Annotated in this window: 58 protein-coding genes (1 of these 58 running past the window's edge); 32 read left to right on the top strand and 26 right to left on the bottom strand. The window is 61.8% G+C overall.

Annotated elements, in window-relative coordinates; genetic code table 11:
* The 4 genes from EU803_RS17185 to argH form a co-directional block, all read right to left on the bottom strand.
* Positions 1–2,438, bottom strand: the 5' portion of a protein-coding gene (locus EU803_RS17185) for a TIGR02302 family protein (protein ID WP_129685128.1). The gene continues 160 nt to the left of window position 1, outside the view; only the first 2,438 of its 2,598 coding nucleotides appear in the window; its start codon is at positions 2,436–2,438; the stop codon falls past the left edge of the window.
* A gap of 62 nt (positions 2,439–2,500) precedes the next feature.
* Positions 2,501–3,766, bottom strand: a complete 1,266-nt coding sequence (lysA, locus tag EU803_RS17180; protein ID WP_129685295.1) for a diaminopimelate decarboxylase — start codon at positions 3,764–3,766, stop codon at positions 2,501–2,503.
* A gap of 180 nt (positions 3,767–3,946) precedes the next feature.
* Positions 3,947–4,252 carry a DUF2834 domain-containing protein gene (locus EU803_RS17175; RefSeq protein ID WP_129685126.1) on the bottom strand — a complete coding sequence of 102 codons (306 nt, stop codon included), beginning with the start codon at positions 4,250–4,252 and terminating at the stop codon, positions 3,947–3,949.
* A gap of 94 nt (positions 4,253–4,346) precedes the next feature.
* Positions 4,347–5,735 carry an argininosuccinate lyase gene (gene argH / locus EU803_RS17170; RefSeq protein ID WP_129685124.1) on the bottom strand — a complete coding sequence of 463 codons (1,389 nt, stop codon included), beginning with the start codon at positions 5,733–5,735 and terminating at the stop codon, positions 4,347–4,349.
* 13 nt (positions 5,736–5,748) lie between these two features.
* Here argH and EU803_RS17165 point away from each other — a divergent pair, with 13 nt between their 5' ends.
* From EU803_RS17165 to EU803_RS17155, 3 genes are all read left to right on the top strand, one after another.
* Positions 5,749–6,306, top strand: coding sequence for a TlpA disulfide reductase family protein (locus EU803_RS17165; RefSeq protein WP_129685122.1), 558 nt, complete (start codon positions 5,749–5,751; stop codon positions 6,304–6,306).
* 72 nt (positions 6,307–6,378) lie between these two features.
* A complete protein-coding gene (locus tag EU803_RS17160) occupies positions 6,379–7,758 on the top strand; it encodes a leucyl aminopeptidase family protein (protein ID WP_129685120.1) in 1,380 nt (459 codons plus the stop codon).
* Positions 7,755–8,579, top strand: a complete 825-nt coding sequence (locus tag EU803_RS17155) for an NlpC/P60 family protein (RefSeq protein ID WP_165352891.1) — start codon at positions 7,755–7,757, stop codon at positions 8,577–8,579. The genes EU803_RS17160 and EU803_RS17155 overlap by 4 nt, the downstream gene beginning before the upstream one ends.
* 49 nt (positions 8,580–8,628) lie before the next feature.
* Here EU803_RS17155 and EU803_RS17150 read toward each other — a convergent pair whose 3' ends face one another.
* Positions 8,629–9,297 (bottom strand): GntR family transcriptional regulator, encoded by a 669-nt coding sequence (locus tag EU803_RS17150; RefSeq protein ID WP_129685116.1) that lies wholly within the window; start codon positions 9,295–9,297, stop codon positions 8,629–8,631.
* 106 nt (positions 9,298–9,403) lie between these two features.
* Here EU803_RS17150 and EU803_RS17145 point away from each other — a divergent pair, with 106 nt between their 5' ends.
* From EU803_RS17145 to EU803_RS17120, 6 genes are read left to right on the top strand one after another with little or no spacing between them, the layout of a single operon-like run.
* Entirely contained in the window at positions 9,404–10,435 is a 1,032-nt protein-coding gene (locus EU803_RS17145; protein WP_129685114.1) for a C-terminal binding protein, read from the top strand.
* Between the two features lie 12 nt (positions 10,436–10,447).
* Complete coding sequence (locus EU803_RS17140; protein WP_129685112.1) at positions 10,448–11,137, top strand: RraA family protein; 690 nt, start codon at positions 10,448–10,450, stop codon at positions 11,135–11,137.
* On the top strand, positions 11,118–12,038 hold the full coding sequence (locus EU803_RS17135; RefSeq protein ID WP_129685110.1) for a 2-dehydro-3-deoxygalactonokinase: 921 nt from the start codon (positions 11,118–11,120) through the stop codon (positions 12,036–12,038). The genes EU803_RS17140 and EU803_RS17135 overlap by 20 nt, the downstream gene beginning before the upstream one ends.
* Complete coding sequence (locus EU803_RS17130; protein WP_129685108.1) at positions 12,035–12,661, top strand: 2-dehydro-3-deoxy-6-phosphogalactonate aldolase; 627 nt, start codon at positions 12,035–12,037, stop codon at positions 12,659–12,661. The genes EU803_RS17135 and EU803_RS17130 overlap by 4 nt, the downstream gene beginning before the upstream one ends.
* Positions 12,658–13,359, top strand: coding sequence for an SDR family oxidoreductase (locus EU803_RS17125; protein ID WP_129685106.1), 702 nt, complete (start codon positions 12,658–12,660; stop codon positions 13,357–13,359). Before EU803_RS17130 ends, EU803_RS17125 begins: the two co-directional genes overlap by 4 nt.
* Positions 13,360–13,369: 10 nt before the next feature.
* Positions 13,370–13,885 (top strand): 2,4'-dihydroxyacetophenone dioxygenase family protein, encoded by a 516-nt coding sequence (locus EU803_RS17120; RefSeq protein WP_129685104.1) that lies wholly within the window; start codon positions 13,370–13,372, stop codon positions 13,883–13,885.
* Positions 13,886–14,119: 234 nt separating this feature from the next.
* Here the strand turns inward: EU803_RS17120 and EU803_RS17115 are convergent, their stop codons facing one another.
* From EU803_RS17115 to EU803_RS17090, 6 genes are all read right to left on the bottom strand, one after another.
* Positions 14,120–15,265 (bottom strand): alpha-hydroxy acid oxidase, encoded by a 1,146-nt coding sequence (locus EU803_RS17115; RefSeq protein ID WP_129685102.1) that lies wholly within the window; start codon positions 15,263–15,265, stop codon positions 14,120–14,122.
* Between the two features lie 4 nt (positions 15,266–15,269).
* Complete coding sequence (locus tag EU803_RS17110; RefSeq protein ID WP_129685100.1) at positions 15,270–16,553, bottom strand: TRAP transporter large permease; 1,284 nt, start codon at positions 16,551–16,553, stop codon at positions 15,270–15,272.
* Positions 16,554–16,563: 10 nt separating this feature from the next.
* Positions 16,564–17,049 (bottom strand): TRAP transporter small permease, encoded by a 486-nt coding sequence (locus tag EU803_RS17105; protein ID WP_129685098.1) that lies wholly within the window; start codon positions 17,047–17,049, stop codon positions 16,564–16,566.
* 73 nt (positions 17,050–17,122) lie between these two features.
* Positions 17,123–18,121: a DctP family TRAP transporter solute-binding subunit gene (locus EU803_RS17100; RefSeq protein ID WP_129685096.1), complete on the bottom strand. Its 999-nt coding sequence runs from the start codon at positions 18,119–18,121 to the stop codon at positions 17,123–17,125.
* A 528-nt stretch (positions 18,122–18,649) separates the two neighbouring features.
* The gene (locus EU803_RS17095; protein ID WP_129685094.1) at positions 18,650–20,320 is read right to left on the bottom strand and encodes a N,N-dimethylformamidase beta subunit family domain-containing protein; all 1,671 of its coding nucleotides are present in this window, start codon (positions 20,318–20,320) and stop codon (positions 18,650–18,652) included.
* A 4-nt stretch (positions 20,321–20,324) separates the two neighbouring features.
* On the bottom strand, positions 20,325–22,805 hold the full coding sequence (locus tag EU803_RS17090) for a CoA transferase (protein WP_129685092.1): 2,481 nt from the start codon (positions 22,803–22,805) through the stop codon (positions 20,325–20,327).
* Positions 22,806–22,880: 75 nt separating this feature from the next.
* Here EU803_RS17090 and EU803_RS17085 point away from each other — a divergent pair, with 75 nt between their 5' ends.
* Entirely contained in the window at positions 22,881–23,801 is a 921-nt protein-coding gene (locus EU803_RS17085) for a DJ-1/PfpI family protein (RefSeq protein ID WP_129685090.1), read from the top strand.
* 273 nt (positions 23,802–24,074) lie between these two features.
* On the opposite strand, the gene EU803_RS17080 is transcribed toward EU803_RS17085, so the two are convergent.
* Entirely contained in the window at positions 24,075–25,451 is a 1,377-nt protein-coding gene (locus tag EU803_RS17080) for a sensor histidine kinase (protein WP_242494404.1), read from the bottom strand.
* Positions 25,452–25,462: 11 nt separating this feature from the next.
* Complete coding sequence (locus EU803_RS17075) at positions 25,463–26,134, bottom strand: response regulator transcription factor (RefSeq protein ID WP_129685086.1); 672 nt, start codon at positions 26,132–26,134, stop codon at positions 25,463–25,465.
* Positions 26,135–26,281: 147 nt separating this feature from the next.
* On the opposite strand from EU803_RS17075, the gene EU803_RS17070 reads away from it, so the two are divergent.
* The 5 genes from EU803_RS17070 to EU803_RS18675 all read left to right on the top strand — a co-directional run bounded on the left by EU803_RS17070 (position 26,282) and on the right by EU803_RS18675 (position 31,574).
* Entirely contained in the window at positions 26,282–27,367 is a 1,086-nt protein-coding gene (locus tag EU803_RS17070) for a tricarboxylate transporter (protein WP_129685084.1), read from the top strand.
* Between the two features lie 82 nt (positions 27,368–27,449).
* A complete protein-coding gene (locus tag EU803_RS17065) occupies positions 27,450–29,480 on the top strand; it encodes a tripartite tricarboxylate transporter permease (protein ID WP_129685082.1) in 2,031 nt (676 codons plus the stop codon).
* Between the two features lie 17 nt (positions 29,481–29,497).
* A complete protein-coding gene (locus EU803_RS17060; protein WP_129685080.1) occupies positions 29,498–30,586 on the top strand; it encodes a 4-oxalomesaconate tautomerase in 1,089 nt (362 codons plus the stop codon).
* Position 30,587: 1 nt separating this feature from the next.
* Complete coding sequence (locus EU803_RS17055) at positions 30,588–31,403, top strand: universal stress protein (RefSeq protein ID WP_129685078.1); 816 nt, start codon at positions 30,588–30,590, stop codon at positions 31,401–31,403.
* Between the two features lie 9 nt (positions 31,404–31,412).
* Entirely contained in the window at positions 31,413–31,574 is a 162-nt protein-coding gene (locus tag EU803_RS18675; RefSeq protein WP_165352890.1) for a hypothetical protein, read from the top strand.
* Between the two features lie 25 nt (positions 31,575–31,599).
* Here EU803_RS18675 and EU803_RS17050 read toward each other — a convergent pair whose 3' ends face one another.
* The gene (locus EU803_RS17050) at positions 31,600–32,640 is read right to left on the bottom strand and encodes an AbrB family transcriptional regulator (RefSeq protein WP_242494408.1); all 1,041 of its coding nucleotides are present in this window, start codon (positions 32,638–32,640) and stop codon (positions 31,600–31,602) included.
* Positions 32,641–32,745: 105 nt separating this feature from the next.
* Here EU803_RS17050 and EU803_RS17045 point away from each other — a divergent pair, with 105 nt between their 5' ends.
* The 3 genes from EU803_RS17045 to tcuB are packed head-to-tail and all read left to right on the top strand — an operon-like array spanning position 32,746 to position 35,961.
* Positions 32,746–33,429, top strand: a complete 684-nt coding sequence (locus tag EU803_RS17045) for a GntR family transcriptional regulator (protein WP_129685076.1) — start codon at positions 32,746–32,748, stop codon at positions 33,427–33,429.
* The gene (tcuA, locus tag EU803_RS17040) at positions 33,426–34,823 is read left to right on the top strand and encodes an FAD-dependent tricarballylate dehydrogenase TcuA (protein WP_129685074.1); all 1,398 of its coding nucleotides are present in this window, start codon (positions 33,426–33,428) and stop codon (positions 34,821–34,823) included. Before EU803_RS17045 ends, tcuA begins: the two co-directional genes overlap by 4 nt.
* Positions 34,813–35,961 carry a tricarballylate utilization 4Fe-4S protein TcuB gene (gene tcuB / locus EU803_RS17035; RefSeq protein WP_129685291.1) on the top strand — a complete coding sequence of 383 codons (1,149 nt, stop codon included), beginning with the start codon at positions 34,813–34,815 and terminating at the stop codon, positions 35,959–35,961. Before tcuA ends, tcuB begins: the two co-directional genes overlap by 11 nt.
* A gap of 156 nt (positions 35,962–36,117) precedes the next feature.
* Here tcuB and EU803_RS17030 read toward each other — a convergent pair whose 3' ends face one another.
* The 3 genes from EU803_RS17030 to EU803_RS17025 all read right to left on the bottom strand — a co-directional run bounded on the left by EU803_RS17030 (position 36,118) and on the right by EU803_RS17025 (position 37,739).
* Entirely contained in the window at positions 36,118–37,035 is a 918-nt protein-coding gene (locus EU803_RS17030; protein ID WP_129685289.1) for a DMT family transporter, read from the bottom strand.
* Between the two features lie 127 nt (positions 37,036–37,162).
* Positions 37,163–37,294 (bottom strand): hypothetical protein, encoded by a 132-nt coding sequence (locus tag EU803_RS18890; RefSeq protein ID WP_277985714.1) that lies wholly within the window; start codon positions 37,292–37,294, stop codon positions 37,163–37,165.
* A 208-nt stretch (positions 37,295–37,502) separates the two neighbouring features.
* Entirely contained in the window at positions 37,503–37,739 is a 237-nt protein-coding gene (locus EU803_RS17025; protein ID WP_129685072.1) for a hypothetical protein, read from the bottom strand.
* A gap of 146 nt (positions 37,740–37,885) precedes the next feature.
* On the opposite strand from EU803_RS17025, the gene EU803_RS17020 reads away from it, so the two are divergent.
* Positions 37,886–38,620, top strand: coding sequence for a Crp/Fnr family transcriptional regulator (locus EU803_RS17020; protein ID WP_129685070.1), 735 nt, complete (start codon positions 37,886–37,888; stop codon positions 38,618–38,620).
* A gap of 25 nt (positions 38,621–38,645) precedes the next feature.
* Here the strand turns inward: EU803_RS17020 and EU803_RS17015 are convergent, their stop codons facing one another.
* From EU803_RS17015 to EU803_RS17000, 4 genes are all read right to left on the bottom strand, one after another.
* Positions 38,646–38,810 (bottom strand): DUF3309 family protein, encoded by a 165-nt coding sequence (locus EU803_RS17015; RefSeq protein WP_129685068.1) that lies wholly within the window; start codon positions 38,808–38,810, stop codon positions 38,646–38,648.
* Between the two features lie 184 nt (positions 38,811–38,994).
* A complete protein-coding gene (locus EU803_RS17010) occupies positions 38,995–39,630 on the bottom strand; it encodes an OmpA family protein (RefSeq protein WP_129685066.1) in 636 nt (211 codons plus the stop codon).
* A gap of 510 nt (positions 39,631–40,140) precedes the next feature.
* Positions 40,141–40,461, bottom strand: a complete 321-nt coding sequence (locus EU803_RS17005; protein ID WP_129685064.1) for a hypothetical protein — start codon at positions 40,459–40,461, stop codon at positions 40,141–40,143.
* An 89-nt stretch (positions 40,462–40,550) separates the two neighbouring features.
* Positions 40,551–41,012 carry a hypothetical protein gene (locus EU803_RS17000; RefSeq protein WP_129685062.1) on the bottom strand — a complete coding sequence of 154 codons (462 nt, stop codon included), beginning with the start codon at positions 41,010–41,012 and terminating at the stop codon, positions 40,551–40,553.
* Positions 41,013–41,239: 227 nt separating this feature from the next.
* Here EU803_RS17000 and EU803_RS16995 point away from each other — a divergent pair, with 227 nt between their 5' ends.
* The 12 genes from EU803_RS16995 to EU803_RS16940 all read left to right on the top strand — a co-directional run bounded on the left by EU803_RS16995 (position 41,240) and on the right by EU803_RS16940 (position 50,110).
* Positions 41,240–41,554: a hypothetical protein gene (locus EU803_RS16995; RefSeq protein WP_242494403.1), complete on the top strand. Its 315-nt coding sequence runs from the start codon at positions 41,240–41,242 to the stop codon at positions 41,552–41,554.
* Positions 41,551–41,895, top strand: a complete 345-nt coding sequence (locus tag EU803_RS16990) for a hypothetical protein (RefSeq protein ID WP_129685060.1) — start codon at positions 41,551–41,553, stop codon at positions 41,893–41,895. Before EU803_RS16995 ends, EU803_RS16990 begins: the two co-directional genes overlap by 4 nt.
* 57 nt (positions 41,896–41,952) lie before the next feature.
* Positions 41,953–42,420, top strand: coding sequence for a hypothetical protein (locus EU803_RS16985; RefSeq protein ID WP_242494402.1), 468 nt, complete (start codon positions 41,953–41,955; stop codon positions 42,418–42,420).
* A complete protein-coding gene (locus tag EU803_RS16980) occupies positions 42,417–43,316 on the top strand; it encodes a hypothetical protein (RefSeq protein ID WP_129685056.1) in 900 nt (299 codons plus the stop codon). The genes EU803_RS16985 and EU803_RS16980 overlap by 4 nt, the downstream gene beginning before the upstream one ends.
* A gap of 34 nt (positions 43,317–43,350) precedes the next feature.
* On the top strand, positions 43,351–44,157 hold the full coding sequence (locus EU803_RS16975) for a transglutaminase family protein (protein ID WP_129685053.1): 807 nt from the start codon (positions 43,351–43,353) through the stop codon (positions 44,155–44,157).
* A 90-nt stretch (positions 44,158–44,247) separates the two neighbouring features.
* Positions 44,248–44,427, top strand: a complete 180-nt coding sequence (locus EU803_RS16970; RefSeq protein WP_129685051.1) for a hypothetical protein — start codon at positions 44,248–44,250, stop codon at positions 44,425–44,427.
* Between the two features lie 76 nt (positions 44,428–44,503).
* Entirely contained in the window at positions 44,504–45,037 is a 534-nt protein-coding gene (locus EU803_RS16965; RefSeq protein WP_129685049.1) for a hypothetical protein, read from the top strand.
* 257 nt (positions 45,038–45,294) lie between these two features.
* Entirely contained in the window at positions 45,295–46,194 is a 900-nt protein-coding gene (locus tag EU803_RS16960; protein ID WP_129685047.1) for a transglutaminase family protein, read from the top strand.
* A 156-nt stretch (positions 46,195–46,350) separates the two neighbouring features.
* Positions 46,351–46,890 carry a TetR/AcrR family transcriptional regulator gene (locus tag EU803_RS16955; protein WP_129685046.1) on the top strand — a complete coding sequence of 180 codons (540 nt, stop codon included), beginning with the start codon at positions 46,351–46,353 and terminating at the stop codon, positions 46,888–46,890.
* The gene (locus EU803_RS16950) at positions 46,890–47,882 is read left to right on the top strand and encodes an aldehyde reductase (RefSeq protein WP_129685044.1); all 993 of its coding nucleotides are present in this window, start codon (positions 46,890–46,892) and stop codon (positions 47,880–47,882) included. Before EU803_RS16955 ends, EU803_RS16950 begins: the two co-directional genes overlap by 1 nt.
* Positions 47,883–47,894: 12 nt before the next feature.
* Positions 47,895–48,503, top strand: coding sequence for a glutathione S-transferase N-terminal domain-containing protein (locus tag EU803_RS16945; RefSeq protein WP_129685042.1), 609 nt, complete (start codon positions 47,895–47,897; stop codon positions 48,501–48,503).
* 578 nt (positions 48,504–49,081) lie between these two features.
* The gene (locus EU803_RS16940) at positions 49,082–50,110 is read left to right on the top strand and encodes a Hint domain-containing protein (RefSeq protein WP_165352889.1); all 1,029 of its coding nucleotides are present in this window, start codon (positions 49,082–49,084) and stop codon (positions 50,108–50,110) included.
* A 46-nt stretch (positions 50,111–50,156) separates the two neighbouring features.
* Here EU803_RS16940 and ugpC read toward each other — a convergent pair whose 3' ends face one another.
* The 4 genes from ugpC to EU803_RS16920 form a co-directional block, all read right to left on the bottom strand.
* Positions 50,157–51,266 (bottom strand): sn-glycerol-3-phosphate ABC transporter ATP-binding protein UgpC, encoded by a 1,110-nt coding sequence (gene ugpC, locus EU803_RS16935; protein WP_129685038.1) that lies wholly within the window; start codon positions 51,264–51,266, stop codon positions 50,157–50,159.
* A 4-nt stretch (positions 51,267–51,270) separates the two neighbouring features.
* Entirely contained in the window at positions 51,271–52,152 is an 882-nt protein-coding gene (locus tag EU803_RS16930) for a carbohydrate ABC transporter permease (RefSeq protein ID WP_129685036.1), read from the bottom strand.
* A complete protein-coding gene (locus EU803_RS16925; RefSeq protein ID WP_129685034.1) occupies positions 52,152–53,045 on the bottom strand; it encodes a sugar ABC transporter permease in 894 nt (297 codons plus the stop codon). The genes EU803_RS16930 and EU803_RS16925 overlap by 1 nt, the downstream gene beginning before the upstream one ends.
* A 100-nt stretch (positions 53,046–53,145) precedes the next feature.
* Positions 53,146–54,399 carry an ABC transporter substrate-binding protein gene (locus EU803_RS16920; protein ID WP_129685032.1) on the bottom strand — a complete coding sequence of 418 codons (1,254 nt, stop codon included), beginning with the start codon at positions 54,397–54,399 and terminating at the stop codon, positions 53,146–53,148.
* Between the two features lie 107 nt (positions 54,400–54,506).
* Between EU803_RS16920 and EU803_RS16915 the strand changes: the two genes are divergently transcribed.
* Positions 54,507–55,508 carry a LacI family DNA-binding transcriptional regulator gene (locus EU803_RS16915; protein ID WP_129685029.1) on the top strand — a complete coding sequence of 334 codons (1,002 nt, stop codon included), beginning with the start codon at positions 54,507–54,509 and terminating at the stop codon, positions 55,506–55,508.
* Here EU803_RS16915 and EU803_RS16910 read toward each other — a convergent pair.
* A partial coding sequence (locus tag EU803_RS16910) for an FAD-binding protein (RefSeq protein WP_207209236.1) occupies positions 55,500–55,730 on the bottom strand: 231 nt, incomplete at its 5' end. The genes EU803_RS16915 and EU803_RS16910 overlap by 9 nt on opposite strands.

Genomic DNA, 55,730 nt, shown 5'->3' with positions numbered 1-55,730 from the left:
CCCAACTGCCGGCCCAGCGGGTCGCGACGGGACGGTTCCAGCCTACCCTGAGCATTGCCGTCCTGTTGCCCCTGCCCCGGTTCTTCCTCGCGACGGTTCTGGGCCAGCGCGTCGCCAAGGTTGCGCAGCCCGTCGCGCAGGGCGTCCATCGCCTCGGCCTGCTGGTCGATCGCCTCGGCCAGATCGCCTTCGCGCAGGGCATCCTCTGCCCCGTCCATCGCGTCTTCGGCGCGTTCAAGGGCGCGGCGGGCGGCCTCGGCCGAATCCCCGTCCAGACTGGGCAGGTTGCCAAGCTGGCGTTCCAACTCCTGCCGCAGGGCCTCTTGCCGGTCGGCAAGCGACTGCTGGTCGCCCTCGCCGCCCTGACCCTGATCGTTTTGCTGGCCCTGCTGGCTGTCCTGACCAAAGCCCTGACCTTCGCCGCTTTCGCCATCGCGGGGCTGCTGACCGGGGCGCTGGCCCTGCTGGCCCGGGTCCTGCCCTGGATCCTGCGGCTGGTCCTGCCGGCCCTCTCCCCGGTTGAACCCCTCTTGCAGGTCGCTGAACGCATCGTCGGACAGGTCCTGCTGATCGCGCAGCGTGTCCGACAAATCCTGCATCGACTGTTCGCCGGGCATCCGGTCGCCGCCACCGTCGCCCTGCGTGACCTGAAGGTTCTCCATCAACTCATTCAGCTGCTCCATCAACTCCTGGGCCTCGGCCATGCGGCCTTCTTCCATCAGCTCCTGAATGCGGTCCATCAGGGCCTGCAGCTCGTCCATGGTGAATTCAAGGGCGTCTTGCTCCGCCCGGTCCGGCTGATCGGTGCCATTGTCATCTTGCGGCTGCGCCTGCTCGGCCAGCATCCGCATGTAGTCGTTGGTGGCGTCGCGCAGCTCCTGCATCAGCTCTTCGATTTCCTCGGGCGTCGCGCCATTGCGCATCGCCTCGGCCAATCTTTCCTGTGCCCGGCGCAGACGCTCGCGGGCATCGGCAAGGGTGCCCTCTTCAAGCTGCACCGCAAGATCCCAAAGCGCCTGCGCGATCTCGTCCTGCTGTTCAACCGTTAGGCCCTCGTCAACCATCGGGGCAAGGCGGCGCAGGGTGAAGGACAGGCGCAGGTAGGATGTATCGTCGTCGAACAGCTCTTCCGGTCGATGCGCCACCGCCCGCAGGATTTGCAGAATGCGGCGCCCATTGTCGCGCGACCACAGCAGATCCCGGCGCTGTTCGATGACCGCGCGGGCAACCGGCTGAAAGAACCTGCGGCCCGGCAGGATGATCGGTTCCGGATCACTGCGGCCCACCTGCCCCCGCGAGTCCTGCACCTCAAGCGTCAGGGTGACGGGCAGGTTGGCAAAGGGGTGTTCGGACAGGTTTTCCGTCAGCATCTCCTCGAAATCCCGGCGGTCCCCGGTAAAGGGCATCGGCAGGTCCAGAACCAAGGCCTCGCGCACCTCAGGCGGGATCGCCAGCCCGTGCCGCCGATCCACCCGATCCAGATCCAGCGCGATGGTCGCGCTGCCAGAGACCACGCCATAGTCGTCCAACGCAAGGAACGGCTGGGACATTTCACCATCGGCCTCAGCCGCGACCGGTCCGGTCAATTCAACGGTGGGCGGCGTGTCCGGGATAACCGAAACCTGCCATTCGGCCCCGCCTTCGCCATTGATCGACAGGGTGCCGTCCTGCATCACAATGAAGACTTGCGACGGATCGCTTGCCGGTGGCAGGTCGTCGCCGCTGCGGGCCGAAACCGTCTCGGCAAGGGTCAGGGCGCCGATCTCGCCATAGAACCGCAGGGTAATTTCACTCCCCTCTGGCACGCGCAGAGGACCCTGTGGAATATCCGCCAGATACAGCGTGGGTTTGCCGGTATAGGCCGGGGGGGCGATCCAGCCTTCCCATGTCGGGCCGGTCACCAGCGATTGACCCGCCCCCGGTCCCATCTGGGTCACCGATTGTACCCGCCAGACCGATCCGAACATCAGGGCCACGACGAAGAACAACAGCGCGATATACCGCAGACCAAACGGATCGACCTTTGACAGGCGCAGGTCCGGGTCCGCCATCCGGGCGGCGCGGGTTCGGTCCTGCATCCGGGCGACATGGGCGCGCCAGACAGCCTCGGAGGCGGCATCGCCCGCACCGATCACCTGCCTGTCCGTCAGAGTTGCAATCGGGCGGCCCGGCAGGGTGGCGTCGACACGTGCCACCGCCTCGGCCCGGGCGGGCCAACGAAAAACGCGCACACCACGGACAAGGGAGACCACCGCCGCCAGCAGACACAGAACACCGAAGGCCCAGACCAGTTCAACCGGTAGTGCATCCTGCCAGCCCAAAAGCAAAGGCGCGACGGCCACGAACAGAACCGTCCACAGCGGCCAGAACGCGCGCACCACCTGTTCTGCCACCAACCCGGCATGGGTCGCGGCAACAGGCAGGCGCAGATGGCGCAGGTCTCGGCTCGGGTCGGTCAGCAGGCCTCTCCGGTTTGCGGTTCAGGCCGACCCTAACCGGGTCACAGCCATTCGGGAATGGTATCGCGGCCGATCATTTCGTCAAAGGTGGGGCGTGCGCGGATAACCGCGAATTGATCGCCCTGTACCAGAACCTCGGGAACCAGAAGACGGGAATTGTATTCGCTCGACATGACCGCACCATAGGCCCCGGCGGACCGGAAGGCGATCAGGTCATCCTCGGCCAGTTCGGTCAGGGTGCGGCCCTTGGCGAATGTGTCGCCGCTTTCGCAGATCGGACCAACGATATCATAGGTCGCCGGTTCTGCCCCCGGCACGGGTTCGACCACCGGGACAATATCATGGTGGGCGTCATACATGGCCGGGCGGATCAGGTCGTTCATGGCCCCGTCAATGATCAGGAACTGGCGGTCCTCGCCCTGCTTCACATAGATCACCTTGGACACCAGAAGGCCCGCGTTTCCCGCGATCAACCGGCCCGGCTCGATCTCGATCTCGCAGCCCAGATGGCCCACGGTTTCCTTGATCAGGGCGCCATATTCCACCGGCAGGGGCGGGGCGGTATTCGACCGCTCGTAGGGAATGCCGAGACCGCCGCCCAGGTCAAGCCGGTCAATCTGGTGGCCATCGGCCCGCAACGCCTCGGTCAGTTCCGCCACCTTCTGATAGGCTAGGCGATAGGGCTCCAACTGGGTCAGCTGGCTGCCGATATGCACGTCGATCCCGATCACCTTCAGCCCCGGCAAGGACGCCGCATGGGCATAAACTTCGCGTGCGCGGGAAATGGGAATGCCGAATTTGTTCTCGGACTTGCCGGTGGCGATCTTGGCGTGGGTCTTGGCGTCCACATCCGGGTTCACCCGAACGGTGATCGGGGCCACGGTGCCCAGCGACAGGGCGACCTCGTTCAGCGCCTCCATCTCGGGTTCCGATTCGACGTTGAACTGGCGAATGCCACCTTCCAACGCGACGCGCATCTCGTCGCGGGTCTTGCCCACGCCGGAAAACACGATCCGGTCACCCGGCACGCCCGCCGCCTTGGCCCGCAGGTATTCACCGACGGACACCACGTCCATTCCGGCCCCGGCCTTGGCAAGAAGGGTCAGAACCGCTTGATTCGACAGGGCTTTCATCGCGTAGCAGACCATGTGGGGCATGCCGGTCAGCGCGTCATCGAACAGGCGGAAATGGCGCAAGAGCGTGGCCGAGGAATAGACATAGAACGGCGTGCCAACGGCGGCGGCGATCTCTGCCACCGGCACATCCTCGGCATGCAACTGCCCGTCACGATACAGGAAATGATCCATCGCCAACTCCGAAACGCTGTTTCGCGCGTCATAGCAGGTCAGGACCAAAGCCCAACCCCTCATTTTGCCCCAAATACTCCCGCCGGAGGCATCCTGCCCCATCAGCCCATACGGTCAGCGGATCACCGGGCGACAGCGGGCCGATTTCGGCAATAAGGAATGCGGCGGCAGCCGCGCCGCCTAATTGCGAAACGTGCGCAGGAACAGGAACAGCGGCAGTCCGCAACTGACCCCGATGCCGAAGGTCGCGGGGATTGCCAGAAGTTCGACCCAGCGGCGGGCGCGGATCGCCTCGACCAGCACCCAGATCGTCAGGGTCACCGCCGCGATGGTCAGGTCCCACACAAGGCCAGAGGAGGCCGCGTTCGCGTGCCAGGCATCGACCATGCCCATCAGGTCCACGCCGTTGTCGCGAAACCACGCGACGAACCAGCTCATCGGGTGGATGGTCCCCCAGACGGCCAGCGCCAGCCAAAGCCACCTCATTTGGACGTCTCTGCCACGGGCCGGATCGGCGGGCCATCAGCCCCGCAGGCGGTCAGGCCGAGGCCGATCATCAGGGCCGCGATCAGGCGCAGTTTCATCCAAGGATCTCCTTCCAGCGGGCAATCTGTTCGCGCACCTTGGCCGGCGCGGTGCCACCGTGGCTCATCCGGCTCGCGACAGAGTTCTCCACCGTCAATACGTCGAACACGTCCTGCCGGATTTCTTCGTGGACGGTCTGCATATCGGACAGGGACAGGTCGGGCAGGTCACAACCCTTCTGTTCGGCCATTGCGACCAGCGCCCCGGTCACATGGTGCGCCTCGCGGAACGGCAGGTTCAGCTCGCGCACCAGCCAGTCGGCAAGGTCGGTCGCCGTGGAAAACCCGCTGGCGGCCGAGGCGCGCAGGTTGTCCTTCTGCGGCATCATGGTTTCGACCATGCCGGTCATCGCCGCCAGCGCCAGCATCAGGTTGTCGGCAGCGTCAAAGACCTGTTCCTTGTCTTCTTGCATGTCCTTCGAATAGGTCAGCGGCAGCCCCTTCATCACCGTCATCAACGCCACGTTGGCCCCCATGATCCGGGCAACCTTGGCACGGATGAGTTCGGCGGCATCGGGGTTTTTCTTCTGCGGCATGATCGACGATCCGGTCGACCATTGGTCCGACATGGCGACGAAGCGGAACTGGGCCGAGGACCAGATCACCAGCTCTTCGGCGAAACGGGACAGGTGCATCGCGCAGATCGACGCAGCCGACAGATACTCCAGCGCGAAATCGCGGTCCGCAACACTATCAAGGCTGTTGTTCGTCGGCCCGTCAAAGCCAAGCGCCGTGGCAGTCGCATGCCGGTCGATCGGGAAAGATGTCCCTGCCAATGCGGCGGCCCCGAGGGGCGACAGGTTCATCCGGGCGCGCGCATCGGCAAAGCGGGACCGGTCCCGCGACAGCATTTCCACATAGGCCAGCATATGGTGGCCCCATGTGACCGGCTGCGCGGTTTGCAGGTGCGTAAACCCGGGCATGACCCAATCCGCCCCGGCCTCGGCCTGACCCACCAGCGCATTCATCAGCGCCGCGATCGCGCCGTCGGCAGCATCGCACTGGTCCCGCACCCAGAGGCGAAAATCCACGGCGACCTGATCGTTCCGGCTGCGCGCGGTGTGCAGCCGCCCGGCGGGTTCGCCGATCAATTCCTTCAACCGGGCCTCGACATTCATGTGAATGTCTTCCAGCGCGGTCGAAAACTGGAACGTTCCGCCCTCGATTTCTGACAAGACCGTGAGCAGCCCTTCCCGGATCGCTTCCGCATCCTTATCCGTAATGATGCCCTGCGCCGCCAACATCGCGGCATGGGCCCTTGACCCTTCGATGTCCTGTCGGGCAAGTCGCTGGTCGTAACCGATCGAGGCGTTAATCGCCTCCATGATCGCGTCCGGCCCGGCGGCGAAACGCCCGCCCCACATCTGGTTCGAGGTCTTGGTCATGTCAGGAGGTCCCATGCGGATAGTAAAGTCAGCGGTTCTTTATACGGCGCTTGCCCTTGTTGCAAACGGCGCGATTGCCGATCCGGCGGCCCTGCGCGAAGGCGACATGATGAAGCTGATGTTCCATTCATCGCCGATGGAGGCGTCCGACACCGGCTTTATCCGCGAAGATGGGACCGATGGCAGCCTTGCCGACTATCAGGGGAAGATCGTCCTCGTGAACTTTTGGGCCACATGGTGCGCCCCCTGCCGCGAAGAGATGCCGTCGCTGTCCACCCTGCAAACCGAGCTTGGCGGCGAGGATTTCGAGGTGGTGACAATCGCCACCGGCCCGAACCCCGCCCCCGCCATGACCCGGTTCTTCGATGAAATCGGCGTGGACAACCTTCCCCTGCACACCGACCCTCGGCAGGGCTTTGCCCGGTCGATGGGGGTGATGGGCCTGCCCGTGACGGTCATCCTTGACCGCGACGGGATGGAGATTGCCCGGCTTCAGGGCGACGCGGATTGGTCGAGCGACAGTGCCCGGGCGGTGATCGGCGCATTGATCGGGGACACGCCCGGCGAATAGCCCCCTTGCGGGCAACTGTCCGGGCGGTAGTCTTCTGGCAAAATGCCAGACCGGCCAGCCGCAGGACAGCTCATGACCCCGACCTTCGCCACAGACACCGAAACCACTATCCCGCTGCATGCCGTGGCACCCGACGGGTTGGACGACCTTTTGGCCAACCTGCCCGACAGCGCCGCGTCCTGGTCGCGGGCGCAGGGGTTCAAGGCCGGGTCCGGGGTGGCCATCGCCCTGCCCGGCCCGGACGGGGTTATCATCGCAGCACTTGTCGGTATGGGCGCCCCGGACGCGCGGGCGCGTGACCGGTTCCAGATCGGCAAGGCGGCCTCGACCCTACCCGATGGCACCTACGCGCTGACCGGCGATCTGACCCTCGCGGAAAAGGAGGAAGCCGCGCTTGGCTGGCTCCTCGAATCCTATCGGTTCGACCGCTACAAGGATCAATCTCCCGCCAAGGCCGCACTTATCGCGCCGGACGGGATCGACGCGGGCCGGATTGAAACCATCGCCGCCGGGGAATGCCTGACCCGCGACCTGATCAACACCCCGGCCGCCGACATGGGCCCGACCGAACTGGAGGCGGCGGCCCGCAGCCTTGCCCAGACTTTCGGGGCAAAGGTCTCCTCGATCGTTGGGGAGGCATTGATCGAACAGAACTTCCCCCTGATCCACGCCGTCGGGCGAGCCGCCGAAAAAGCGCCCCGCCTGATCGACATCCGCTGGGGCAACGAAGGCCCGGCGCTGACCTTGGTCGGCAAGGGGATCTGCTTTGACACCGGCGGGCTGAACATCAAACCCGGGTCGTCTATGGGCCTGATGAAAAAGGACATGGGCGGGGCGGCAACCGTTCTTGGCCTTGCCCATATGATTATGGCACTTGGGCTGAAACTGCGGCTTCGGGTGCTGATCCCCTCGGCCGAAAACAACATCGCGGGCAATGCCTTTCGCCCCGGCGACATCCTGACCAGCCGCAAGGGGCTGACCGTCGAGGTCAACAATACCGACGCCGAAGGCCGTTTGGTGCTGGCCGATGCGCTGACCTATGGGGCTGAGGAAGACCCCGACCTAATGGTGTCCTTTGCCACGCTGACCGGCGCGGCGCGGGTCGCGGTGGGGCCGGACCTTGCACCGTTCTATGCGACTGACGACAGCCACGCCGCTGCCATCACCACGGGCGCCGCACAGGTGGCCGACCCGGTCTGGCGGATGCCGTTCCACGCCCCTTACGAGGCGATGATCGAACCCGGCATCGCCGATCTGGACAACGCGCCCTCGGGCGGGTTTGCCGGGTCGATCACGGCGGCACTGTTCCTCAAACGCTTCGCCGCGAACCCCTATGTGCACTACGACATCTATGGTTGGTGCCCCACGGCCAAGCCCGGCCGCCCGAAAGGCGGGGTCGGGCAAGGGGCGCGCGCGCTTCTGGCCGCGCTGCCCGACCTGCTGGACCTGTGATGGACCGGCGCCTGACAGTCGCCAACGGGCGGGTCGCGGACATCGCCCTGAAAGGGCATGTCGCGGCGGAGCGGTTCGTTCCCGGCACGCCCGCGTCTGTCACCCGCCCAGTGGTCGACCTGCTTGACGCGCCCGACGGGCGGCGGGAACGGCAGCTTCTTCTGGGTTGGCGGGTACATGTATTCGAAACGCGGGACGGTTGGGCCTATGTCCGATCCGACAGGGACGGCTATGTCGGCTATCTGCGGGCCGAGGCCATTGGCGACCCGGCCGCGCCCACCCACAGCATCGGCACGCCCGCAACCCATGCCTACCGCGACGAGGATATGAAATCCCCGGACCTGATGCGCCTGTCCTTCGGGGCAGAGGTCACGGTCATCGACGAACGCCGGAGGTTCTTTGAAACCAATGTCGGCTTTATCCCGAAGAAACACCTGCGCCCGCTGGACCGGCCTTTCACCGATCCCGCCACGGTGGCGCAGATGTTCTACGGCGTGCCCTATCTGTGGGGCGGCAATTCCAGCGATGGGATCGACTGTTCCGGACTGGTGCAGGCCGCGTGTCTGGCCTGCGGCATACCCTGCCCCGGCGACAGCGACCTGCAAGAGGACAGCCTCGGCACCCCGGTCGAGATCGGCAGCCCGCTTCAGCGCGGCGATCTGCTGTTCTGGAAGGGGCATGTGGCCTTGGCGGTGGACGACCAGACCTTGATCCACGCCAACGCGCACCACATGGCGGTGGCCTATGAACCGGCCGAGGCTGCGATCCTTCGGATCAAGGCCCAAGACGACGGTCCGGTCACGCACCACCGGCGGGTCTGAGGGGCGGCATAACCCACCCTGAATTTCGGCGGAGCGCGGCAGGTCGGATTCAGTCGGCGGAGACGCTGAGCAGGCTTGATGCTTCGCTATAGGCCTTTCGGGTTCGGTCTATGTGTTCCGCCAGCAGTTCCTTGATCTCCGTCAGATCGCCCCTTCGGACGGCTTGCGCGATGGCCTTGTGTTCATCAAGCGAGAGATCGGTGTGCCTCGGCAGTTGGGACAGAAGTTTTCGGAGGGCTGCGATCTTCCCCATGTACCGGCTGTAGCTCGCGGCCAGATAGTCGTTCCCGGCATGTTCAAAAATGAGTTGGTGAAACTCATTGTCCAGCGCGATGTAGGCGTTTTCATCACCTGCATTCTTCGTTTCCACCATCTTTCGGACCACACCATCCATATCTTTGGCGAGACCGGCTTGATCGCGTTGAAGGGCCAATTCGAAAGAAGCGGATTCGATTGCCTGGCGGAAGTCACAGATCTGGATCACCTCATCGACGGACAGGGTGAAAACGCGCGCACCTTTCTGAGGTTCAATGTGAACCAGCCCCTCGTCGCGCAATTGTGCCAGCGCTTCACGTACCGGGGATTTTGACACGCCAAGTTCTTCGGAAATCTTGCGTTCCGACAGGACCTGCCCCATCTGAAACGTGCCGTTGATGATCCTGTTGCGAAGATACTCCAGGGCCAGTTCTCGCAGAGATTTGGGTCTTTCCAGCGGCATTCCGGGTCACCTCGAAACAAGTTGCATGGTCGAGAATATCTGATATACCACGACTTGCAATCTGGAATATCAGATATCAGACACCGGATTTTGAAAGGCCACCGCAATGACCCAGTCAGCCAATTTCACCCCGCGCAGCGATCGGCCGCTGGTCGTCATAACGGACTATGATTTTGACGATGTCAGCGTTGAGACCGAAATCCTGAAAGCGGCCGGGGCCGAAGTCGTCGCGTTGCAGGCGAAACAGGAAGCTGACCTTTTCGACGTCGCGCCCCGCTGCGCGGCCATGATGAACCAATACGCCAAGATCGGGCGCGAGACGATCAACCGGATGGAGCGCTGCGAGGTGATCGCGCGTTATGGTGTTGGCGTCGATATCGTTGACGTAGAAACCGCCACACAGCGGGGTATTCTTGTGACCAATGTGCAGAATTACTGCACCGAAGAGGTTGCGGATCACGCGATTGCGCTTTGGCTGACCTTGGCGCGCAAGCTACCCGACTATGACCGCGCGACCCATGCGGGCGTCTGGCGTTGGCAGAGCGGTCAACCCGTCTATCGTTTGCGCGGGCGCACGATGGGTGTCGTGTCTCTTGGGCGGATTGGTCAGGCCATTGCGACACGCGCGCAGGCGTTTGGCGTCAAGGTGATCGCCTATGATCCGTTCCTGCCCGCCGAAGTCGCTGCCCGATTCGGTGTCGAACCTGTCAGCAAGGCCGACCTACTGGCCCGATCCGACTATATTCTGATGCAGGCGCCAATGACGGCGGACACCCATCATTTTCTGTCAGACGCAGAATTCGCCGCGATGAAACCAGGCGCGATCCTTGTGAATACCGGTCGTGGTCCGACCGTCGACAACGCCGCCCTGTTTCGCGCACTGACAGAAGGGCACCTTGCCGCTGCCGGCCTTGACGACCCGGAAGAAGAGCCTGCCAAGCGCGCCAACTGGTCACCTGACGGCAACCCCATCTTCACCCTTCCCAACGTCCTCGTGACCCCACATGCCGCCTATTATTCCGAAGAATCCATTCTCGCGGCGCGGGTCACCGCAGCCACGCAGGTCGCCAAAGTCCTGACCGGACAGAAGCCTGACTACACCGTCAATGCCGAGGCATTGAACCTACCCACCATCTGAGAGGAACCAAACATGCCTGATGTGAGCACAGACCTCAGGGTCTTCAAAGACTTTGACCGCGACCCCGGCCTGCTGAAGAAATTCGACCAGGTTCTCGAGGCCTATTCAGCTGCCGCCATCTTTGCCGACGTGCAGTACCGCACCGGCGTGATGGATAGCGCAATCAAGCCTGCCTTCCGTGCCAAGGTCACCGGTCAGGCGGTGACTGTGCAGCTTTCCAAGGGCGATCTGGTCGACCCCCTGCGGGCGCTTGAGATGGCTCAGCCCGGCGATGTGATCGTTGTTGACGCTGGCGGCGATCTTCAGACGTCGGTTTGCGGCGGTCTTATGGGCGGACTGGCAAAGAACCGCGGCATCCGCGGAATGATCGTCGACGGCGCCGGGCGCGACACGGACGAGCTCCAAGACATCGACTGGCCGATCTGGACCCGCGCGATCACGCCGCGTGGCACCCACACGATGTTTTCGGGACGCAAGGAAGAGCTCTCGATCAACGTGCCAATCGCCTGTGGCGGGGTTGTCGTGAACCCCGGTGACTTCATCGTCGCTGACCTGATGGGCGTCGTCGTGATCCCGCTGGAAATCGCCGCGGAAACCGTGCGCCTTGCGCAAGAACAGGCGGACCGCGAGGTCGCAACGCGCGAATGGGTCGCACAAGGCAAGACGGTCGAGGATCTGCTGAATGAATTCGGCCGTATCTGAGCCAGCCCTGATCGGGGTTGATTGGGGCACATCGTCCTTCCGCGCCTTTCTGATCGGCGCGGAGGGCGAAGTGCTCGATGGGGTCTCGTCCTCCGACGGCATCATGCATGTCCCGGATCAATCCTTCGAGGCGGTTCTAGAGCGCCTCATCGGCGCCTGGACTGCCAAGAAGTCTCTGCCGATCCTTGCGTCCGGTATGATCACCAGTCGAAACGGCTGGGTCGAAACGCCCTATGCCAACATGCCGCTCGGGGCCTGCGGGCTTGGACAGCGCCTCGTTCAGTATAAGGTTGCAAATGGCGCCCTCTTCCATTTCGTGACCGGTGCCTCGACCGAACACGTGGGGGGACCCGACGTGATGCGGGGTGAGGAAACCCAGATCATCGGGGCCTCTGCGCTTGGCCTGAGCGAAGGCACCTTCGTCATGCCCGGAACGCACAGCAAATGGGTTCAGGTCGCTGATGGGAAGATTGTTGATTTCTCAACCTACATGACGGGCGAGCTGTTTTCAGCGCTGAAGGGCCACACCATCCTCGGAACCCTGATGGCCGAGGGCCCGTTCAACCAAGATGCATTCGAGATGGGCGTCAAAGCTGGGTTCGGCGATGCGTCAAACCTGTTGCACAACCTGTTCCATGTCAGGACGCTTCCCCTCATGGGCAAGATCCCCCAAGAAGCAACTGCGGACTACATGTCGGGCTTGCTGATCGGCACCGAAGTGGCAGCCGCGATGGGAGAGGTGGAGGTCTCCGGCGAGATCACCATCGTGGGACGCAACGACCTGACGGACCGGTATGAGGCCGCACTTCGAACCGCGGGGCTTCAAAGCCGCCGCGCCTCGGAAGAAATCGTTGCCAAGGGCCACTTCCTGATCGCACGCGCGGCGGGGTTGGTGCGATGATCGATCTTGCAACGGCGCTTGGTGAAAACCCGCTGATCGCGATCCTGAGGGGGCTGGAGCCGGACAACGCACTGCCGGTTTCCGACACACTTTTTGAGGCCGGTTTTCGCATCATCGAAGTGCCGCTCAACTCTCCGGACCCGATTGAGTCGATTGCGAAGATCGCCGGACGGCACGGGACAAAAGCGATCGTTGGCGCAGGCACCGTTCTAACGGTCGCGCAGGTCGACGCGGTCGCCGATGCGGGCGGACGGATCATCGTCTCGCCCAACATGAACCCGAATGTCGGACGCGCAGCGATCGCGCGGGGACTTTATTGGTGTCCTGGCGTCATGACCCCGTCCGAGGCCTTTGCCGCGCTCGACCTTGGGGCTTCCGTGCTCAAGTTCTTCCCGGCAGAAATGGTGCCGCCCTCGGCCGTTGCTGCAATGCGCGCGGTTCTGCCGAAAGATGCTATCGTCGCCGCGGTCGGAGGGATCACGCCCGAGACGATGGCTTCGTATCGCGCGGCCGGCACCGATGGTTTTGGTTTGGGGTCAGCCCTGTTCAAACCCAGCTATGCACTGGAGGACATCGCCATGCGTGCACAAGCGTTTACCAAAGCGTGGGAGCTTCTGAGATGAAACAGGCCCTTGTCACAGGTGGCACGCGCGGGATTGGCGAGGGCGTCGCGCGTGTACTGGCAACGGCAGGCTGGTCCATTGTCGCGGCGTCCGTGTCACAGGCCGAACTGGACGCATTTGCGCCGCAGGATGGGATCGCGGTCAGACATTTGGATGTCACCGACCAGGCATCAGTCGATGCCCTGTTCGGCGAATTCCCACGGCTTGATGCTTTGGTGAACTGTGCAGGCATTCTTTTGTGCGACAGGGAATATGACATCGACGTGTTCTCCCGCGTACTTGATGTGAACCTGACCGGCACCATGCGCTGCTGTCTTGCGGCCCATCCTTTGCTGGCCCAATCCGGCGGCGCTATCGTCAATACGGCCTCAATGCTCAGCACCTTCGGCGGGCCTCTGGTGCCAGCCTATTCCGCCTCGAAGGGCGGTGTGGCGCAACTGACCAAGGCGCTGGCGGGTCGTTGGGCCGACGATGGCATTCGCGTCAACGCCATCGCTCCCGGCTGGATCGAGACAGAGATGACCCAAGCCCTGCGCGACGATCCGGACCGCACCCAAGGCATCATGGCCCGCACGCCCCTGAAACGCTGGGGAAAAGCGTCGGAAGTAGGCGCGCTGGTGCGCTGGCTGCTAAGCGACGAGGCCAGCTTTGTCACCGGGGCAGTGTACCCGGTGGACGGTGGCTATCTTGCAATGTGAGGAGGAAAGAATGACCGAAGACACTTCCCGCATGCCCTACCAACTGCCCTTCCCGAAGGACGCGCAGGAGGAAATCGTCATCCCCAATGCCATGAATTGCGACGACCGCCTCTGGGTGCCGCAAGCGGAAAACGTCTGGTTTCGGCCGCTGTGCCTGAACCGGTCGCAGGGCTATTGGATGAACCTTCTCAAGGTGCGCAAGGCCGGTGTGCTATCCCGCCACCGCCACCCGCAGCCGGTGCATGGCTTTGTGCTGAAGGGGCGCTGGCACTATCTGGAACACGATTGGGTCGCCGAAGAGGGTGGCTATGTCTACGAGCCCCCGGGAGAGACACACACACTTGTTGTGCCGGACGATGTCGAGGAGATGGTCACGTATTTTCAGGTCAACGGCGTGATGTGCTACGTCGATCCCTGGGGCAAGGTCACGGGCTACGAGGATGTCTTCACCAAGATCGACCTTTGCCGCAGGCATTTCGAGAATGTTGGCCTCGGGGGAGATTACGTCAACCAATTCATCCGGTAGGACCACCGGTCTCGCGCTTGTTGCAGATGCCACCCGAAAGAACGCGATGGCACGTGGCGGGCCTGAAAACCGCCGGTGCAAGGGCGATTGGAACATCGGGACAAGGACGCGGATTAGGTGCTTGATGCGCAAGCTTGGCGGGCCATTCGGTTCGCCCGCCGGGTTTGGGCGCCAGAGGGGGGCGTGGCAAGTCGTGCGAAGCCGCCGATCTTGGCCTCAGGAATGGTGTGCCGATCAAACTTGAGGCAGCAGGTAATTCGACAGATCGTCGAGTTTTTCAGCCCCAAGCTGGCTCATATTGGATTGGATATCCGCTTTGAGTATGTGGATCAGATGTTCGATGCCCCGAGCGCCGAAGGCGGCGACCGCGTATTGAAAGGCGCGGCCGACCATGACGAAATCCGCACCCTTGGCGAAGGCACGCATGATATCCAACCCCCAGGCCACCCCGGAATCGTAGATCAGCGGCACGTCCGGCCCGACAGCATCTCGAATTTTTGGCAATTGATCGATCACGGCGGGTCCGGCCTCGAACTGGCGACCAGAGTGGTTTGACACCCAGATGCAATCCACGCCTTCGGCCAACACTCTTTGGGCGTCCTCTGGCCGCAAGACCCCTTTGACGACCAAACTGCCGTCCCATTCCTGCCGCAGCTCACGCAGATAGGTCCAGTCCGGGATTCCGCGGATCAGCGCGGCAGCATGGGTAAAGCTTTCGCGTCCGCGCGTTGGCACGTAGTCGTCGAAAAATCGCATCCGGGGCATGATGCCTTCGCGCAAATGCGCAAGACACCACGCAGGGCGCGACGCCATTTCCGTCAAGGTGCGCAGGTCCGCTTTGGGTGGCACGGTCAGGTTGGCGCGCCGTTGGCGTTCGCGGCGACTTTCCTCGGGAACGTCCACCGTGAAGATGAGCGTATGAAATCCCGCCGCCTTGATCCGCCGTAGCATCTTTCGGCGCAGCTCGCCCGAGTTGACCGGGTAGTGCTGAAACCATCCTGTGTTGCCGATGTAGGGCGCCACGTCCTCGGGCGACGCAACAGCAACGCTGGACAAGGAAAACGGCATGTTATGTGCCACCGCAGCCTTGGCCAACATCCGTTCGGCACCCGCCCACATCAGCCCGGACATGCCGATCGGCGCAATTCCGAACGGCAGATCATAGGTTCGGCTAAGCAAAGTCGTCTGCAACTTGGCGACGGTTCGGCCACGCAGGACACTCGGCATGAAACCGATGGCGTCGAGTGCGTCACGGTTCCCCTTCAGCCCCAACTCCCGCCCGGTGCCACTGTCGAGATACTCGAAAGCGAATTTCGGCATTCGCTTTCGGGCCGCGCGACGGAGGTCCCCGATCGACGGATGTGACAGATCCAGGTCCATCGGCCTACCACAAGGACGGCAGGGCCAGCGAGATGGCCGGGACATAGGTGATCAGCAGCAACAGGATTATCATGCCGACGAAGAACGGCAGGATTGCGCGGCTAAGCTGTTCGATGGACACCTTCGAAATCCCGCTGGCGACGAACAGGTTGACGCCAAGGGGCGGCGTGCAGAAACCGATCGCAAGGTTCACCGTAAGGATCACACCAAAGACGATGGGATCCACGCCCAACGCCGTTGTGACCGGCAGCAGGATCGGCGTCATGATGATGATCGAGGAAATCGTCTCCATGAACATGCCCACGATCAGAAGCAGGATGTTTATCAGCAAGAGGATGATGATCGGATTATCCGAAAGGCTTGTGATCGTTGTCGCCAGTTCCGTCGGAATCCGCGCCAGCGTGATCAACCGGCCAAACGCAGTGGCCATGATCACAAGGACCAGAATGGTTCCACTCGTCTTTGCGCTGCCGGCAAGGATCTCCGGCAGGTCCTTTATGCTGATGTCGCGGTAAACGAATATCCCGATGATCGTCGCATAGACGACGGCGACAGCGCCTGCCTCCGTCGGGGTGAATATCCCGCTATAAATGCCCCCGAGAATGATTCCAGGCACCAAGAGCGCCCAAATCGACGCCCGAAAACTTGCCCAGACCCCGGCACCCGAAAAGGTGGTCGTGGACTCCTGCACCGTCACATCATTGCGCAGCAGGATGCGGGCGACGAGCATGAACATCAAGGCAAACAGGATTCCCGGGACCACACCTGCAAGGAAAAGCTTTCCGATCGAGACCTCGGCAGTGACGCCGTAAATGATGAAGGGAATGCTGGGCGGGATCATCACGCCGATCATGCCTGACGATGCTGTCAGGGCTCCGCTGAACTTGCGGGTATAGCCGACCTTTTCCATCTCCGGGATCATATTGGAACCGATTGCCGCAACCGTTGCCGGAGAAGACCCCGAGATCGCGGCGAAGAACACACAGGCCAGAACGTTCACATAGGCCAGACCGCCCCGGATATGGCCGATGATCGCGTTTGCGAACCCAACGATCCGGCGCGACATGCCGCCGTGTTGCATCAGATCACCTGCCAGGATGAAGAGCGGGACGGCGATCAGGGGAAATGAATCCGCACCCGTCACCACCGAGCGCGCAAGAAGCACCATGGGCGGCGTGCCATCAACGAAGATCATCACGATCATCGTCGCAAGACCAAGACAGATGCCGATAGGAACGCTGATAAGAAGCAGCGCGAGCAGAGTCAGGAATAGGGTCAGAGCAAGCACAGGTCGGTCCTCACGCTTTGGTTTGCGCGATCAGGCGCAATGTTCGCAGAAGGTGCTGAACGACGCGGATCGCCGATAGCGATGCGCCGACAGGCGCCGAAGAATACAGAATTGGAATGGGAAGCCCCAGGACGACCGACGACTGACTGGCAACGACGGGCATCCGGATCAGCTTGACGCATTCGATCGTCAGCAACGCCAGGAACCCAAGAACCAGAACCGCAACAACGGCATCGACTATCAGCATTGCCCGGTTTCCGAGAAGGTCCCGAAGCACCGTGATGCGCACGTGATTACCTGTGTGAAACGCATAGCTGACACCGATCCAGACGAACCAGACAAAAAGCCAAAGCGTGAGTTCCTCTCCCCAGGACAGCGAGGCGTTCATGACGTAACGCATGATCACATTGCTGCTGATCAAGACGACGATTGCCGCCAGCAACAGACTTGCCAAAGCCTTTTCCGCGTTCTGGTCCAGCCATTTGAAACCTGACATCATACCCCTCCAAAGTAGCTGCGGGTGCCCAAGCAAGATTGCAGAGACACCCGCGTTGTCAGTGTTCGGGACGCTAGTGACCGCTTGCCGCGCTCACTGCCGCAACCCAGGTATCATAGGTCTCGGCTCCGACTTCGTCGCGATACTGCAACCGGACGCCTTCCGTCGCGTCGGCAAAGGCCTGACGCTGCTCGGCCGTCAGTTCGAGAACCTCGACACCCACCGCGCGGATTTCTTCCAGTTGAGAAGCGTCTTCCGCCGCCACGATCTCTGCCTGATAGTCCCGCGCGGCAGCCATGGAGTCCCGGATGAGCTGCTGGTGTTCGGCAGACAGCGAGTCGAAGAACGGTTGGCTGATGACAGGCATATAGACCGCAAAGACATGGCCCGTGGTCGAAAGGTAGGATTGAACTTCGTAGAACCGCTGCGACGTGATGATTGCCAGCGGGTTTTCCTGACCGTCGATCACGCCCTGCTGCAGCGCGGAATAGACTTCACCAAAGTTCATCGGCGTCGGATTGGCGCCAAGGGCCTGGAACGTCGCGACGTGGGCCGGCACCTGCATGGTGCGCAGCTTGACACCCTCAAGGTCGGCGGGCGTCGCAATTGGGCGGATGTTGTTTGTCACGTTGCGCACACCCAGTTCAAGCCAACCCAGACCGACAAGCCCCTGACCCCCGACCCGTTCGATCATGCCGTCACCGGCCGGACCATCAAGGACCTCGAAGGCGATTTCCTTGGATGCGTACATGTAGGGCAGTTCGATCACCGCGAATGCCGGGTCCCAGCCTGCAAAGAAGGACGACGGCGGAACCGCCATTTCCAGAACGCCGGTCTGGACGCCTTCGATCATTTCGCGATCCGGGCCCAATTGGGATGACGGGAAGATTTGAACGTCGATTTCACCGTTCGATCCGGCTTCGACCAACTCTTCGAACCGCAGCAGTGCGCGGTGCATGTGGAACGATTCCGCGGCGCCGTGGCCGACCTTGATGATTGTTTCGGCGGATGCGGCGAATGCCACACCGGCCGACAAGATCGCACCGAGTGCGAACGTGGCTTTGTTGAACATGGTTTCCTCCCTTGAACCAGAATCTATCTGACATCTGAGATATCAGATGGCAATTGAGCGGGCAACAGTTTTCTGGGACGCGGGCTTGGCGACACGCTGCGACGGTCGACGCATCCCCTTATTGATGGACAAGCCGGGCTTTGGATCTGTCAGTTCAAACAAGACCTTCGGTCTGTGCAGCTTTGCACGCGCACGCCCTTGGGTGGGACGGAAGTGTGATTTCAAGCATCTGAAAGGGCAACATGGCGCCCCGTGAAAACGGAGATCTATCCGGGCCTTTCCAGCCGGTTCACGCGGGTAGTTGCCATACTCGCGCTGGTCCGAGGACGGTGGTCTAGAGCCGTGTATCCCTTGCGCCGGTGTGGAAGTCGCTGACGTCTGTGACTGCCGTTTGTAACCAACCTGCCTGCAAATCAGCGACCGATCTTTCTTGAAAGTTCCTGCACAAGCCTTCCGACCCAGACCCGCAACGGCTGGCGCGATACGTCGATTCCATGCTGGGCCAGCGGGTCTTCGACCACCCGTAGGCTAGAGTTCCAATCGCGCCTGGATATCCTTTCGTCCTTCGGCGTGTTCACCTCCGAAGCGGTTCAGAACGTTGCGGGTGACCGCGATGACCTGTGCATCGCTGTGTATCAGCCCGGCCACCCATTCACAGGTGGCGGCGGTGAACACCTCGCCCCGGCCCTTTTGCCAATGGATCATCATGCCGTTGCCCCGCGAGCAGGCGTCGAGCGTTTCAGGCGTCAACTTGCCGAAAAGCGCCTGCGCCTTGAAGGCCGCATCGGCGCTGCCGATATACAGTGTCTCGCCCCAGACGCCTGTATCGGCCTCGATGTTGGTGGCCAATCCCATGGCAAGGATGGTGATTTCGGGCACCGCGCCGTCGGTGCAGGTGGGAAAGGGCAGACCGTCCTCCATCCGGTAGTCCAGCCCATCAACCTCGTAACCAAAAATGCGCGATGGCGCGCCCAGAACGTCACCATATCCCAATCCCACACCGTCAAACGCCCAGTGCGTCGGGCGGTAGACCGTGAACCCGCCCGGACCGTTGCCTGCACAGCGGCCAAGACCCGCATAGACCCCTCGCAGGGCATTGACGCCGAAAGTCAGCGCGCCGGGGCGGTTGACGGGTGCGACCTCCCACGCGGCAGTGGTCAGATGGGGCGTGTCACTGCTGGCCATTGGATCTCGTTCTGCCACGTATTTATAGCAGGTCTGGGTTTGGCCCTCGTCGCTGAGCCGGGTCTGCCACAGGAAATTGCCCGCGAACCGCGCCACGCGCCCGCCACCATCAACAAAGGCGTCGACCGCGTCCCGCGCCGGTGCCGTCCAGTACTCGTCATGACCCACGAAAATGGCGCAGGAATGGCCCGAAAGGCGATCGGGATCGGAGTCGAGGTCGAGTTGCGAGCAATAGTCCAGATCATAGCCTTCGGCCTCTGCCCAGCGGGCAAAATGGCGTTCATAGCTGGCCCACCCGGCCGAGGCGTATTTCTTGGAATAGCCATAGGAATAGGCCCATTCCATATAGGGATACCGCGTCATCTCGCCTTTTCTGGGCGAATGGTCCGGTATGGCACGCGGTGCGCCTGCAGGCAGTTTGCAGAACCCCCGCGCCCAGGGTCTCTGAGTTGATACGACGGGGGAAAACTCATTCCCGTTGGGTCCGGTGATCCCTTCGTAGTGATTGGACCCGCCCCAACAGTTATACGCGAGCCATGTTCCCGTCGCGCAGACCAGCACAAAGGGCGAACGGGGCAAATGGGGCGCACGGCGGATCAGGATCAGATGGTGTTCTTCGACGTGATCGCCGTCGCGCTCTGCCCTGAGCGTGATCAGGTAACCGCCGGGCCGCCAGTCATCGGGCACTTTGAATGTTGCGCTTTCCGGCCAGCCGCAACCTGCTACGGAACAGTCTGCAGGTGTGTTGTGATGGGTGCCCGGCAGGTCCTTTCCCCGCAGCAGCGGTTCATATTCGACGCCGTCCCGCCCCACCTCATACGACCAGCGGTCCGCAGTGGTCGAAACATGCAGCGCGACCTCGTCCCCCGGCGCGTAGGACATGCGCGGGGTGTAGCCCCAGATTTCCAATACGTCCTGGTCGCGTGCCGGACCGATGTAATAATGATCGAGGATATGACGCGCGCGAGCACGGGTTCGGGGGGTGATCGCAGATCCGGGACCCTCGGTTGTCATGGCGTCACTCCGGCAAGTATTTTTCGGACCAGCCAGTCGCGGCCGCCCCTTGGTCGATCATGGAAGAAATTTCGTCTTCCGTCAGCCCGATCCGTGTCAGGATCGCGCGGGTCTGAGTGCCGGGTTTCGGCGCATGGCCGGGAATGGTGATCGAAGCGCGCTCGGGGCGGATCGCGTTGGGGGCAACCAGATCGACCCAGCGACCCATCGGGTGCCGGTCATGCCGGATTGCCCGATACGTCGCCCGCTGGATATCAGCGGGACCGTCGCTTTCGCGTTGAAGGCTGGCGTCGCGATTGACGAGAAGCGACCCCAGCGGCACGACCGTGGCAGACCCATGCGCAAACTGCGATTGCCAATAGGCGATAGGACGGGCGGCAAAACGCTCGGCAAGGGCCTCTGTCAGCCCGTCTTCGGCCCGCCCCGCGAGATCGGCCAGATCCGGCACCCGGGCCAACGCAGCGTCGCCTTCGCTGGGCGCCGCAAAGAACATCCACCCATCGGCGGCGCGATAGCAGTGATAGAACGGCCCCCAGCCATGTGCCTGACGACCGGCGGGTTCGTCGAAAGGCGCGCGCCCATCGAAATCATACATGAACTGCGCCTGGATCATCTGGCCGCAGCCTGCCAATGCCGCCCGCGCCACGCCACCCTTGCCGGTCAACCGTCGCCGCTCGAGCGCCGCACCTAGCGCCACGCAGGCGGCGTGACCGGTCAGCGCGTCGATCGTGCCGAAATGGGCATGTTCCTCGGGGGTGTCGGCCCCACCTCCAAAGCGAACCATCACCCCGGTCGCAGCCTGTGCGAGATCGTCATAGCCCAGATGATCGGACTTGGGTCCACGCCGTGGACCACCCCAGGCGTCCAGTTGAACAAGGATGGCACGCGGATTCAGCGCCGCAAGCTGGTCCGGTGACAGACCCAATGCGTCACGCTGTTCGTCAGTGCCGTTCATCGTGACCACATCGGCGTCCGCGATTAGCCGGTCCAGTGCCTTGCGACCCATGTCGCTTCCGAGATTCAGCAAGACACTTTCCTTGCCCCGATGGGCATGCAGTCCAAAGACGATCGCATTCCAAGGATCGACCGAGGGGCTGACCGGCTGAACCGATGTGACCTGCGCCCCGAACCGCGCCAGCGTAGACCCGATGGTCGGCCCGGCGATAACGTTGGTCAGGTCGACCACCTTCAGACCGTCCAGCCAACCGCCCTGGCCCGAAACCTGCGGCGCGGCTCGGGGGCTTTCGGCCAGCAAAGCAGGCAGATCGGTGCGGAAGTCATCGGCAATCGGGCCGGGCCGTTTGTTCATCGCCTCCGCGTCGTCCAAGAGCCACACAAGATTGCCCATCTGCCGCATCAACCCGTGACGCGGATCCTTGACTTCGACCACCAATCCTGACGCCAACGCGTGCGGATCGGCCAGCCATTCGGGGGTGCTGCGCTGTGCAGTGGCGGGCGCCTTGGCCGCGCCGAACAGCGCCTCCCACTCCCACGATGGCCGGGTCAGGAATGCCGCCTGCATGGCGTCGGACACCAGCTTGCGGTCACGCGCGCCCACCGGGTAGTTGCGCAGGGCCCATTCGGCGGGCCAGTCCTTCTGATCCAAATACGCGTCAAAGTCCGGCAGCGTATCCGCCAGATCGCCCAGTCCCAGCACCTGCAGCGCACGGCGTTGATGGGTCTTGATCGAACAGGACACCACATAGAAACCCCGACCATCGGCACAGGTGTAGGTGCGATAGAAGGGGTCGAGGAATTCCCCCAGATCGGAATAGCTAAGGTTCAGCGGAAGTCCGGCAGCACGCCGCCGGTCCAGTTCCACCTCGCGCGGGGATTTGTAGCGGGCGGGATAGTCCTGCACCTGTTCGCAGTTGTAGACCAACCCTTCGAATAGGGCCGAGGCCAGCGGCACCTCGATATGGTCACCCCCCATCCGGTCCCGCGCGCCGAGGGCAAACAGCACCGCCATCGCGCCGAACGCCGCGCCGTAGGCCGAGGCGAGCCCCAGCGGCGTGAAGGACGGGTTGATCCCCATCAACTGCCGGTTCAACCCCATATCGGTGAACTGTCCGGTTCGCGCGGCGATTACCGCTTCCCAGGCTGCCAATCCCGCCAGTTCGGGATCGGTCGAGGCGAAACCGGGCAGCGACAGCGACACGATGCCGGGGTTCGCGGCGCGCAGATCAGCGGGGCCAAGTCCCAGCCGCGCCATGACGCCGGGGCGGAAATTGTCGATCACGACATCGGCACGCGCAACCAGGTCGAGCGCGCATTTGCGCCCTGCGTCGGTTTTCAGGTCTAGGACCAGGGACCGCTTGCCCCGAGAGAGCATATCAAAGGCAGGATCCGTCCAGCACGGCCCGCCCGGTGGATCGATCCGGATTACCTCAGCACCCAGATCGGCCAGCATCATTCCCACCATGGGCCCGGCAATATAATGGCCGAAATCAAGGACACGTAAGTGAGACAGGGGGCGTTCGACCATGGCCGTTCTCCGAATGGGGTTCCTCGGCAGAATGTGCGATAGCCGATCCGCACGAAATCACCGATACTGCCAAAGATGAAACCGAATCTGCCAAACCGATCGTCGGAGCTGCGGATCAATATTCTGCTGTTTGAGGCGTTTTCGAACATGGTTCTGGCGTGCCTGCTGGAGCCGTTGCGCGTGGTTCGCGACGAGCAGGGCGCAGCCATTACCTGGACCATCCTGACCCCGCATGATGGCCCGGTACGGTCCTCTAGCGGATTATCCTTGTCACCAGATCGGCCACTGTCCAACGCAGAAGCCTGCAATCTATTGATCATCGTCGGGGGCGATCGGTTCCGTAGCGAGGCGGAAAACACAAAGACCCGGACCGCACTGGCGCTTGCGCGCAGGGCGCAGACGGTCATCGCCGCAGACACTGGGCCATGGCTCTTGGCAGCGGCGGGTTATCTTGATGGAAGATGCGCGGCCCTGCACTGGCAGTTGCTGGATGAGTTCACCGAAACCTTCTCCGAAGTGCAGACCGTCCGTGCACCATTTGCCCTGGATGGGAAGTGGTTGACCTGCGGAAGTGCGGCCGGTGCGATGGAACTTGTCCTTCGTGAGATCAGCCGACGCTTCGGCGAGGCGACGCGGTTCACGGCAGCCTCGATGTTCCTGAATGCGCCTCGTGTCGCGGGCGAAGAGGACAGAGTTTTCGGTGACCTTCCGACCCACCCCAACCCGCGCGTGCGTCGGGTTCTAAACCTGATGGCCGGCTCGATCGAGGCGCCCCGGACTTTGGTCGAAATTGCGCGCGAAGCCGGGCTGACCTTGCGGACGATGGCGCGACTGTTCGAAACCGAGCTGAACCTCTCGCCCGGCCGATGCTACCAACACATGCGATTGGCACGGGCCCGAGAACTCATGATGCAGCAAGGCATTTCTGCGGCGGATGCGGCGCCGCTCTGCGGGTTCTCTTGCGCTGCCTCACTGAAACGCGCACTTGCAGGGTGATCTGACGAACGGATCGGAACGTCTGCAGGTGGCGCAAAGTCAGGCCGTCGTCTCAGGGCCCGAGCGGACATGCAGGATGGTGCACCGCTGAGGAGTGCCCCCCTGCTTCATCTTTCCAAAACCGCACAGGTGTCCGGGCGATACATCCCACCCTTGGGCCGCGCGTTCCTTGCGTCCGCTGCGAGAGTGTTCCTGAACCCAGTCGACCGGAATATCGGGGCCGGTCTGCGCTGGTGGGACCTTAGCACGCCAAGGGAACGCCGCCCTTCAATTCTATTTGATCTCCGGCTGGTCCGCCCGGGGAAACTCCAGCCGGACACAGGTGCCATTTGCCACGTCTTCCAATCGCACAGTGCCGCTGTGCCTGCGCACGACCTGTTCGACAATGGCGAGACCAAGACCGGTCCCTTCGCCGTTCCTCAACTGGGAAAACCGACGAAACGCGGTTTCGGCCTGGTCGAGCGGAATACCCAGCCCGTCATCCTGAACCGTGACGACGATCGTTGCGTCATCGGCGTCCGTGCGCACGGTGATCCGCGTCATCTGATCGCCGCCATGGCGCAGTGCGTTCTCGATGAGATTGGTCACGGCCTCTCCGATCAGGACAGGGTTGCCGTCGACGGGCAGAGCCAATTCCGACCGATCCAGAACAAAGTCGATGTCTCGGGACAGCGCCACGGGTGCGAGGTTTTCGCAGACCGTTTCGACAACATCTCCAAGGTCGAACCGAACCCGAGCCTGGTCGACATCGTATCGCAGCCGTTCCAGCGACAAGAGCTGGTTCGCCAACCGCGCAGAGGCGCGCGCGGCGGCAATCAGTTCGGCCTGACGGGCGGCCCGCTCAGTCTCGTCCCGGACATCGGGCAAGGTCTCGGCAAGGGCAAGGAGTGCCGCGGCAGGGTTGCGCAATTGGTGGGCCGCGTCCGAGATGAAGGACTGGTGGGTCTCGAGACTATCCTGCACCTGCCCCAGCAACCGGTTCAGGGTCGCGACGACGCCGGCAACCTCGGTAGGGACCGGACGCCGGATGCGGCTCAGGTCATCCGGAGACCGTTTATTGATCGCATCCATCAAGCTGTTCAGTGGACGAAGGCCGATCTGAACACCGAACCAGACCACCAAGGCAAGCGTGATCATGAGACCGGACATCAAGGCGATGGCGCGAAAGGCCAGATCGCGGGCGAATGCCTGACGATCGCTGATCCGTTGCCAAACAGTGACGACCATTTGCCCCGGTTGATCATTGAATGTGCCCTCCTCGATGATGCGCAGCACACGCATCTCTTCGTCGCGATATCGAGCTTCGTAATAGCTCGGTGAGTCACGGGCGAGAGGCTGGGCAGGGCGCGGCGGATAGGCATATCCGGTGACATAGAAACCGGCCGGTCCGGTCACGTGATAAAAGATTTCTCCACCGCCCGCATCCGAGATGAAATTGCGGGTGCTGGGCGAGAGCGCGTCGCCTTCAGAGATTGCGACATCACGCGAAATAGCAAGGGCGGCGGCCAGCAGGCTGCGATCGAAAAGGTCTTCTGACGTTCGTTGTGCCGCCTGAAATCGCCAGAACCCAAGCAGAACGGATACCAGCAGCAAGGGAGGCAGGATCACCAGAAACAACCGCAGCCGCAATGACAAGGCTCTGGGGGACACCATTTTCCCTTTCAGCTATTCTCGACGACCAACATATATCCCAGTCCTCGCGCTGCCTTGATCCGGACACCATAGGGTTCAAGCCGCTTTCGAAGGCGCGAGACATGCGGTTCGATGGCGCTGTCATCGGAGTCCGATCCAATACCGTAGACATGGTTGATCAGTAGGGACTTGGACACGATCCGCCCGCGCCGTTCCAGAAGACATTCCAATGTCGCAATTTCCTTGCGTGGAATGTCCAATGGCTGGTCATTCAGCAAGAGCTGGCGACCCGAGCGGTCAAAGACCAGTTCGCCCAAGCGATCAAATGCCGCGAATTCAAGGTTCTTGCGCCGCGCCATGGCGCGGAGCCGCGCCTCCAGTTCGTCCATGTCGAACGGTTTCGTGAGGTAGTCATCCGCCCCGGCATCCAGTCCGACCACACGTTCCGAGGTCTCGGAGCGGGCGGTCAAAAGGATCACTGGCGTCCCATCGCCCCGCTGACGCAGCGCGCGCAGCACCTCAATTCCGTCCATGTGCGGCAGGTTGAGGTCGAGGACGATCAGATCGGCGCCTTCCTGTGCGAGAAAAGCATCCGCCTCTGCCCCGTCGTGGAGCAGATCCACCGAGTGTCCTCTGTCCCGCAAACGAAAGGCGATTCCGTTCGCCAGGGCCTCGTTGTCTTCGATGACGGCAATGCGCATGGTTACTTCTTTGTCATGTCGCGCAAGTTTCGTGCAAGCTTGAAACCGCAAGGTGCCGCTGTTGGAGGAGGGAATCATTCCCTTGAAAGATAACATTCGGCGCGTCGGGCAATCCCGCGGCGCGACAAGGTCTACGGGAGGACACCAATGACCATCACGACTATCAAAGCGCTCGCGACCTCGGTTGCCGCAGCCGCAATTCTTACATCCCCGGCAGCGGCCGAGGTGGATTTTTCTGGCGAAACCATCGAGTGGGTGATCCCGTTTTCGGAAACCGGCGGTTCCGCGCGTTGGGCCAACTTTTTTGCGCCGCTCCTGTCCGAAGAGCTTCCCGGCAATCCGACGGTTGTCGTCACATTCATGCCGGGCGCGGGTTCGACCAAAGGCGCAAACTGGTTCCAGGAGCAGGTCCACACCGACGGCACGCTTCTGTTCGGTTCTTCCGGTTCCACCCAGTTCCCCTATCTTCTGGGCGATCCGCGCGTGCGCTACGAATATCAAGACTGGATCCCGGTCATGGCGACGGGCACCGGTGGCGTTGCCTACATCAATGCCGAAGACGGGGCGCGCTTTGATGGATCGGCCAACGATCTTCAGGACATCGACTTCATCTTCGGTTCGCAGGGCGCGACCGGGCTTGACCTTGTGCCGCTGCTGGCCTGGGAAATGCTTGGCATGAATGTCGAACCTGTCTTCGGCATCAAGGGCCGGGGCGACGGGCGCCTGATGTTTGAACGCGGCGAAGCGACCATCGACTACCAGACCACCTCCGGCTATCTTTCCGGCGCCTCCGATCTTGTGGACGCGGGCAGCGCGGTGCCGATGATGACCTGGGGCGCGCTGGACGAAAACGGTGTGATTGTGCGCGACCCGACCTTCCCGGATATCCCGAGCTTCAAGGAAGTCTGCGAGGCGACCGACGGTTGCGAAACCGAAGGCGTTGCATGGGAAGCATGGAAAGCCTTCTTCATTGCGGGCTACCCGTCGCAGAAGATCGCTTTCCTGCCGCAGGGCACGCCGCAAGAGGTCGTCGACACCTATGTTGCGGCATTCGAAGCCGTGCGCGCTCGTCCCGACTTTGCTGAATTCTCGTCGAACGAAGTGGGCGAATACCCGATGTTTGTCGGCGCGGGTGCGGCAAACGCGACGCGCGAAGCAACCTCGGTGACGGCTGACGCAAAGGCGTTTGTCATCAATTGGCTGAGCGAAGCCTACGGTGTCGTGATCGAGTAATCGAGACCCCTGCGGGCCCCGCCAAACCGGCGGTGGCCCGCATCTTTCCCCTTTTTCTGCCAAACAACTGAAAGACGGTGCGATGGATATGTTCGCCACCGCCCTGCCGGCGCTTGCCGACGCATGGGCACTTATTCTGCAACCTGTCGTCTTGGGTTATCTTCTAGCGGGCGTCCTGATGGGACTGGCCGTGGGTGTTTTCCCGGGTCTCGGCGGCATCGCCGGACTGTCCCTGCTGTTGCCGTTCATGTTTGGAATGGACCCGGTCCTTGGCCTCGCCCTCATGATCGGAATGGTCGCGGTGGTGCCGACATCCGACACCTTCTCTTCAGTTCTCATGGGTATTCCCGGCTCGTCTGCCTCGCAGGCAACGGTGCTGGACGGCTTTCCGCTTGCCCGCAAGGGACAGGCGGCGCGGGCGCTGTCAGCGGCCTTTACGTCGTCGTTGTTCGGGGGGCTCGTCGGCGCCCTGTTCCTGACCCTGTTCATTGTGGTGGCGCGGCCGCTGGTTCTCGCCTTTGGCCTGCCGGAAATGCTGATGATCTCGATCCTCGGCCTGTCGATGGTCGCGGTCCTGGCCGGGCGCGTCGCGCTCAAGGGGCTTGCAGCGGCAGGCCTTGGCATGCTGATCGGAACCATCGGCATCGCCGACGCGGGCGGCTCGCTGCGCATGGCGACCTATGACATTCCCTATCTGACGGATGGCCTTCAGCTGGTCATCGTCGGCCTTGGCGTCTTCGCGGTGCCCGAGATCGTCTCGTTGCTGCGGCAGGACAGATCTATTGCCAAGGATGCCGCGCTCGGCTCTGGCTGGATGGATGGCGTCCGGGACTGGATGGCAAACAAATGGCTGTCCGTTCGCTGCTCGCTGATCGGTGTGGTCGTGGGCGTGATCCCCGGCCTTGGCGGATCGGTCGTCGACTGGATCGCCTATGGCCACGCGGTGCAGACCACCAAGGACAAATCGAACTTTGGCAAGGGCGAGATTCGCGGCGTGATCGGGCCGGAAAGCTCGAACAACGCCAAGGAAGGTGGCGGGCTGGTCCCGACGCTGTTGTTCGGGATCCCCGGTTCGGGGTCCATGGCCGTGTTTATCGGCGCAATCGGGCTGCTCGGCTCGGGCGACATCGAAGTCGGCCCCGGCATGCTGCGTGACAATCTAGACATCACCTATTCGATCGTCTGGCTGCTGGCGCTGGCCAACGTGGCCGGGACGCTGTTGTGCATCGCGGTTTCCGGGGGCATCGCCCGCCTGACGACCATTCGCTTTACCTATCTTGCGCCGTTCCTGTTCATGCTGATCGCCTTCGCGGCGTTCCAGTCGGGCCAGAACTTCGAAGACATCCTTGCACTGTTCGCGATCGGCCTGATCGGCATCTTCCTGCGCCGCTTTGACTGGTCGCGCCCTGCTTTCCTTATCGGGTTCGTGCTGTCGGATCCGGTCGAGAAGTTCTCGAACCAGGCGTTCCAGATCGCGTCCTTCCGGTTCCGCAAGTCGTTTGAAGACGGGATGGAATACATCTTTTCTCCCATCGTGATCGTTCTGCTTGTCGTGACCGTGGTCTCGGTCGTGTTGGGAATTCGGCAGGCGAAATCCATCATGGCCGAGGGCGAGGTTCAGGCCGGGTCCAAGCGGGCACCGATGATCTTCCTGCTTGTGATCATGGCTTATGTGGTCGCCGCGTTGGTGAACGCCAACATGATCCCCGACTACAACATGACCGACAAGATCGTGCCTCTGGTCATCGGCGGGATCACCCTTGTCGCCCTGTTGATCCTGCTGGTTCAGATGATCCTGCGGCCGGAAGGGCACATGATCTTTGCCGACAAGGAGAAGGCCGGCGAGGACGCGGATGCGCCCTACGGACTTTGGGGCACGCTTGCATGGTTCGCTGCACTGATCGCCGCCACCTATGTCTTTGGGTTCATCCTCGCGCTGGCCGGGTTCCTTGTGGCTTTCCTACGGGTTCGCGCGCAGGCACCTTGGCCCAAGGCCGTGCTGCTGGCTGCATGCGGGATCGCGCTGATGTGCGTGATGGGCGGCGCCCTGAACCGCGATTTCCCGCCGGGCCTGCTGCAGGACGCGGTCGATCTTCCCTGGCCACTGACCTGATCCCCAGAGAGGATGACATGACACAGACCGGTATACCGTTCATTTTCATGCGCGGCGGGACTTCGCGCGGCCCATATTTCAACCGCGCCGATTTGCCCGCCGACCGCGAAACGCTGGCCGAGGTGCTTATCGCCGCGATTGGCGCCGGACATTCGATCAACATCGACGGCATCGGCGGCGGTGTGGCGGTGACCACAAAGGTCGCCATGCTGTCACCGTCGGAGGATGACTGGGCCGACGTGGATTACTTCTTTGCGCAGGTTTCGGTCGACCAAAGGCAGGTGGATTTCAAACCCACCTGCGGCAACATCCTGTCGGGCGTGGGTCCGGCGGCCATCGAGATGGGGCTGGTTGTGCCAGCCAGTGACGTGACTGAGATCAGGATCCGCGCCGTCAACACCGGGGCGCATGTGCTGGCGCGGGTACAGACGCCTGGCGGCGTGCTGCGCTATGACGGCGATACCGAGATCGCGGGCGTGCCCGGTTCGGCCGCCCCCATCGCGCTGAATTTCATGGGGGTCGTCGGCTCGTCGACCGGGGCCTTTTTGCCGACCGGCAACCTGCGTGACACGTTCGACGGGGTCGAAGTGACCTGCATGGACGTGGCCATGCCGATGGTCATCGCCCGCGCGGCGGACTTTGGCCTGACCGGATATGAAACGGTCGAGGAACTGGACGCTGACCGTAACTTCTTTGCCCGAATGGAGGCTGTGCGCCTCAAGGCAGGGGCGGCCATGGGCATGGGCGACGTCAGCCAGTCTGTCACGCCGAAATTCGGCCTTCTGGCGCCGGCGCGTGATGGCGGGACAATTTCCACCCGGTACTTCATGCCCTGGACGACGCACCCTTCGATGGCCGTCACCGGGTCGCAATGCCTTGCCTCTTGTGCGTTGACGCCGGGCACGGTGGCCGATGGCCTGCTGGATCGGCCAAACCAGAGCCCCGCCAATGTCGTGCTGGAACATGCCTCGGGCACGATCGAGGTACTTGTGGATTTTGAAATGAACGAGGGCTTTGCCCTGAGCTCGGCGGGTTTGCTGCGCACGGCGCGCAAGCTGGCGGATGGCCAGATCTATGTGCCCGCCTCGGTCTGGAAAGGACACTAGGATGCCGATGATGAACCTGCTGGTGGCCTTCAACGGCTCGGACGGATCGGTGGCGGCGCTGCGGTATGCGGCGGCCCTTGCGAACCGCTTGGGCGCCCACGTCACCGCCCTGCTGGCACATTCCACGCACGAGGTGATCGACAAGCGCTCGCGTTGGATACCAAAGGAGGCCCGCGCGCTTCTTGAGGCCGCCAATACCGACATCCTGCGCGAGATCGAAACGAAATTCGAGGCCGAGCGGAAAACGCTTGGCCTGACAAATGCCCTCCAGCTCAAGCAAGTGTCCGGGCGCGTTGACAGCGTCCTGTCCGAGGCGGCGCGGCACTATGATGTGCTGTTTGTCGGCCATCATGCAGATACTGACGACGAACATGTGACATTGCATCCCGACCGCATCGCGCTGATGTCCGGGCGGCCGGTGATCGTTGTACCGGCGGGCTATGTCGGGGATGGCGGTCTTGGCCATACGGCGCTGGCCTGGGACGGCGGTCGGGCCGCGGCGCGCGCGCTGTCGGATAGCCTGCGCCTGCTTGAAGATGGTGGGCGCGTCAGTGTCCTTACCGTGGGTTCGCGCGGCGGTTGGCCCATCGAAGACCTGATGATCCACCTCTCCCGCCACGGGGTCGAGGCAGTGCATGAAGACTGGCCAAAATCCCATCCAGTGGCCACCACGCTGATTGACTGGTGCCGCAGGCATCAACCGTCCCTGCTGGTTCTCGGTGCCTATGAGCATTCGAAATTTCGCGAAGACCTGCTGGGCGGCGTGACTGCAGAGGTTCTGTCACAAATCGACATCCCCGTTCTCCTGTCACATTGAGGGGCCGAAATGAGCGACTACGAAAAGCTGAGCCGTCTGCGGCGCGAGCTTGAAGACATCCGCAAAGACCTGTCGCAGCGCATGGCGACGGACGCAGAGGCCAAGGCAGACCTGATGATCCTGCACGAACGGGTAAGCCGGGCGATAAGGGCGCTATCGCCCCAAGGGTAGAACCTGCCGCGAATGCGGGCCGGGCCTACCCGTCCGTTCCCCCCTTCCGGTTACGGGCAACGACACCTGCCAGCACTGGTGCTCCGATAATCACGATGACGATCCGCGTCAGGTGGTGGGTGATCACGAAACCCAGGTCCGCGCCGGTAACAATGGCCAAAACGGTCATCTCTGCCTGACCGCCGGGTGCAAAGGCCAGAAACGCCTCGACCGGGGCGCCCAGCCCCATCGCGGTGACAAGGCCGGAAAATCCCGCCGCAAGGATCGCAAGGACCATAACATAAGCGATGCCTGCCGCGACGACGCGGGTCAATTCTCTCCAGGTCACGCCAAGGAACTGCACGCCGATCCCGCAGCCAATGAAGAACTGTGCGACTAGGATTGCCTCGGCCGGGGGACGGGCATGGATCACATCGGTCAGTGACAGAACGGCGGTGACGATCATCGGACCCAGGATCGACGCGCCGAACAGCTTGATCCGCTCGCCACCCTTCCAGCCGATCCACGCGGCGGCGACCATGATCAGCAGCTCATGCAGCGGCAGGTCGGCGGCGGGTGCCCCGATCGGGTTGGTCAGGCCCACCCCGTAGAAATGGCTTAGGATGAAGGGGGCCAGAGTGACGATGATCAGGACACGTGTGGCATGCACGAGGGACAGCACACGCGGGTTCGCCCCCGCCTCGGTGCCAAAGATCACCATGTCCTGAAGGCCGCCGGGCATGGCGGCGTAATAGGCGGTTGGCCCGTCGAACCCCCACAGCTTTCGGAAGAACGGCACCCCGATCAACGCGATCAGCCCGATGAACAGCGGGATTAAAGCGACCGAAACCGCCATACGCGGCAGTTCGGAAATGACGGCGGGCGTGATCGAAGCGCCCACGGCGACGCCAAGGACGGTTCGCGCGGCGACCGAGATCTTCCCGAACCCCTTGAGCGGAAGATGTGCGAGCGCCCCGGCAAGGCAAAACGCCATCGGGCCGAAAAGGAACGGCAACGGCAGGTCAAGCAGCCAGAACAGCGCGGTTCCTAACGTGGCGAGGGCAAAGGTCAGCCCGCGCCTCGGCAGCGGCTGATCGAGGAAATGTTTGCGCAAACCGGCCTCCCGACTCTCTTGACGCCTATATGGATACGCTTGTATCCATTTGCATACAAGATTGGATTGGAGGTCAGAATGACGACAGAGGACGACGGCACCCCGCAGGGCAACGTTGCCTATGCGCGCCTGCTGACCGAATTGCGCGAAGGGCGGCTGAACCCCGGTGACCGGTTGCGGGAAACCGAGCTGGCCGACCGGCTGGGCGTGTCGCGCACACCGGTCCGCGAGGCGATCCGCCAGCTTGAGGCCGATGGCATCGTCACCCATGTCCCCCGGCAGGGCGCCACCATCCGGACTCTGGATTACGCCGAGGTCATGGAGCTTTACGAAATGCGCGCCGTGCTAGAAGGCACAGCCGCAAGGCTGGCGGCGCGGGCGGCTTCGGACATCGAGATCGAAGAGCTGATCGACATGAACCGGCAGATGGGGGAAATGGCCAACGCGCCCGAGGCCTTCATCCTGAACCGCCAGTTCCATGCGGCCCTGCTGGACGCGGCGAAAAACCGCTTTCTCGCACGCTCGATCCATACGCTGCAAAAGGCGCTGATGATCCTCGGACCAACCACGTTGACCGACCCGGACCGCGCCGAAAAGGCGGTCGCGGAACATCTTGGCATTCTGGACGCAATCAAGGCGCGTGACGGGCTTCGGGCCGAAGCGGCGATGCGTGCCCATATCGAGGCCGCTCAACGGGTTCGGGTGCGCGCGCTGCGTGCTTTGCCCCACCGAACGCCAGGCTATGACGGAGACCTGTTGTGACCTCGACCGAGACCCCTGATGTCGTCGTGATCGGTGGCGGCAATGCCGCGCTTTGTGCCGCGATCACCGCTGCCGAGGCGGGCGCAAAGGTGCTGATCCTCGAAGCCGCGCCAAAACCTTATCGTGGCGGCAATTCGCGCCACACCCGCAATTTCCGCTGTATGCATAACGGGCCGCTGGGTCCGCTGGTCGACAGCTACACCGAGGAAGAATACCTTGCCGATTTGCTGAAGGTCACCGGCGGCAAGACACACGAGGGGCTGGCCCGACTGGCGATCCGCACATCCGAAGACTGCCTGCCATGGATGGAAGCGCACGGGGTGCGTTTTCAGCCTTCGCTGTCGGGCACCCTGTCGCTGGCGCGGACCAACGCGTTCTTTCTTGGCGGCGGCAAAGGGCTGGTGAACGCCTATTACCGCACCGCTGAACAGCTGGGTGTGCAGGTGGCCTATGAGGCATCGGTCACGCATCTGGAACTGACCGAGGACCACATCGATTACATCGACTACACCCGGAATGGCGAAACCCATCGTGTCGCGCCGAAATCGGTCATCGTTGCCTCGGGCGGGTTTCAGGCGGATACCGACTGGCTGGCCCGCGCCTGGGGACCGACGGCAAAGAATTTCCTGATCCGCGGCACCCCCTACAACCGCGGCGTGGTGCTGGCCGATCTGCTGGACCAGGGCATCGAGCAGGTCGGCGACCCGACGCAATGCCACGCCGTCGCCATCGACGGGCGCGCGCCGAAGTTCGATGGCGGCATCGTTACGCGGCTGGACTGTGTGCCGTTTTCCATTGTCGTCAACAAGGACGCGAAGCGGTTCTACGACGAAGGCGAGGATGTCTGGCCCAAACGCTATGCGATCTGGGGCCGCTTGGTCGCTGCGCAGCCCGATCAGGTGGGATATGTCATCATCGACGCCAAGTCGCTGAACCTGTTCATGCCGTCGGTCTTCCCACCGATCAAGGCCGACACGCTGGAGGAACTGGCGCAAAAAATGGACCTGCCTGCCGAGGCGCTGGTGCAGACCGTGGCCGAGTTCAACGCCGCCTGCGGGGACACGTCGGCGTTCCACCCGACCGAACTGGACGGCGTTGCCACCACCGGCCTGACCCCGCCCAAGACCAACTGGGCGCGGCCCATCACCGAACCACCCTTCTACGGCTATTCGCTGCGCACCGGGGTCACCTTCACCTATCTGGGGCTCAAGGTCGACGAGAACGCGCAATGCGCCATCGGCAACCGCCCTGTCAGAAACCTGTGGGCGGCGGGCGAAACCATGGCCGGATCGATCCTTGGTCAGGGCTATCTGGCCGGGTTCGGCATGACCATCGGGACCGTTTTTGGACGCATCGCAGGCAAGGAGGCCGCGGCCCATGCAAATGCAAACTGATCTGCTGCAAGAGGCCCGTCGTCAGGCCGAGATCTGCAACGCTTGCCGCTATTGCGAAGGCTATTGTTCGGTCTTCCCCGCGCTGCATGCCGAACGCGCCTTCAGCGATGGCGACCTGACGCAATTGGCGAACCTGTGCCACAACTGCCGCGGCTGCTACTACGCTTGCCAATACACCGCCCCGCATGAATTTGACCTGAACCTGCCGCAGGCGCTGGCCAATGTCCGGCAGGACAGCTGGGGAGATCTGGCGTTTCCGCAGACGGCGGGCCGGGCCTTTCAGAAGAATGGCGTTATGATCGCCGTCGCTGCGGTCATCGGTTTTGCCCTGCTGTTCTGGGCGGCGCGGGCGCTGGGGTCGCTGGGCGGCGCGGGCTTTTATGCCGTCCTGTCGCACAACGCGATGGTGGCGATCTTCCTGCCCGCCTTCCTGTTTCCGCTGGTCAGCATTGGCATCAGCCTGCGCCGATACTGGCGGCGGGTCGAGGCGCAGCCTTTGAAATGGATGCATCTGGTGACAGCTCTTGGGCAGGCTGCCAATATGAAGAACCTGCGCGGCGGGCACGGCGATGGCTGCAATTTCGAAGATGAAGACCGGTTCAGCCATGCCAGGCGGGCCGTCCATCAGGCGGTGATGCATGGATTCCTGTTGTGCTTTGCCTCGACCAGCGTGGCCACGGTGATGGATTATGCGCTGGACAAGCCCGCGCCCTACGGGTTGTTTTCCCTGCCGAAACTGCTGGGCCTTTCGGGCGGGCTGCTCTTGGTGCTTGGCTGCGCCGAGATGATCCGGCTCAAGCTGCGATCGGACCGGGCGCTTGGTGCGCAGGGTGCGTTTGGCGGCGAGATCGCTTTCGTCGGCCTTCTGGGCTTTGTGGGCTTCAGCGGGCTTGTGCTCTATGCATTCGGCCAGACGGCTGCGATGCCGCTGCTGTTGGCCCTGCACCTCGGGGCGGTGCTGGCGTTCTTCCTGCTCACGCCCTTTACCAAGATGGCGCACGGGTTCTATCGGCTCGCCGCACTTGCGGTCGACGCACAAAGGTTGTCCGATCTGTCGCAGCGGGCGTCCATGTCCATGAACCCTTCGGCATCCCCTACCGCGAACTCGAACGGCGATCTTGCACGCAACAACACCTGAGAACTGCGTGGCGCGGATGGCGGGACCGCAGACCCGATCCATCGCCGACGGCGGACGATGGCACGTCTTTTTCTTGCAGGCCGTGCACAGTAGTCGAGCGTGTCGCGTCCTTGGAAACGGTGGTCTTTGTCACTCGCCCATCGCAGGTTGGTGACGTCAGGGTGTGGTAATCGGCGGCAGTCTTTGTCGCCGGCCTGACAGCGCATTTCCCGCGATGGCCGCGAGTAGAACCGTGCCGCCGATCAGCGTATATGGGCTCGCGCTTTCTCCTAAGAACAGCCACACCCAGAATGGGCCGAGCAGGACTTCGGCCAGTGACAACAGTGCGAGCTCCGCAGCGGGCAGGCTGCGCGACCCCAGCGTATAAAGGATCAGACCCGCCCCTACCTGGAATACCCCCATGCCCAGCGCGATGCCGCTGTCCTTTGGGCCGATAACCACCGAAAGCCCAAGACCAAGGCAAATTGCCAGAGTTATGACAATTGCGAAAAGGCCAGAAAGAAAGACCGCGGGCAGCATCTCTCCCATCCGGCCCCATCGCAACGCGACCGTGAAGATGGCAAAGCCCGCCGCGGACCCAAGGGCCGCAAGACTGCCTTTCAATGCAACGCTGCCAGACTTATCAGCAACCATGATCGAGATTCCGACAATTGCGACGGTGATCGCTATCCAGGTTGCGGCGCGGACGGTTTCTCGCAACGTGATCCATCCCAGCACCGCGGCCATGAACGGCGCTGTCGCAAATAGCAGCATCGCATTTGCAACCGACGTGTTTTGGATCGCATAGATCCCCCCCGAATAGGCCGCGACCAGTGACAGCCCGGCGATGATTGCTGGGGACCCAAGTCGGCGGACCTGAACGAACGGGCTCTCACCAGACCGAATTCGAATAAGCACGTATAGGAACAGCGACAAACTGACCGACCGATACAGCAGAATTTGCCAGACCACCGCATCTTCGATCAGACGAATGCCGAGGCCAACGGTCGACCACAGCACCCCAGCCGCGAAGACGAAAAGGACGCCGTGCTTGTGGGCATCCGCTTTGGAAGGGTCTGTCGCTAGGTAATTCATTTCGGGCCGGTTAAGGTCGTCTTTCAATAGATCCTAACGTCCAAGCCCGGGGCCTGATGCCACATACGCGACATTGGCGCAGATTGCTTCAAATCGCTCGACCGGCAGATATGCGAATGTCCGGAATCTACTTCCGTTTGCTGCCGATGTTGAGCGGCGTATTTTCCTTGGCGAAAACAGCCGTCGCCGGGGTCTTCTCCTTTACTTTTTTCGGTTTCTTCACTTCACGATTTCCGCGTTTCTTGTTGCCTTTCGACATCTGATTTCCTCCGATGTTGTGTTTGTTGTGCTTTCAAACGGTTGGACGGGCGCCGAACTGTCCTGCCGGTGGAAGTTCTTTCGTGCGTCTTTGGATGTCGGGGATGCGAGATCGCCCTTGGTCGTCTCAGCGCCTTCGGTGCGCGCCGGACGGCGACGCACCGTTAGGTTTTCTTCGAGACTTCGGATCAAGCCCCCGTCGTATTGCGTCACATCCGGCGAACAGAGTTTCCGCCCGCGATGATCGCATTGATCACCTCCGCAACGGCCTTGTGTCTTTGCATTTCGAGGTCGGTGCCGACGGCGTTCTCATGGGACGCGGCGGCGTCGCGAAGAACCCCCAAGATCTCGTGCTCCGGCAGTAGTCGGCGGTCGTTCATGGCAAGCAGCAGCGCCTCGCAGATGGATAGGGCGGCCTGACCTGCATGTTCGCTCGCGGTGGACATCTGGATTTCCTTCCTTCGCACCGTGAACTCGCGAGGTGTGGTTCACATTCATCCGTACATCTTTCAGGAATTGTTCTAGTCTGGACTGATCCAAAGCAGTGTGCGGTCCGATAACCGCCCTTGGATCACGAAAGGTCGGCAGATCCATGACGCCAGCAGAGCAAAGCCCCCTGACCCGAAAGCTTTCAGCCTTCGTCGCTCTGTCCGATGTGGAACTGGCCGTGCTTGCCCGGCTGCATCAGCGTCGCCGCACCTTCGTAGCCGGGCGCGATATGGTGCATCAGGGCCAGTCGGCTCAGGCCGCGTATATTCTGTCCTCAGGTTGGGTCTGCTCCTACAAGCTTCAGGCCGATGGGACCCGGCAAATCGTTGATTTCCAGGTGCCGGGGGATTTTCTGGGGTTGCGGAGCATTCTGTTGCGCACGTCGGACCATAGTTTCGAACCCATTGTCGACATCGAGGCCGCCGAAGTTCTGGCAAGCGATCTTCTTGAGGCCATCGCGCAGACGCCGCGCCTGGCGACCGCCATCCTTTGGGCGGCATCAAGAGACGAGGCGATGGTTGTGGAACATCTTGTCGGGATCGGCCGACGCAATGCGGACGCGCGCATGGCGCATTTCCTGCTGGAGTTGGGATCCAGGCTGGCGCTGGTGGGTATGGGCAGCAAGAAGGGATACGACTGCCCGCTGACGCAATATCACCTAGCGGATGCTCTCGGGCTAAGCGCAGTCCACGTGAACCGCGTCCTGCGCCAGCTTCGCGAAAGCGGATTGGTGACCTTCCGCGACGGCCACGTGACGTTTCACGATTATACCCGTTTGACGGAATTCGCCGACTTCGATCCGGAGTATCTGGATCAGACGGGGCCCTTGCTTGCCTGAAGCCGCTGGAGCCGCCTTTCGGCGGTCAGATGCGGCCGAGCAGCATAAGGATCACCACGATGATCAGGATTGTCCCGAGAGCACCAGTCCCGGCATGGCCGAAGCCATAGCCGTAGCCCCCGAAGCGCCCGCTGAACCCGCCGAGCAGAAAAACGACAAGAATTATGACCAGAATTGTACCAATCGACATGGTGCTTTCTCCTTTGTTTGCGCGCGCCCGAGTGGGAATACGCGCCGGTGATGTCTGTGCCTCTGTGGGGCGGATCATTTGCCTTCAGTCCATTATACACCCTTTCCCGAGGATTGCGGCCGCCACGAGGCGTGACGGCCAAGAGTATCCTACTACAAGGGCGTCGGTTTCGTGCGGATGCGGGTCAACGTGTCGGCGTAATCAGGATTTCGACCCGGCGGTTCTGGGCCCTGCCAGCAGCAGTGGCGTTTGTCGCGATCGGTTCGTTGAAGCCCCGTCCGGAGTAAGTTAACCGCGACGAGGAAACGCCGTCCCTGACCAGGATGCGCGCGACGGCCAATGCCCGGTCCTGGCTCAGTTGCTGGTTATAGGCGGCAGAGCCGACGGTGTCGGTATGACCCACAACACGGATAGTCGAGTTCGGATGCGCGTTAAGCGAACGGGCGACCTCGCGCAGGACTGGCAGGAAACTGGAAGCCACCGTAGCGGAGCCGGTCGCAAAGGTGACGTTTTCGGGGAGGATCACCCGCAGTTGACTGCCGGTGTTGGTGATGCTTGCGCCAGTGCCTGCGAGCTGTCGGTCCAACTCGCGTTGCTGCTCGGCCATATTGGCTCCGATGGCGCCTCCGACTGCGGCGCCAATCGCTCCGCCAATAATGGTGGAACGCGTGTCGTCCCCAATGGCATTGCCGATGGCCGCCCCTGTCACGCCGCCAATGACTGCGCCGGTTGCCGGTTGGTTCGGCGAGCCATCATTGTAGGTGCAACTCACCAGTGTGATGACGGTTGCTGCGGAAATAATTCCTGTGATCCTGTTCATTTGAGTTTTCCTTTATGCCCCTTCCCGAAGACGGCGTTTTGCCGTTTCAAAGAAGAATGGCGATCAACTCTTTTCGCCTCTGGAGCCACAAGCCGCTCTAACCTTGGTCAGCCCTTCAGAAAGAAAGAACTTTCTTCGTCGACCCTATTCAACGTGGTCGCCTTCTGGTCCCACGCGCGCTTCTGCTCTGAAGCGACTGGCGCCGTTTTGGACTGCCTGCAAAGGTCATGCGACACATTGAAAGGCGGCCCCACATCGAGGTCAGTGCCGGTCTCGGCAATCTTGTTCTGGTTGGGAGTCGTTGGACATGTCCTGTTCAGACGTTCCGAAAAAAGCGTGCCGACAAGCCGATCCTATTGGGAAAGGTCTGTCCGCACGCTTCTCTGGTACTCCGAAAAGGTGCCCCCCAAATAATCGGCAGGCACATCTCATGTAGCCCGAGTCGAAACCACGCCGCACTGACTAAGGTTAGTCCCGGCGCAAGCGGCACGTCGATTGCATCAGCGCTTGTCAACTCATCGCAGTTTGCTGGTGGGAAATCCTCAGCCATTTGTCGTCATCGTTAAGATAGGTCGACGCGCAGAGTGCCTTGTAGATCGGCAATTCGGGCTTCTCCGCCGAGGCGCGGTAGGTGAGAATAGCGATGTCGCGACATCGCGTGATGCGCCGTTCGGACATGACAATGGTGCGCCAGCCGGTCCTGTCACGCAGATGGTTCCAGATCTGTTCCCCCTGAAGGATGCCGGGCGGATGGGGAAACACCATGACGGCATTGGACGCTGTCGTTGCACGCGCGTTGTCGGCGCCACCGGTCCAGAAATGTTCTTCCATGTCCCAAAGCAGACGCTGTTCATCTGGAGATAACCTGCCAGAGTCGTGGGCGGCATGTGCCGGTTTCCGTGTAGTCGTGGTTGAGAAAGTCATTCGCCCGACCCCGACCTAACAGCCATGAAGATCTGAAAGACCACATAGAGAACCGCCAGCACCGTCAGGATCACTCCACTCGGGATCGAGCGACCTTCGCCAGCCGTCGAGGCGGCGCGCTGCAGGGCACCTGACGTCGGGCCTTCAGGAAGCAACTGGCTCAGGTCTCGTGCAACCCGGCCGTGATTGCGGGCAAGTGCTGGAACGTCCCGAGATCGGGCAAGCAGGGACCCCAATCGCGCACGTGCTGCGTCGCCCCCTAAGGTGACCAATTCAGCGGTTTCGTTCCATGGATCGAGACCAAGCCGCGCGAGCGTGGAGAGCACGGTCACGGCATAACCATTCCGGTCTTTGCCGACGGAGGCATAGAGAAACCGATCAAATTCAGGCGGGTGCGGGTTGAGTACACTTGGGTCGGCCATTGCCAATCCTTTCAAGGTTGCAGGAATGCAGATCATCCCTGTTTCCCAAAGGATACGGGCAGGCCGGTCATGTCGCCCTTACACAGGTCAGTGCGGGCGACAGCCCCAGTAAAGGTCGCAAGCGGTGCCCCGGGGCTAACATGCGTCAGCACCGGTCGGACGTTCCCTGCCTACAATGGAATAAATCGTTCAACTGGTCTGCCGGTCTCGAAGCGACAGGCACCAGGAGTGGGCGACGGAACTGACATTAACGGAGGCCAGAAATGAACATGCGATCAATCAGATCGACGGTCACGTTTTCAAACCCGTTCACTTTGCCGGGATACCCCGGCGATTTGCCTGCAGGCACATATGAGGTCCTCATTGAAGAGGAGTTGCTCAGAGGGCTGAGCTTTGAGGCCTACAGGCGGACAGCGACCTTTATCACGGTGCGCGGCAGGGCCGCTCATGCGGGACGAAGTGAGAACCGCGCGACAACCGAGAGCGACCTGACAGAGGCGCTGCGCCGGGACGCGGAAACATCAGAAGCAAACAATCATAGCGAAGCGGCGCTTTCTCCGCAGGAGGATACAAGATGAACACTCCCGAATGGCTCAAGCCCGGACTTTATGGCGCCGTGATTGGCGCGGTCTTTGTCGGCGTGGTTGGTTTCACCTGGGGCGGCTGGGTGACCGGCAGCACCTCGAATGACAGAGCGATGGCGATGTCTCGCGACAACGTCGTCGCATCCATGGTGCCGGTGTGCCTCGACATGGCGCGTTCGGACCCGGCACGCGCGGCCAAGATGGAAACGATCCGGGCCGCATCGACCTATCAGCGTCGCAATGCGCTCATGGAGGCGGGTTGGTCGACCATGCCCGGAACCGACACCCCAAACCGCGACATCGCGCAGGCCTGCCTCGCCGAACTTGAACTTTAGGCGGGTCGAACAATCCACAACGATTTGCGAGGTGCGGTTCAGGTCATGACAGGTACAATGACCCAAGCGATTCCGGCCGCGGAATCGACCGATCTCGAACGACGCGTGCTGGCCCATGAACGGGTCCTGCAGGCCTTGATCGCTTACATGGCCCGGACCGAACCGCGTTTCGTCGACCACCTTCAAGAACGGTTCGTCGAGCCGATGACGATGGCCCGACACGAACATGACCACCGCGAGACAGATGACTACGCGGAAGAATTCATTCGCGCGGTGATGCTTCTCGGAGAAGGGCAAGTCCCCAAGGTGAAGGAGATAGACGTGACCGCCAAGAAACCCGTGCACCCGAATGGTCCTGAACGACCGGGCCACTTGCAAGAGCGACCTGCCCGCAAGGACCGGGTTCGGGTCGGCGCGCGAAACGGAATCTGGGAGGTGAGGGTCGATGGCAAGTTTCGCGGCGACTACCACACAAAGGAACATGCCCTTGCCGCCGCCGCCCTTCACAAGTTGTCCCTGCGATGACCTGTAGCACAGATCCGGTAGCCCCGAAGGAGGCATCCATCCAAATCGCCGACGGCGACGGCACGCAAATTAGGTCGGTTTCAAGCAGGTTGCCGCCACAACATCCGCCCACGCAACAAGAGGTAACGAGACATCCTCTGGCGAGACTGATCGCCATCGCCGGTCTGATCGCAGCCGTCGCGTTCCCTGCCTATGCGCAGGATGGCATTGGTCCGATGCCGACAAACGCCCAACCGCGCAGTTACGGTAGTGGCTGGGTCTGCGATCTTGGCTACCGGGTAGAAGGCGCCGACTGCCTTGCGCTGGATATTCCCGAACACGCATACCCAACCGGGCGCTCCTACGGGACGGGGTGGGAATGCGACCGTGGGTTTGAGGAAGTGAGCGGGACCTCCTGCGATCCCATCCCGGTACCCGACAACGCCTTCCTCCGGTCTTCCGGCTTTGATTGGCAATGCGAACGCGGTTTTCGGCAAGTGCGCGACGCATGTGTGCCCATCGTTCTGCCCGAATTTGCCTATCTGACGGAAGAAAGCTCTGGCACCGAATGGGCCTGCAATCGCGGCTATTCGGCCGTTGGTGTGAAATGCACGCCGATTGCCGTGCCCGCGAACGCATATCTGACCAACGCCACCTATGGCGCCGCCTGGGTCTGCGAGAGAGGCTTCGTCAAGGTTAACGACCGGTGCGACGCCATCATCCTGCCGGCGAATGCCTTTCTTGACCAGTCATCCAATGGACCGGGCTGGAGCTGCGAGCGTGGATACGAGCCCCTGAGCGGCGCATGTGTCGCGATTGATCTGCCAAAGAACGCCTTTTTCGACCGATCCGGCAACCGATGGAGCTGCAATCAAGGCTTCCAGCTTTCTGATGGGGCGTGCATCCTTGCAAGATAGTCGGGACAAGACACAGCCCGGCCGCAAGTCCGGCATGCGCGTCAGTATCGGGTGTCGTCTGCGATACAGCTTCCCGCAGCCGACGCCACTGATCGCGATGCTGAATGTCCACTATGCACGCTTTGGCGATCTGGAACGCGCCGACTACCTCACGACGTCGCCAAGCGTGCCTCTCGAAAGTTACAGGGATGGCTTTGGCAACTGGTGCACGCGTATGGTGGCCCCGGCGGGTGACTTCGTGCTGTCCACGGATGGCATCTTTCGCGACACGGGTCGGCCTGATCCCACTTCCCCAGATGCACAGCAGCACGCAGTTCAGGACCTGCCGTTCGAAACTCTCGTGTTTCTGCAGGGTAGCCGGTATTGTGATACCGACCTTCTGTCCGAGGAGGCATGGCACCTTTTCGAAACCACGAAACCCGGGTGGTCGCGCGTCCAGGCGATCTGTGATTTCGTGCACGGGCGTATCCGCTTTGACTATATGCAGGCAAAGGCGACACGCACGGCATCGCAGGCCATGGCCGAGCGACAGGGCGTCTGCCGCGACTTCGCCCATCTTGCCATCGCTTTGTGCCGCTGCATGAACATTCCGGCCCGCTATTGCACCGGATATCTGAGCGACATCGGTGAACCACTGCCGCATCCACCCGGGGACTTCGCCGCGTGGATTGAGGTGTTCCTTTCGGGGGAATGGCACATGTTCGACCCGCGCAACAACACGCCACGGTTTGCAAGACTTCTGATCGCGCGCGGCCGCGATGCCGCCGATGTCCCGCTGACCCAGACGTTCGGCCAGAACACTTTGACGGAATTCGAAGTCTGGACCGATGAAATGGCCTGACAGACCTCGGTTTCCTTTTTGACGTGCCATCGTAAATGGGGCCACCAATCCCCATATAGACAGTACCAGTGCCAAGCATCCTGGTCCGGCATGGACAAGGAGTTGGCACTGGCCAATCAAAGGATTGATGACATGTCCTTCAAGGACCTGACGAACCGCGCTGCGGCCGCAATGACGCCGAAGCCTGCGGCAACCACGAAGACCCCTGCCAAGGAAACCGAGCCCAAGGCCGCTGACAAGGAAGCGCCAGCGACATCCAAGACGTCTTGAGCATTGAACAGACCGCGCCCCCCTTTTCGGAAGAGGGCGCGGACGATCTGCTGCATGACACGAGAGGATCACGCAAATGGATGACATGACCAGCAAGACCATTGCGGTTTTTTCCCGCCCGTTCACCGTTTCGGGCTTTGCCGAGACGCTTCCGGCGGGAGAGTACGAACTTGAAACGGAGTTGGTTTCACCCCCCGATCAGCATGATCCCGCAGCCTGGAAAGCCTCGGTTCTGGTAAAGCTTCATCCTCGGGCATCGCATCCCGGACTTGCGAGGACGCTTACCGTTTCCCTTGCCGATCTGGACCATGCCCGCGCCAGGGATAAGCTGACTGGCAGGGCTTTGTCCGACTTCTTCCTTGAGGAGATGTTGGCTGATCCGATGATCCGCCTCGTGATGAAGGCCGACGGTGTTTCCGAGGCGCATCTGCGAAATCTCTACTCCGGGCAGGAGACGGCCGATCTTGACCTGGCAACCCCGAAGCCGAAGCCGGCCACCCAAAAGAGGCAGGACGAAGAATCAATCCGGCGCGCCGAAAATGAAGGCATGCCGTTTCGACCGGGCTCGCCGTCACCGTCGCGCGCCCACTCGGCGACGGGAAAATTGTGATGGCCGATAGGTCCGTTGCCGAAACTGAAGACCCGGATATGGCGACCCCAAAGGCCTTGGGTGACGTTTCCCAAGAACGCCAATGCCTGCGATGCGCAACCACGTTCTGGAGCGAAGGTTTTGGAGAGCGGATCTGCCGACGCTGCAAGGGGTCGAGCGCCTGGCGGAACGCCGCGCCCGTGAGCCCGGGCGCATCGCGTCGCAGATGATCGCCACAGGCGCGCGCTGTCTTCCCTGACCCCAACCGGAACATCATTTTGGCCTGTCTCGATATCGTTCACACCACAACCTACAGATACCGTCACACCGTATCCCTCGGTCCGCACAGGATGATGCTGCGTCCCCGAGAAACCCGGGAACTGCGGCTGTACAAGTATACGCTGTCCATTTCTCCGATGGCGACATTCACTTGGGCGCATGATGTGGCCGGGAACGCCGTCGCGACGGCCGTCTTTGATGGCCCGACGGATCATCTGTTGATCGAAAGCCGCGCCAGCGTTGAACTGACCGCGCCAGCCTGGCCGGTCTTTGCCATCGCGGCTTCGGCCACCCGCTACCCCTTTGTCTATGACTCCGATGAATGGACCGATCTGGGGGCGTTGACGGTGCCGCAATACGGCGACGTCGATGGCAAATTTGCCCGATGGATTGACGGGTTCGTCATGCAGCGCCCGACCGACACGTTGTCATTGTTGAAGGACATCAGCGATGGCGTGTTCTCACAGATTTCTTATCAGAGTCGCGATGACGAGGGCACCCAATCACCGATCCAGACACTCGACCGGGGATGGGGCTCCTGCCGCGATTTCGCGGTGCTGCTTGCCGAGGCGGTCCGCAGGCTTGGCTTCGGAGCCCGCATCGTCTCGGGCTATCTGTCCGATCCCGAAATGAGCCTCGTCGGGTCGGCAGGTTCAGGGTCTACCCACGCTTGGGTCGAGATCTTTGTCCCCGGCGCTGGATGGATCGCATTCGATCCAACGAACCGCAGCGTCGGGTCACAGAACCTCATCCCAGTCGCGGTAGGTCGCGACATTCATCACATCGTACCGGTTTCTGGAAGTTTTTCAGGGGGACCGGGGGCGCTTTCCGATCTTGCGGTCGGGGTTACGTTGCGGCTTGCGACACGCGATCAGGCGGCTGCAATGGCGATTGAATGAACCGACTTGGCCCATGGGGTGTGGCGAGGTCACCCTTCGGCTTGTCCGGCAGGGCCTGTCTTGCTCCTCAAACGACACGGGCAACAGATCGCGGTCTCTGAAAATATTTCTTGCCCAAACATTGACTGACTAGTCACTCTACCTATATCGACCCTCATGACTGAACGACAAAAGCAAATCATCGCGGCCGCGATCTCGCTGTTCTTGACCGAAGGCGTCAGCGTGCCGACAGCCCGCATTGCCAAGGCGGCAGGCGTGTCCAACGGAACACTGTTCAATGCCTTTGCGACGAAACAGGATCTGATCGACGCGATCTACCGCAAAACCAAAAGCGACATGTTGGCGGTCTGGCCCAACCCTGCCGGGCGCAATCTTGATCGTGCCATGATGCGGGCAAACTGGGACGCCTATCTGGGCTGGGCCCGCCACGCGCCCGACGATCATCGGGTTATGCATCTGCTGAAAGATTCAGGACTTGCCAGCCCGCAAGTCAAATCGGAGGTCGACGCGCAGGCCGCGCCCTACGGCGCGCCATTGCTAGAGGCGTTTGAGACCGGTGCGATCCGCGGCCCGAGCGTCAATTTCATAAGTGATCTGATCTTCACCCAGATCGACCTTGTCATCGCACACAACCTGACCGGCGCGGGTGAAGACCTCGCCTTCGACATGCTCTGCAACACGATTGGACTAGATTAATGACCAAAGTTTTCGTCACCGGCGCCTCCGGTTTCATCGCCAAACACATCCTGCGGGAGCTGCTTGAGAAAGGGTACGACGTGCGGGCGTCGGTTCGTTCTGAGCGGCGCAAAGCCGAGATCGAGGCGCTGTTTCCGGGTGCGGCTCTTGAATTTGCCTTTCTTGATCTGACGAAAGATGAGGGTTGGGAAACCGCCATGGCAGGCTGCGATGTGTTGATGCATACGGCCTCGCCCTTTCCGCTGGGCGAACCCAAAGACCCCGAGACCCTGATCCGCCCGGCGGTGGACGGCACCCTGCGCGCGCTCAAAGCGGCCAAAGCCGTGGGGATCAAGCGGGTGATCCTGACCTCGTCTTGCGCGGCAATCTACAAAGATGCCTCCAAACCCAAGACCGCGCCCTCGACCGAAGCGAACTGGACCGATGTCAATGACCCGTCGGTTGGCGCTTATGAGGCCTCCAAGACCATGGCGGAGAAAGCCGCCTGGGACTTTGTGGCGGAGAACCCGCAGATGGAGCTGACCACCATCAACCCCGGCGGCGTGTTTGGCCCCAGCATGGACGCGCATTATGGCACATCGCTGGAAATCGTCGAGCAGATGATCACCGGCAAAGTTCCGATGGCACCGCCGATGAATTTGGTGCTTGTCGATGTGCGCGACGTGGCGCGGATGCATGTGGCGGCGATTGATCTTGAGACTGCCAAGGGCGAGCGCTTTGCCGCGTCCACCGATACGCTGCAATTCGTTGAAATGGGCCGCATCCTGAAGAATTGGGACGCGAGCACCAAAGCTCCGACCCGCGCGTTGCCGCAATGGCTGGTGCGTATTCTGGGCCGATTTGTGCCCGATCTCAAACCCATCCTTGCCAATCTGGGCCGCAACCTCGCGGTTTCCGGTGCCAAGGCAGAGCGCGCCTTTGGGTTCAAATTCATCCCGGCAGAGGACGCTCTGATCGCGTCTGCCGAAAGCATTCGTCAGTTTTCGAAATAAAGGCCCGCCATCATGATCACCGCATATCTTTGGGGAACGCCCAACGGCTACAAGGTCGCAATCGCGCTTGAGGAAATGGCGCTTGAATACGACATCACTTGGGTAAACATCGGGGCCGGCGAACAGCATCAGCCGGATTACCTCGGCATCGCGCCAAACGGCAGAATTCCGGCGATTGTCGACCACGACACCGGGATCAGCCTGATGGAGTCTGGCGCAATCCTCCAATATCTGGCGGAGAAATCCGGGAGATTTGGTGGCGAAACGCTTCGGGAGCGCGCAGAGATCACCCAATGGCTGCATTGGCAGATGGGCGGATTGGGGCCGATGATGGGACAGGCCAACCATTTCCGAGGGCTGACCGAGAAGGTGCCCTATGCCGAGACCCGGTATATGGACGAGGTCGTGCGCCTGTTCCGGGTGCTCGACAAGCAGCTTGAGGGGCGCGATTACATCGCCGGGGACTATTCCATCGCGGATATGGCGGCGGCCCCCTGGGCGGGCATGTCGGCCTATATGAATGATGATCGGCTGAACGCCTGCGCGAACGTTCAAGCCTGGATCGCCCGCAACGTCGCCCGCCCCGCCACGGCCCGTGCCATCTCGTTGTCACCCCGGTGAACGGACCGATCCCTTCCGCCAAGCACCAAGCCGTGCCGGGCGGAAGGTCAACGTTATCGCGACGCCGCAGGACGCAGCACCCGATGCTAGGCTGCGCGCTCACGCCGGGGTGACTGGCCACTTCGGGTGGCCGTCCGAATGAAAGCGAGCGGGCGTAGGGTCATGCCCTGACGCCAAAATCTGGTTCGAACCTTGATTGCGGGGCCGGCGGCTCGGGTGGGTCGGCACGAACCGCGCCAAACTGCGGATTCTTGAGAAATCGACGGTCCATTCCACCGACGCGGACGGAATAGACCTACAACAACACAACCGGCCATCTCGCTGGCAGCGCGAACTGCCTGCAGTGGGGAAGAAATCAGTCATTCACCCGGCCTTTACCTGGTGCCGCTACAGTCCGGTGCGAACCAGCCCACCGGGAAAGCACCACTGTGGCGACGACGTATGAAGTTCTCTTTCTTGGAAACGTAGCGGCGCTTGACCCGACCGAGGGCAACACCGTCAGCGAGAATGCGTCCTCGCTCCTCGGGATGACATTTGGTTCGGCCGAGTCTCCCCTGGCCTATGGTTCACAGCATGTCATGAGCCCGGTTGACACATCGTCAGTCGACCCAGCGGCCTATGACAAGGACAATTCCGTCGCGAATGACACCTTCAGTATCGACGGGGGGCCGCCGCAGACCTTCGACACGGTGGTGATCTACAACGTCACCATCCACTATGCCGACGGGACCCCGGATGCGACGGCGAGCGTGTCGCTGATACAGGATACGGACGGCAATCTTTATCTTGTTCCCGAATATACCAACAATCCGGATGTTGCGACGCTGGGGGCCGCTCCGATTGAGAGCATCACGATCGACTCGATCAGTTCCGATCCCTCGTGGATGTTCGCGGACCGGGTCGCGACTGATTTCGTGTGCTTTTCGGCAGGTACCCCTATCCTGACCGCGCAGGGCGAGGTGTGGGCCGAAACGCTGCGGCCCGGGGATCTTGTCATGACTGTTGATCGCGGTTTCCAGCCGCTGAAATGGGTGCACCGGTCCGATCAGAACTGGGATGGCGCGCCGCATAAGGGCAAGCCGATCCTGATTGGCCGGGGGGCCCTTGGAATGGGGCTTCCGAACCGGGATTTGGTCGTCTCACCGCAACACAGAATTCTCGTCCCGCATCCCAATCATCCAGAGGGGGTTTTGGTGCCTGCCAAGTCATTGACCCACCTGCCGAAGGTGCGCCAGATGCGCGGGCTGCGGTCAGCGACTTACGTCCATATGTTGTTCGATCATCACGAGGTGATCCTTTCCGCCGGTGCGCCGACCGAAAGCCTCTATCCCGGCAAACAGGCCCTTCGCACCCTGACCAGCGCAGACCGGGATGCCGTCCGGAAGGTCGTGCTGCGAAGCGGTTCGGGCTTTGCGCCTGCACGCCGCTTCCTGCGTCCGGGCAAGGGCGAACTGACCGCATTGATCCGTGCCCCCGTCTGGACGGAGGAGCGGTTGGCCGCCGCTGGCATCTTGTCGAAAGCCGTGGCGGATCTGGACAGCAAGGGCGGGTCCCAGTCCTATCCACCGAAACGCACCAACCCGTCAGTGCATCCGCAATCAGCCTAGATTGGAGTGACCAAGTCGGCAGACGAGATCATCTGAACCGTCCGGGTCAGATGATCCGCTGCTCCGTTTTCGGATCGAAGAAGACAACCTTGTCCATGTCCAGCGACAGGGTGATTTCCTCGCCCGGGCGAAGACGGGAATTCGCGCCCATTCTGCTGACCACCTCTGTCTCGCCGATCCGGACAGTGACAAAGGTGTCCGCCCCCGCCGGTTCGACCACCTCGACCGTGGCAGGCACATCCGCGATATGACGCGCTTGGGACCCAAGCGCGGCGCGATCCGACAGCGCCTCGGGCCGGACCCCCATGATCACCTGTTGACCATCCGCCGCAGCAAGACCCGCGGCGCCCAGATCAAGCACCGCCTCACCCGGTCCACCGGCGCCAAGCACCACGGACATCCCGCCCTCACCGGCCGAGATCCGCCCCGGAACAAGGTTCATCGACGGCGAACCCATGAAGGTTGCGACGAAGATGTTCGCCGGGTTGTCGTAGATGTCCTGAGGCGTTCCCAATTGTTGGATGTAACCGCCATTCATCACCGCGATCCGGGTCGACAGGGTCAGGGCCTCGATCTGGTCATGGGTGACATAGACGACGGTGGTCTTCAGTTTCTCATGCAGTTTCTTGATCTCTGTGCGCATGTCGACCCGCAGCTTGGCATCAAGGTTCGACAGGGGTTCGTCAAACAGGAAGACATCGGGGTTGCGCACCAACGCGCGGCCCATCGCAACCCGCTGCCGCTGGCCACCGGACAGTTGGCCCGGACGACGATCCAGAAGCTGTTCGATCTGAAGCAGTGCCGCAACATCCCTGAGCGCCTTGTCCCGTTCGGGCTTTGGCACGCCATGCATTTCAAGCCCGAAGGTCATGTTCTGGCCAACCGTCATATTGGGGTAGAGCGCATAGCTTTGGAACACCATCGCGATATTTCGTTTTGACGGATGGACCCCGTTGACCACGCGACCGTTGATTGAAATCTCGCCGCTGGTGATCCCTTCCAGGCCCGCGATCATGTTCAGAAGGGTGGACTTTCCGCAACCCGATGGGCCGACGAGGACCAGAAATTCACCCTCTTCCACGGAAATATCGACCTTATGCAGCACCTCGACGCTGCCATAGGATTTTGTGACGTTGTTGATATCGAGAAACCCCATGGGTCTACCCCTTCACAGAGCCCGCCATCAGGCCGCGAACGAAGTATCGTCCGGCCACGATGTAGACGAGCAGGGTTGGAATTGCGGCAAGGATCGCCCCGGCAAAGTGGACGTTGTATTCCTTCACGCCGGTGGAGGAGCTGACGAGGTTGTTGAGCGCAACCGTCATCGGCATTGAATCGAGGTCGGCAAAGGAGGCCCCGAACAGGAAATCGTTCCAGATGTTCGTAAATTGCCAGATGACCGACACCACCGCGATCGGCCCGGACACCGGCAAAAGGATCCGCCAGAAGATGCGGAAAAACCCGGCCCCGTCGATCATCGCGGCCCGGACAAGCTCGGTCGGGAAAGCGGCGTAGTAGTTGCGGAAATACAGCGTGGTGAACCCCAAACCATAGACCACATGCACCAGAACCAGCCCTGGCGTCGAACCGGCCAGTCCCATCAGCCCCAGCATCCGCGCCATCGGGATCAACACGATCTGAAACGGGATGAAGCAGGAAAACAACATCAGCCCGAACAGGATGTTGTCGCCCCGGAACCGCCATTTTGTCAGCACATAGCCGTTCAACGCGCCAAGAACGGTCGAAATAGCGACCGCCGGAACGACCATCAGCAACGAGTTGAGGAAGTAGGGACGCAGGCCCGTCGGCTCTACCCCGATCTGTGCCGTGGACCATGCCGCCCGCCAGGGATCCAGGGTCCAGTTCTCGGGCAGTGCCATCATGTTACCGCCGGTGATTTCCGACAGTGGTTTCACCGAATTCACCGCCATGACGAAGAAGGGCAGCAGGTAGAACAGCGCGAAAAGCAGCAGAACGAGGTAGATGAAGGTCCGGGTCAGTCGCCCGGTCCGCACCGCGGTATCCTGAGAGACGGCCGACATCAGCGTTTCTCCTTCAGTTCCGCATAAAGGTAAGGGGTCATGATCGCCGCGATGGTCATCAGCATGATCACCGCCGATGATGCCCCGATCCCCATCGAATTGCGGGTAAAGGTGTAGGAATACATGAAGGTCGCGGGCAATTCCGTGGCCCGGCCCGGTCCGCCGCCCGTCAGGGCAATGACAAGGTCATAGGATTTAACCGCGAGGTGGGACAGGATGACGAAGGCCGACAGGAAGGCTGGCCGCAGCAGCGGAATGACGATGCGACGGTACAGCGACCAGTTCGACGCCCCGTCGATCTGTGCCGCCTTGAGTATCTCGTTGTCGATCCCGCGCAGCCCGGCAAGGAACATCGCCATGACAAAGCCGCTTGTCTGCCAGACCGCCGCGATCACCACCGTATAGATCGCCATTTCGCGGTCCTTGATCCAGCCAAAGCTGAAGCTTTCCCAGCCCCAGAGGTGCATGGTGTGTTCCAGCCCGATCCCGGGGTCCAAGAACCACTTCCACGCGGTCCCGGTGACGATGAAGGACAGGGCCATCGGATAAAGATAAATGGGCCGCAGCATGCCTTCGCCACGGATCTTCTGATCAAGGAAGATCGCCAGAAGTAGGCCGATCGCCGTGCAGATCAGGATATAGAGAAGGGCGAAGATCCCCAGGTTGATGATCGCGGTGTGCCAATGACGCAGCCCCCAAAGCCGGGCGTAGTTTTCCAACCCGACCCAATCATAGCTGGGCAGCATCTTGGAATCGGTGAAGCTGAGGTAGACCGTGAAGGCAATGAACCCATAGACGAATACCAAGATCGCGGCCACGGATGGGGATAGGACCAATTTCGGGATCAGGTCCTGAAGACGTGTCCGAAAATCCGCTGTCTGAAGTGTCGACATGCTGCCCCCATTCTTTGATGACTATAGGCGTGTTTGCCGTCCTGAACATGCGCAGGACAGAGCGGGGGCACGACCACAGCCGCGCCCCCGCCAGGCCGTGTTACATCGCGGATTCGACCGCGTTCACCAGCTCTTCCGCTGCGGTGGTCGCGTCGAACTCGCCGTTGAAATGGGCCGTCACGACATCATAGATGGCGTTCTTGACCGCGGCGCGGTTGGCGTGACCATGGGCCATCGACCCCAGAAGGGTGCCGGCGTCCGCCGCTGCGGCCAGTTCAGCCATCCCTTGCTTGCCACAAGCGTCGAAGGCGTCGTTGGGCACGTCGGTCCGGGCCGGGACCGACCCCTTGACCACGTTGAAGGCCGACTGGAACGAGGGCGACATGATCGAGGCCGCCATCGCGCCCTGTGCGGCACGCGCGCCGTCATCGGTCACGTTGAACATGGCGAACTGGTCGGAGTTGAAGGTCACCGTCCCTTCCGAGCCGGGAACACGGAAGCAAAGGAAGTCCTCGCCCGGGACCTGACCGGCGTTCAGGAATTCGCCCTTTGCCCAGTCGCCCATGATCTGGAAGGCTGCTTCGCCATTGATCACCATGGCCGAGGCCAGGTTCCAGTCGCGGCCCGAGAAGTTGTCGTCGACATGGCTGCGCAGGGTCTCCATCCGGCGGAAGGCTTCGACCATCGTGTCGGACCCCAATGCTTCGGGGTCGAGATCGACAAAGGCGGCCTTGTAGAACTCCGGTCCACCGGCCGAGAGGACGACACCGTCGAACATGGTTGCTTCCTGCCACGCCTGACCGCCGTGGGCGAGCGCGACCCGGCCAGAGGCTTCGACGGCCTCCATCGCGGCGACGAAGTCGTCCCAGGTGGCGGGCTGAGCAATGCCCAACTCGTCAAGGATGGACTTGTTGGCCCAGACCCAGTTGGTGGAATGGACGTTCACGGGGGCGGAAATCCAATGCCCGTCATACTTGGCAAAGGCTTGCAGCGCGGCGGGCACTACGGCGTCCCAACCCTCGGCCGCCGCGACATCGTCAAGGTTGCCTAGGGCACCTTCGGCAGCCCAGTCCTGAATGTCGAAGCCAAGCATCTGCACGGCAGTCGGCGGGTTGCCCGCAGTCACCCGGGCGCGAAGAGTGGTCATGGCGGATTCACCGCCGCCCCCGGCGACGGGCATGTCGTTCCAGCCGATCCCCTGCCCCTGCAGGTCGTCCTTCAGAACGTTCAGCGCCGCGGCCTCTCCGCCGGATGTCCACCAGTGCAGAACTTCCACGTCATCGGCCAATGCCGCCGTTGCACCAAATACGCCAAAGGCAACCGCCCCCAGCAATCTTGCTTTCTTGGTCGTCATGGTTTCCTCCCATTTGTAACGAACCGTTTGGTTACTTAGTTATAACGTTATAATCTTGGATTCGAGTCAAGCCCAACATTTGGCTTTCCCAGACCGGACCCATTGCGATGACAAAAGACGCCGCCCCTTTCCTGGGCTCCGCCAAGCCCACGCAGCGCACGATTGCGCGCGCCACCGGACTTGCCGTGACCACGGTGTCAAAGGCACTGGCCGGGGATGAACGGATTGCCGAACAGACCCGGCGAAAGGTCCGCAAAGCCGCTCTGGAACTCGGCTATGTGCCGGACCGCGCGGCGCAACGGCTGCGCACCGGAAAAACCAATGTCATCAGTCTTGTGCTCGACCCACACAGCGAACTTTTGGGGTTTGGCGCCTCGATGATCGCGGGGATCGCCGAGGTGGTCCGGCAGACCCCCTATCACCTGACGATCATGCAGTATCAGCTGGGCGAAGATCCCGTCGCCCCGATCGACTACATCGTTCGCAACCGACTTGCCGACGGGCTGATCTTTGCGCGGACGGAACCTGATGACGCGCGCGTCCACTTCCTGCGCAAGGCAAGATTTCCCTTCATCACTCACGGCCGGACGAATTTCGACGACCACGCCTGGTACGACTACGACAACAGGGACTTCGCGGATCGGGCCGTTCGCATGCTGGCCCGGCAGGGGGCAACGCGGATCGGGCTGGTCCCGCCCAGCCCGGCCTATACCTACCACCGCTTCATGATGGAGGGGTTTGACCTTGCCATCGCGCAGGAGGGTCTGACCGGCCTGCTATCGCCGGGCTTCGACCTGAATGACGACGCGGATATTCTGCATGACAAGTTGCGGGGCTGGCTTCTCGGCGACGCCCCGCCTGACGGGCTCATTTGCCCCGGCGAAGTCTCGGCGATGGCGGCCCATGCGGTCCTCAACGACCTTGGTCGCGACCTGCCTCTGGTCGTGAAGCAGACCTCATCGGTCTTCAATTACTTCCGGCCCCGCCCGATGATCATAGGCGAAGACATCGTTCAGGCCGGGCGGCAGATTACCACGGCGCTGATAAGGTTGATGGCGGGCGAGACTCCGCGAAACCTGCAGATCCTCGCCCCGCCCTATCTACCCTAGCTTTTCGACCAGTTCTGGGATGGCGGTGAAGAGGTCTGCGACGAGGCCGTAGTCGGCGACCTGGAAGATCGGGGCTTCTTCGTCCTTGTTGATCACGACGATGATCTTGCTGTCCTTCATGCCCGCGAGGTGCTGGATCGCGCCCGAGATGCCGACGGCGACGTAGAGGTCGGGGGCCACGACCTTGCCGGTCTGGCCGACCTGCCAGTCGTTCGGGGCGAA

The sequence above is a fragment of the Loktanella sp. IMCC34160 genome, assembly GCF_004145845.1.
In the GTDB taxonomy this organism is placed as follows: Bacteria; Pseudomonadota; Alphaproteobacteria; order Rhodobacterales; family Rhodobacteraceae; genus SELP01.
Note: the sequence above shows the minus strand (reverse complement) of the source record. Positions and strands in the feature narration are given on the sequence as shown.

What these genes read in the sequence shown, in the direction of transcription:
- lysA (WP_129685295.1), bottom strand. Translation starts at nt 3,766, where the DNA reads ATGGATCATTTCCTGTATCGTGACGGGCAGTTGCATGCCGAGGATGTG.
- EU803_RS17175 (WP_129685126.1), bottom strand. Translation starts at nt 4,252, where the DNA reads ATGAGGTGGCTTTGGCTGGCGCTGGCCGTCTGGGGGACCATCCACCCG.
- argH (WP_129685124.1), bottom strand. Translation starts at nt 5,735, where the DNA reads ATGACCAAGACCTCGAACCAGATGTGGGGCGGGCGTTTCGCCGCCGGG.
- EU803_RS17165 (WP_129685122.1), top strand. Translation starts at nt 5,749, where the DNA reads ATGCGGATAGTAAAGTCAGCGGTTCTTTATACGGCGCTTGCCCTTGTT.
- EU803_RS17160 (WP_129685120.1), top strand. Translation starts at nt 6,379, where the DNA reads ATGACCCCGACCTTCGCCACAGACACCGAAACCACTATCCCGCTGCAT.
- EU803_RS17150 (WP_129685116.1), bottom strand. Translation starts at nt 9,297, where the DNA reads ATGCCGCTGGAAAGACCCAAATCTCTGCGAGAACTGGCCCTGGAGTAT.
- EU803_RS17145 (WP_129685114.1), top strand. Translation starts at nt 9,404, where the DNA reads ATGACCCAGTCAGCCAATTTCACCCCGCGCAGCGATCGGCCGCTGGTC.
- EU803_RS17140 (WP_129685112.1), top strand. Translation starts at nt 10,448, where the DNA reads ATGCCTGATGTGAGCACAGACCTCAGGGTCTTCAAAGACTTTGACCGC.
- EU803_RS17135 (WP_129685110.1), top strand. Translation starts at nt 11,118, where the DNA reads ATGAATTCGGCCGTATCTGAGCCAGCCCTGATCGGGGTTGATTGGGGC.
- EU803_RS17130 (WP_129685108.1), top strand. Translation starts at nt 12,035, where the DNA reads ATGATCGATCTTGCAACGGCGCTTGGTGAAAACCCGCTGATCGCGATC.
- EU803_RS17125 (WP_129685106.1), top strand. Translation starts at nt 12,658, where the DNA reads ATGAAACAGGCCCTTGTCACAGGTGGCACGCGCGGGATTGGCGAGGGC.
- EU803_RS17120 (WP_129685104.1), top strand. Translation starts at nt 13,370, where the DNA reads ATGACCGAAGACACTTCCCGCATGCCCTACCAACTGCCCTTCCCGAAG.
- EU803_RS17115 (WP_129685102.1), bottom strand. Translation starts at nt 15,265, where the DNA reads ATGGACCTGGATCTGTCACATCCGTCGATCGGGGACCTCCGTCGCGCG.
- EU803_RS17105 (WP_129685098.1), bottom strand. Translation starts at nt 17,049, where the DNA reads ATGTCAGGTTTCAAATGGCTGGACCAGAACGCGGAAAAGGCTTTGGCA.
- EU803_RS17100 (WP_129685096.1), bottom strand. Translation starts at nt 18,121, where the DNA reads ATGTTCAACAAAGCCACGTTCGCACTCGGTGCGATCTTGTCGGCCGGT.
- EU803_RS17095 (WP_129685094.1), bottom strand. Translation starts at nt 20,320, where the DNA reads ATGACAACCGAGGGTCCCGGATCTGCGATCACCCCCCGAACCCGTGCT.
- EU803_RS17090 (WP_129685092.1), bottom strand. Translation starts at nt 22,805, where the DNA reads ATGGTCGAACGCCCCCTGTCTCACTTACGTGTCCTTGATTTCGGCCAT.
- EU803_RS17085 (WP_129685090.1), top strand. Translation starts at nt 22,881, where the DNA reads ATGAAACCGAATCTGCCAAACCGATCGTCGGAGCTGCGGATCAATATT.
- EU803_RS17075 (WP_129685086.1), bottom strand. Translation starts at nt 26,134, where the DNA reads ATGCGCATTGCCGTCATCGAAGACAACGAGGCCCTGGCGAACGGAATC.
- EU803_RS17070 (WP_129685084.1), top strand. Translation starts at nt 26,282, where the DNA reads ATGACCATCACGACTATCAAAGCGCTCGCGACCTCGGTTGCCGCAGCC.
- EU803_RS17065 (WP_129685082.1), top strand. Translation starts at nt 27,450, where the DNA reads ATGGATATGTTCGCCACCGCCCTGCCGGCGCTTGCCGACGCATGGGCA.
- EU803_RS17060 (WP_129685080.1), top strand. Translation starts at nt 29,498, where the DNA reads ATGACACAGACCGGTATACCGTTCATTTTCATGCGCGGCGGGACTTCG.
- EU803_RS17055 (WP_129685078.1), top strand. Translation starts at nt 30,588, where the DNA reads ATGCCGATGATGAACCTGCTGGTGGCCTTCAACGGCTCGGACGGATCG.
- EU803_RS18675 (WP_165352890.1), top strand. Translation starts at nt 31,413, where the DNA reads ATGAGCGACTACGAAAAGCTGAGCCGTCTGCGGCGCGAGCTTGAAGAC.
- EU803_RS17045 (WP_129685076.1), top strand. Translation starts at nt 32,746, where the DNA reads ATGACGACAGAGGACGACGGCACCCCGCAGGGCAACGTTGCCTATGCG.
- tcuB (WP_129685291.1), top strand. Translation starts at nt 34,813, where the DNA reads ATGCAAACTGATCTGCTGCAAGAGGCCCGTCGTCAGGCCGAGATCTGC.
- EU803_RS17030 (WP_129685289.1), bottom strand. Translation starts at nt 37,035, where the DNA reads ATGAATTACCTAGCGACAGACCCTTCCAAAGCGGATGCCCACAAGCAC.
- EU803_RS18890 (WP_277985714.1), bottom strand. Translation starts at nt 37,294, where the DNA reads ATGTCGAAAGGCAACAAGAAACGCGGAAATCGTGAAGTGAAGAAACCG.
- EU803_RS17025 (WP_129685072.1), bottom strand. Translation starts at nt 37,739, where the DNA reads ATGTCCACCGCGAGCGAACATGCAGGTCAGGCCGCCCTATCCATCTGC.
- EU803_RS17020 (WP_129685070.1), top strand. Translation starts at nt 37,886, where the DNA reads ATGACGCCAGCAGAGCAAAGCCCCCTGACCCGAAAGCTTTCAGCCTTC.
- EU803_RS17015 (WP_129685068.1), bottom strand. Translation starts at nt 38,810, where the DNA reads ATGTCGATTGGTACAATTCTGGTCATAATTCTTGTCGTTTTTCTGCTC.
- EU803_RS17010 (WP_129685066.1), bottom strand. Translation starts at nt 39,630, where the DNA reads ATGAACAGGATCACAGGAATTATTTCCGCAGCAACCGTCATCACACTG.
- EU803_RS17005 (WP_129685064.1), bottom strand. Translation starts at nt 40,461, where the DNA reads ATGGAAGAACATTTCTGGACCGGTGGCGCCGACAACGCGCGTGCAACG.
- EU803_RS17000 (WP_129685062.1), bottom strand. Translation starts at nt 41,012, where the DNA reads ATGATCTGCATTCCTGCAACCTTGAAAGGATTGGCAATGGCCGACCCA.
- EU803_RS16995 (WP_242494403.1), top strand. Translation starts at nt 41,240, where the DNA reads ATGAACATGCGATCAATCAGATCGACGGTCACGTTTTCAAACCCGTTC.
- EU803_RS16990 (WP_129685060.1), top strand. Translation starts at nt 41,551, where the DNA reads ATGAACACTCCCGAATGGCTCAAGCCCGGACTTTATGGCGCCGTGATT.
- EU803_RS16985 (WP_242494402.1), top strand. Translation starts at nt 41,953, where the DNA reads ATGACCCAAGCGATTCCGGCCGCGGAATCGACCGATCTCGAACGACGC.
- EU803_RS16980 (WP_129685056.1), top strand. Translation starts at nt 42,417, where the DNA reads ATGACCTGTAGCACAGATCCGGTAGCCCCGAAGGAGGCATCCATCCAA.
- EU803_RS16975 (WP_129685053.1), top strand. Translation starts at nt 43,351, where the DNA reads ATGCGCGTCAGTATCGGGTGTCGTCTGCGATACAGCTTCCCGCAGCCG.
- EU803_RS16970 (WP_129685051.1), top strand. Translation starts at nt 44,248, where the DNA reads ATGGACAAGGAGTTGGCACTGGCCAATCAAAGGATTGATGACATGTCC.
- EU803_RS16965 (WP_129685049.1), top strand. Translation starts at nt 44,504, where the DNA reads ATGGATGACATGACCAGCAAGACCATTGCGGTTTTTTCCCGCCCGTTC.
- EU803_RS16955 (WP_129685046.1), top strand. Translation starts at nt 46,351, where the DNA reads ATGACTGAACGACAAAAGCAAATCATCGCGGCCGCGATCTCGCTGTTC.
- EU803_RS16950 (WP_129685044.1), top strand. Translation starts at nt 46,890, where the DNA reads ATGACCAAAGTTTTCGTCACCGGCGCCTCCGGTTTCATCGCCAAACAC.
- EU803_RS16945 (WP_129685042.1), top strand. Translation starts at nt 47,895, where the DNA reads ATGATCACCGCATATCTTTGGGGAACGCCCAACGGCTACAAGGTCGCA.
- EU803_RS16940 (WP_165352889.1), top strand. Translation starts at nt 49,082, where the DNA reads ATGAGCCCGGTTGACACATCGTCAGTCGACCCAGCGGCCTATGACAAG.
- ugpC (WP_129685038.1), bottom strand. Translation starts at nt 51,266, where the DNA reads ATGGGGTTTCTCGATATCAACAACGTCACAAAATCCTATGGCAGCGTC.
- EU803_RS16930 (WP_129685036.1), bottom strand. Translation starts at nt 52,152, where the DNA reads ATGTCGGCCGTCTCTCAGGATACCGCGGTGCGGACCGGGCGACTGACC.
- EU803_RS16925 (WP_129685034.1), bottom strand. Translation starts at nt 53,045, where the DNA reads ATGTCGACACTTCAGACAGCGGATTTTCGGACACGTCTTCAGGACCTG.
- EU803_RS16920 (WP_129685032.1), bottom strand. Translation starts at nt 54,399, where the DNA reads ATGACGACCAAGAAAGCAAGATTGCTGGGGGCGGTTGCCTTTGGCGTA.
- EU803_RS16915 (WP_129685029.1), top strand. Translation starts at nt 54,507, where the DNA reads ATGACAAAAGACGCCGCCCCTTTCCTGGGCTCCGCCAAGCCCACGCAG.